We start from the raw sequence: 55367 nt of genomic DNA, 5'->3' as shown, positions 1-55367 counted from the left end.
CGGGATCGAAGCCTGCCGGCGGATCCGCGAATTCTCGGACGCCTACATCGTGATGCTCTCGGCCCGGACCGCCGAACTGGACCGCTTGGCCGGCCTGGACACCGGCGCCGACGACTACCTCACCAAGCCCTTCAGCCCCAAGGAACTCCAGGCCAGGGTGCGGGCCGCGTTCCGGCGGGCCCGCCCCGCCCCGGCCCCGGCCGAGGACCCGCGGGTTTCCGACGAGAACACCCGCGCCGCCGCGGTGCAGCAAAGCCTCCTCCCCCAGGAGAAGGTGCGCCTGGAAGAGTTCGACGTCGCCGGGGCCTTCCGCCCCACACGCAGCGTTGGCGGGGACTTCTACGACTGGTACCAGACCCCCGACGGCATGCACCTGACTTTCGCGGACGCCATGGGCAAGGGCATGGGCGCCGCGCTGATCGCGGCCACTGTGCGCGCCGTGATGCGCTCCGTGGCGGACAGCCCGGACATCGCCGACGCCTTCCGCTCCGCCAGCGCCACCATCGCCTCCGACCTGGACCAGTCGGGCTCCTTCGTGACCATGTTCCACGGGCGGCTGGACAGCGCCTCGGGCATGCTCCGCTACATCGACGCCGGCCACGGGCTCGGGCTGCACGTTCCGGCCCAGGGGGCGGCACGGCGGCTGGTTTCCGCCGGCCCGCCGGTAGGCATCCTGGAGGACCAGCAATGGCCTGCCGCCGAGCTCCAGCTTGAGCCCGGCGATTCGCTCGTGATCGTCAGCGACGGCGTGCTCGACGCCCACGACTCCCTCGAAGACTTCATCCGGAACGTGGAGAAGGCGGCACGGAGCGCGGGCACCTCGGACGAGGTGTGCGCTGCACTGCTTGAGCTGGCACCCGCGGCCACTGCGGAAGACGACGTGACCGCCGTCGTCGTCCGCCGCACGGCAGGCAGCACGGCGAACGGCGCGATTCGGCACTAAGGCACAAGCACCAAGGCACAAGAGGGGGGATTGTGACACGCTTCTGGACCCGTCTGATCGTTGTCCTCACGGTCATTCTCGGCGTCAACTACGTCGCATGGCGCTGGCTCGCATCGCTGAACTGGGAAGCCTGGTGGATCGCCGTTCCGCTGGTGATCGCCGAGACGTACAGCCTCATCGACGTCATGCTCTTCGGCCTGACGGTGTGGAAACTCAAGATCCGCAAGCCGCCGCCCGCTGCCCCGGAGGACGCCACGGTGGACGTCTTCATTACCACCTACAACGAACCCCTCGACCTGGTGCTGACCACGGCGCTGGCGGCCAAGGACATCCGCTGGCCGCACAGCACCTGGATCCTCGACGACGGCAACCGGCCGGAGATGCGCGAGCTCGCCGAAGCGCACGGCATCGGCTACGTGACGCGCAGCGCGGACTGGACCCCGGACATGCCGCGCCACGCGAAGGCCGGCAACCTGAACAACGCCCTGATGCTCACCTTCGGTGAGTACCTGCTGATCCTCGACGCCGACCAGATCCCGCAGCCGGACATCCTGGACAAGACGCTGGGCTACTTCAACGATGACAAGGTGGCGCTGGTCCAGACCCCGCAGTACTTCATCAACGTCCCCGCGGACGATCCCCTGGGCAGCCAGGCTCCGCTGTTCTACGGACCCATCCAGCAGGGCAAGGACGGCTGGAACGCCGCTTTCTTCTGCGGTTCGAACGCCATCCTGCGCCGGGAAGCCTCATGCAGCTGGGCCTGGTGGGTTACGTCAGGGCCACCGAACAGAGCGTGCGCCGCGCCCTCGCCGCCTCCGCAACGGCGATCAAGAAGGCACGCCACTCCGCCGAGGCCGAAAACCCCCTGGTTGGGCAGATGCTCGACGAGGTGGAGGCCGCCACCAATTCTGCCCAGCAGGAACTGGAATCCGGCGCCTCCCTGAGCGAGATCACCTACCGCGTCCGCCGGAAGGTGGACGACGCCGTCCGCACGCTCGTGGCCGCGGATTTCTCCGCCCTGCAGGCCGACCTCGAAGAGATCGCCGCCATGGAGCTGGCCCACGTGGGCGAGTCCGGCGTCACCACCGTGGCGGGCGACGCCGTCGACCGGATGTCCGACCGCGAATGGTCCCCGCTCGGAGCGCTCGAGTCCGTGCACGCCGTCCTGGAGGCCATCTCGGTCGAACGCACCGGCGAAGCCCAGCCCATCATGCCCCTGGCCACCATTTCGGTCACCGAGGACATGGCAACGGCCATGCGACTGCACGCCCTCGGATGGAAGAGCGTCTACCACCACGAGATCCTGGCCAACGGCCTGGCGCCCGAAGACCTGAAGACCATGCTCACCCAGCGCCTCCGCTGGGCCCAGGGCACCATGCAGGTCCTGCTCCGCGAAAACCCCCTGGTCCAGCGCGGCCTCTCCTGGGGCCAGCGGCTCATGTACTTCTCCACGATGTGGAGCTACTTGAGCGGCTTCGCAGCCGTGGTGTACTTCGCGGCGCCGATCATCTACCTGACGCTCGGCATCCTCCCCGTGAGCAGCCTGAGCTTCGAGTTCTTCGTCCGCTTCATCCCGTTCATGGTGGTGAACCAGCTGCTGTTCCTCGTGGCCGGCCATGGCATCCCCACCTGGCGCGGCCAGCAGTACAGCCTCGCGTTGTTCCCCACCTGGATCAAGTCCTGCACGACGGCGGCACGCAACGTGTGGTTCGGCCGTCCCCTCGGTTTCGCGGTCACCCCGAAGGCCCGGCAGGACGGCGGGCCCGGGTGGAGCCTGATCCGTCCCCAGATCATCGTGGCCGTGCTCTTGGCAGTGGCGCTGGTTGCCGGCATCACCCGGCTCCTCGTCGGACTGTCCGAGCCCCTCGGTACCTTGGTTAACACGGCGTGGGTGGCCTTCGACCTGGTGGTCCTGAGCGTGCTGGTCAAAGCGGTTTTGTACAAGGGATTCGTCCCGGAAGGTTCCGGAGCCGGGGAGAACCCGGTAGGCCCGGAAGGTCCAGAAGAGAGGAATGCTGATGCAGTTTAGCTACGAGGTCAAGGACAGCTACGCGGAGGTGAAGGGCGTGGGCCGCCTGAACATGGTGGCCGCCCCCAAGCTCCGGGAAGTCGTGGCCGAGGTGGTGGCCTCCGGCTCCAGCCGGGTGGTGGTCAACCTGGCCGAAACCGACTTCATGGATTCCTCCGGCCTCGGCGCCCTCATCGGGTGCCTCAAGGCAGCGCGCCAGGCCGGCGGGGACCTACGCATCTCCGGCGTCCAGCCGCAGGTCAAAATGGTCCTGGAACTGACCAACATGGACCGGGTGCTCACCGCGTACCCCTCGGCCGAGGCAGCGTTCGGCAATGACTGAGATCCTCGCCCGCAGGGGCTACCACGGGCCCGCCACCGATGAAGCGATCGAGGCCGTCCACGACGAAATGGACGCCCTGTGGGAGGACGCTTCGTTCGTCCCCGAGATGGACCGGATGACCTTCGCCACCGCCGTGATCGAAGCCGCCGCCAACATCGTCCAGCACGCGCTGCCGGTAGCGGAGAAACCGGTGGAGCTCGACGTCGACATCAGCGTCCGTCCCGCGTGCCTCGTGGCCCGGGTCAGCGCGCACAACGCCCGCGAACCGTTCGCCAACGATATGCGTGCCGACATGCCCGCCGAAGACGCCGAGTCCGGCCGCGGCCTGGCCCTCATCGAGGCCCTGGTGACCACGGTGACCTTCGAGCGCCAGCACGGGACCAACACCTGGATCCTCACCAGGGAGTCCACGCCAGCGCAGGGGGAGTGACGGGAACGCCATGAACCGTGTACGAAACCGCGCGCCCGGGAACCGACCACCGCAGAACCGTTCACCCGAAAACCGTCCACGACGCCGGAACCGCCTGGTGCTCTCGGCAGCCCTTCCGCTGCTGGGAGCCCAGGCCCTGGCCGCCTGCACTGCGGCCGGCACGCCGCAGCCGTCCGGCAGCGGCTCCCCGGCCGGTGGGAGCCACGCGCCCGTCGCCGAAAGCTTCGCCAAGTACGATTCCGTCCGGGCCGACGTCGTCACCGCCCTGGAGAAGAAGCTGCCGGGCATCAGCTGGACCGTCCACTCCCCCGCCACGATGGGGCTCCGGAACGACGGCACATGTGTCCTGGTCCTGACGGAAATGGAAAGCGACAAGGACATCGTGGAGGCCTCGAACGGGTTCCGGAAAGTCTTCGCCGCAGCAGACCCGGTCCTGGAAAAGCACGGCTTCGAGTCCTTCGGCGGTACCGACAAGGTGCCCGGCGGCTGGACGGTCGCCAGCACCAGCGACGCCGCCGGCGCCAAACTGCGGGTCGAGTCAAAGGGCACGGCCTACGTGCGGCTGCATGTCCCCGTAGACTCCCCGGGGTGCGACCCGAAGGAGATTCCCCGCTAAGTGTCGTTCGGCTGCCCCGGTCAAGTAGGAGCGGGGGCATCCAACGGGCACCCGGCCGCAGGCCCCGCCGAAATCGCGGGAGCCCTGCCGGGTCGCCGGAACTTTCCGGCGACCCCGCAGCATTCCCGCGACCCCGGCGCAGAACGGCTGAAGCCCTCGCCCGGACCGCCCCGGAGTGGGACACTGTGCCCATGAACTTCGAGGAGCCCCTGGAGATGGCCCAGTGGTGGCGGAGGCTGACGCCGGCCACGCAGCAGTGGCTGATCGACAACAACGGGGACGCCGTCCCGGCACACATCGTCAGGGAAATCGTGGACGTCGGCGGCTCCATCGCGTCCGAGGCCTGGTGGTCCGGCGAGACGGATTCCAGCGGCTACCACTTCTCCGACGATGCCATCGACTGGATCGAGGCCGTGGGAAACCACGAGACGCCCAACCGCTAGCAACCGGGGCCCGGGACGCTCAAGCAAGCCCTGCCAAGGGGGCTCAGGCCTTTGCGAGCGCTTCCTCCAGCGCGCCCAGCACCAGCGTGACGGCGGCCGGCGAGGCGTTCGGGCCCATCGTGCCGATCCGCCAGACGGAGTCCTTGAACGCACCGACCCCGGCACCGATCTCCATGCTGAAGTTGCGCAACAGGTACCCGCGCACGGCGGCCGAGTCCGCGCCGTCGGGCACTTTCACCGTGGTGAGGCTGTCCAGCCGGCTGCCTTCGGCGGCGAACAGCTCCAGGCCCAGCTCCTGCAGCCCGGCCCGCAGGGCGGCGCCTGCGGCGCGGTGGCGGGCCTGCACCGCGTCCAGCCCTTCGGCGAGGATCCGGTCCAGCGCGGCTTCAAGCCCGGCGATCATGGTGACCGGGGCGGTGTGGTGGTAGGTGCGGCTGCCGGTGGCCGCCCCGGCGTACCCGCCGAGCAGGCCGATGTCCAGGTACCAGGAGCGCGGATCGCGGATGCGGCGTTCGAAGGCCCGCTCCGACACCGTGAACGGGGACAGCCCCGGCGGCACGCCCAGGCACTTCTGGGTTCCGGCGTACCCGACGTCGATGCCCCACTGGTCGGCCAGCAATTCGAGTCCGCCGATCGAGGTCACGGCGTCGGCGATGAGAAGGGCGTCGCCCTTGTTCGCACCGAGGGTGGCAATGTCCGAAAGGACTCCCGTGGAGGTTTCCGCGTGCACGGCGGCGATCACCTTGGGCGCCGGGTGTGCGGCGAGGACCCGTTCGGCGTCGACCGGCTGCCCCCATTCGTGGTCCACACGGACCACCGTGGCACCGCAGCGGCGGGCCACCTCGCACATGCGCTCACCGAACAGCCCGTTGACGGCGACGACGGCCACGTCGCCGTCGGAGACGGTGTTGACGAAGGCTGCCTCCATGCCGCCGGACCCTGTTGCGCTCAGCGGCAGGGTCCGGGTGTTCGCCGTGCCCCACACCGTCCGCAGGCCCGCGCAGGTGCGGTCCAGCCGCTCGATGAATACGGGGTCGAGGTGGCCGATCACCGGATGGGACAGCGCGGCCATGGCTTCCGGGTAGGCGTTGCCCGGGCCGGGGCCGAACAGGAACCTGGACGTCAAGATGGCTGGCATTGGCGAACTCCTTCACCCGTCGGGCAACCGTTGGGGCAATTCTGCCGCAGCCCCGCCGCAGGCGGTACGCTCTTGCCAGCACTCCTGCCGCGCCGTTTAACCGGGAACTCCTTGACAGCGGCGCCGCGACTCGGCTTAACTATTACGCATGCTGAAATAACAGTTCCATGATGTGGAAGGCCTGGTTGCCCCTGTGGCACCCCGGCCCATCCGGCACCACCGCCGGAGTTCCGCATAGCCGTCACCATGGATGCCAGCATTTGCACGAGGAATGAACAAGCATGCAGCTTGCAGTATTCAACAGCGCAGACCGTGCGGACGCCGTTGGAGTCCTGCGCCCTTGCCTCGACGTCGAGCGCTGGGTGGGGGAAATAGCCGACGCCCGGCCGTTCAGCGGCAAGGATGACCTCCTGGCCTTCGCCAAGGACGCAGCCACCCCGTTCACCGCCGAGGAACTCGAGTCCGCCCTCGCCCATCACCCGCGCATCGGCGAACGGCCCCAGGCCGCAACCACCGAGGCAGCCATGTCCCGTTCGGAGCAATCCGGCGTAGACCCCAGCGACGGCGCCACCGCCCGCGCGCTGGCCGAAGGCAACCGGGCCTACGAGGAGAAATTCAACCGGGTCTTCCTGATCCGCGCCGCCGGCCGCAGCGCCCAGGAGATCCTCGACTCCCTCAACGAGCGCCTCACCCACACCCCCGCAGAAGAAGACCGCATCGTGGCCGAGCAGCTCCGCGAAATCGCGCTGCTCCGCCTTGAAGGAGTTATCGGCGCATGAGCGTTTCCCAGATCACCACCCACATCCTCGACACCGGTTCCGGCCGCCCGGCGGCGGGTGTCGCCGTCGTGCTGTCAGTGTTCGACGGCGGCAAGTGGACTCCCGTCGCGGAAGGCACCACCGACGCTGACGGCCGGATCAAGGACCTCGGCCCCGAACGGGTGGCCGGCGGCAAGTACCGGCTGAACTTCGCCACGGGCGACTACTACGCAGGCCTCGGCACGGAGACCTTCTTCCCTGAGGTGGACCTGAGCTTCACCGTGTCCGACGCCGGCGAACACTACCACGTGCCGCTGCTGCTGAGCCCCTTCGCGTTCTCCACGTACCGCGGCAGCTGAGTATCCATCGATTGCTCCGTAACTGTCGTTTTCAGGCTCCATAACGACATCTACGTGGGCCCACACCAGCCGGGTTCCCTGGCCGAGCTTGCGAGGTAAGGGGGCTGGTGGGGAGCAATCGAGGAACGGGTAGGCTGGAAGGCATGGTTTCTGAGGACTCGAACATCACCGGCAACTCTGCGGACGGCGCCCCGGAGCGGCGCATCACGGTGCGCCGCGCTCCCCGCTTCGTGCCGTTCATGGTGCTCGGCGGTCTCCTCGGAATCGTGGTTGCGGCTTTCGTGGCGTTCGGCCTGCCCGCCGATCCGGAGTTCGACGCCGGCTCGGTGTTCGGCTTCTTCACTGTCGCTTTCGCTGCCGGCGGCGTGATCCTCGGCTGCATCGTGGCGCTGGTCCTGGACCGCCTGAGCATCCGCCGCAGCGAGCACGCGATCGTGGAAGCCGTGCCCGAGGACGAGTCCGGCGACTGAATTCACACCGCCGGACCGGTCATAATCAGCGCCCGGGGAAAATACCACGCCCCGGACGTGAGACAATCGACCAGTGGCACGTGGCGACGGAAAACTTTCACATGATCTTCTCCCCGGCGAAAAAGGACCCCAGGACGCTTGTGGCGTCTTTGGAGTCTGGGCCCCTGGCGAAGAGGTAGCAAAACTCACCTATTACGGGCTGTATGCGCTGCAGCACCGCGGACAAGAGTCGGCTGGCATCGCGACCAGTGACGGCAAGCGCATCAACGTCTACAAGGACATGGGCCTCGTGTCCCAGGTCTTCGACGAAACCACCCTGAACACCCTCACCGGGCACCTCGCCGTCGGCCACTGCCGCTACTCCACCACCGGAGCCAGCCACTGGGCCAACGCACAGCCCACCCTGGGCGCCACCGCCACCGGCACGGTGGCCCTGGCGCACAACGGCAACCTGACCAACACCGCCGAACTGCGCGAAATGATCCTGGAGCGCAACGACGGCCAGCTCACCGGCGAAATGAAGCAGGGCAACACCTCGGACACCGCCCTGGTCACCGCCCTCCTCGAAGGCGAACCCGGCAAGACCCTCGAAGAAACCGCCATGGAGCTGCTGCCCAAGATCAAGGGCGGCTTCTGCTTCGTGTTCATGGACGAGGGCACCCTCTACGCAGCCCGCGACACCTACGGCATCCGCCCGCTGTGCCTCGGCCGGCTGGAGCGCGGCTGGGTGGTCGCCTCCGAGCAGGCCGGCCTGGCCACCGTCGGTGCCAGCTTCATCCGCGAGATCGAACCCGGCGAGTTCATCGCCATCGACGAGAACGGTGTCCGTTCCCAGCGCTTCGCGGACGCGACGCCGGCCGGCTGCGTTTTCGAGTACGTGTACCTGGCCCGCCCGGACGCCGCCATCAACGGCCGCTCCGTCTACGAATCCCGTGTGGAGATGGGCCGCCAACTGGCCCGCGAAAACACCCACGAGGCCGACATCGTGATCCCCGTCCCGGAATCCGGCACCCCCGCCGCGGTGGGCTACGCCGAGGAATCCGGCATCCCGTTCGCGCACGGCTTCGTGAAGAACGCCTACGTGGGCCGTACCTTCATCCAGCCCTCGCAGACCCTGCGCCAGCTGGGCATCCGGCTCAAGCTCAACGCCCTGGAATCCGTGATCCGCGGCAAGCGCGTGGTGGTGGTGGATGACTCGATCGTCCGCGGCAACACCCAGCGCGCCATTGTGCGCATGCTGCGTGAAGCCGGCGCCGCCGCCGTCCACGTCAAGATCTCCTCCCCGCCCGTGCAGTGGCCGTGTTTCTACGGCATCGATTTCGCCTCCCGGGCCGAGCTGATCGCCAACGGCGCCACCATCGAGGAAATCTCCCAGGCTATCGGCGCGGACTCCCTCGCCTACATTTCCGAAGACGGCATGATCGGGGCCACCCAGCAGCCGCGCGAGCGCCTCTGCACCGCGTGCTTCACGGGCCAGTACCCCATTGAGCTCCCGGGCTCGGACAAACTGGGCAAGAACCTGCTGGAGCGTACCGACCTCGGCGGGCTGCCGGCGTCGAACTCCGCCGTGAACGACTCAGAGGATCCGGCAGAGAAGCCGGGCGCAACGGGCTGCGATCCAGGACCCGATGCCGAGTTTGAGAATCTGCTGACCGACGCCGACAAGAAAGAGTCCGTATGACCTCCGCCTCCCCCGCCGCTGAGAACGCCGGCATCACCTACGCCTCCGCCGGCGTCGACGTCGAAGCGGGCGACCGCGCCGTCGAGCTCATGAAGGACGCCGTCAAGGCGACGCACAACAGCTCGGTGCTGGGCGGCGTCGGCGGTTTCGCCGGTCTGTACGACGTCTCGAAGCTGCTGACCTACAAGAAGCCGCTGCTGGCCACCTCCACGGACGGCGTGGGCACCAAGGTCGCCATCGCCCAGGCCATGGACATCCACGACACCATCGGGTTCGACCTGGTGGGCATGGTGGTCGATGACATCGTGGTGGTCGGCGCCGAGCCGCTGTACATGACCGACTACATCGCGTGCGGCAAGGTGGTCCCCGAGCGCATCGCCGGGATCGTGCGCGGCATCGCCTCGGCCTGCTCCGTGGCCGGCACCGCCCTGGTGGGCGGCGAAACCGCCGAGCACCCGGGCCTGCTGGGCGAGCACGAATACGATGTTGCCGGTGCCGCCACCGGTGTTGTCGAGGCCGACGCCCTGCTCGGCCCGGAGCGGGTCAAGGCCGGCGACGTCGTGATCGGCATGGCCTCCTCCGGCCTGCACTCCAACGGCTATTCCCTGGTCCGCCGCGTCATCAACCACGCCGGCTGGGCCCTGGACCGCCAGGTCTCCGAACTCGGCCGCACCCTGGGCGAGGAACTGCTGGAGCCCACCCGAGTGTACGCCGCCGACTGCCTGGACCTGGCCCGCACCTTCCCGGTGAACTCCGGCAAGGGCGTCAACGGCTTCAGCCACGTCACCGGCGGCGGCCTGGCCGCGAACCTGGCCCGTGTGCTGCCGCAGGGCCTGGTGGCCACGGTTGACCGTGCCACCTGGGAACTGCCGGCCATCTTCAAGCTGGTCTCCGAGCTCGGCAACGTCCCGCTGGCCGACCTGGAGCGCACCCTGAACCTCGGTGTCGGCATGGTGGCCATCGTGTCCCCGGAGATCGCCGACACCGCTGTGGCCCGCCTCAACGAGCGCGGCCTGCCGTCCTGGATCATGGGCACCGTGTCCGCGGACTCCGACGCGATTGACAAGACCGGGCCGGACTACGTCCAGGGCGCCAAGGGCGTCGACGGCGGCGCGGTCCGTTTGGTGAACGCCTACGCCTAAGCGAAACAAACGAAAAGCGGGCCGGCAGTGATCAACTGCCGGCCCGCTTTTCCTTTTGCAACGCGGGAGAAGCTCAGGCCCCGGCTTCGGCGGCTTGGAAGGCCAGGACGATCGACTTGGGGATCTGGCCGCGGCTGCTCAGCTCGTACCCCTGCTCCGCTGCCCAGCGGCGGATCCTGGCGGTCACGGAAAGTGGCGCTTCCTTCTTGCCCTGGGCCACCGGGGCGGACGCCTTGCGCCGGCCCGCGTTCATGAAGACCCCGAGGTAGGAGCGGAAGGCCGCAGCGTTGGCCGAGGACAGGTCCACTTCGTAGTCGATGCCATCGACCGCGAACCGCACCCTCTCATCGGCGCTGCTTCCATCCAAGTCGTCCAGCAACAGGAAGTCATTCTGCTTGTTCATGGCCAACGGTCCTTTCATGGCGTGAGCGTGTCTTCGGTGGGGTTCCGGAACCCGGTTCCGGACGGAAGTCTGTGTTCGCGGTCGTCGCGTCGCTCCGGCGGCTCATGGCGCGGCCGCCTGGAAGTGTGCCAGGATCTGCGCCTGGGTGAGGGAGGCTGTGTCATAGACGGCGATGTTGTCCACTTGGCCGTTGAACGCCGAGAGGGCGGCGCCCGGCCAGCCTGTGAGGTCGCCGTCGCCGAAGCGCCAGTACCCCGTGTAGCCGCTCCGCGCGGCGGTGACGGAGGCCGAGGAGGCCACCTGGACGCCGTCGACGTAAAGCTTCATCCCCGCAGAGGAAAGGGTGACAGCGGTGTGGTGCCACGCGCCGTCGTTGTAGGCCGCCGGCGACACGATCGTCTGCATGGTGCCGCCGGGGGCGACGCCGAAGACCAGTTTCCCGTCTCCCCGCATGTAGAGGTTGCGGTCGTTGGTGCCGAGGGCGTTGTTCTTGGAGTCCTGGAATCCGGCCAGCTTTCCGCCGAGGATGGAGCTGGTCTTGAACCACATTTCGTAGCTGAACACCGTTGGCCCGCTGCTGGAGGTGGTGGTGGCAATGTACCGGAGGCCGGCGAGGTCCGCGCTGCTCCCGGCGTCCCCGCTGCAGGGGATCGAGGTGCTGAGGGAAGCGGTCATGCGGAAGGTTCCGGCGTTTCCGCTGCCGGAGCTGTCGGTGACGGCGGTGGCCGGCTTCGGAGCGTCGTTGAAGTCGTAGAACAGGGACGGAGAGCTGGCAAGGGCGGCAGCCGAGCAGCTGAAGTACGCCCGGGAGGACAGCGTGCTTTCGTGGTTGGGGCTGCTTCCGGAAAAGGCGGCGTGCGCCAGCGGTGCGGTCATCACGGTGACTCCGGCGAGGCCAGCGGCGGCAGCCAGGAACAGCACGGTGCAGCTTGCCCGCCGCACCGGGACCAGCCGGAGCTTCCAGGATGCCCGACGACGGCCGCCCGGCCGTGTGCCGTTCCGGTCCCCGGAGTGCGGAGCCTCCGCCCGGCGGGGCTTGGCGTAGTGCCTGTCCAGCCTGGTCAGCGCCAGCGCGCCGCCCAGCAGCCCGGCACCGCCGAGAACCAGGAGCCACTGCCCGTTGCCGAGCCAGACGATCGGCAACCCGACGGCCGGGATCCTCAGGTACCCCACACCGCGAACGGCGGCGGGCTCGACGCTCGAGGAGTCGTTGGCGGCGTTGGCATCGCCCCGCAGGACGAGGGAACCGTCCGGGTTCACCGCCGCGATGCGGTGCAGCCGCAACCGGCCGGCGTGGTCCGGATCCTCGACCAGGACCACGCGCCCGGTGGTGAAGTTCTCGGCCCCCATGGGGCGCGAAACCACCACGTCGCCCACGGCGATGGTGGGTTCCATGGAACCGCTCATGACCGTGGTGGGCTGCCAGCCAAGGACGATGGGCGCTGAGGCCCACGCCATCATGGTGACTGCGAGAATCACCACCACCCGCCCCAGCGCGGCGCCCAGAACGCGCAGCCACAGCTGGGAAATGGAGTGTCCCTTCGAATCCCCCGTGGCGCCGGCAGGCAGGGCAGCTTCCGCTGCGGCTGCTTGTTCTGTCGGCAACATGGGGGCTCCTACAGGATGGGGCGGGTAGTGGCAAGCACTATGGGTCTAGCTCTGGGACTCCCAGGTGAACCCGATGGAGGCGGTGTCACCCTGGTACGGGTTGTCCGCGGCGGGCGAACCGGCCGACGCAAAGGTCCAGTCGATCTTGTAGGTGCGCGTGCCGCCGGCGGGAAGGGCGTACGAATCGGCACCTGTTGCGTAGCTGCTCGAGGCGGCAGCAAAAGAGGTCAGCGAGGTGGTGGCGACGGCGGTCGATCCGGCGGTGAATCCGGTGCAGGCCCCGCCAGCCGGGGCCGCGCCCGGGAAGCTGCCGCTGGTGACGGTGACGTTGATGCGGTCGCCCAGGCTCTTGGTGCCCTTGCTGTAGCTGGAGGCGTAAAGCTTCAGGGTGCTGGCCACCGTGGCCGTGGTGGAAACGGTGATGCACTTGCTGCCGCCGTCGCCGGGCTTGATGTTCGTGGCAGAAAACAGGGCGGTTCCGGCATCGTTGCTCAGGGCCAGGGTGCCGGAAGCCCAGCTGTTGCCTGCATTGTTGGTGGTGGCGCTGAACGCCGAGTACGACGCCTGGGATACAACCAGGCCGCTCACCACGAGTGCGGCAGGGATGGCCGCCCATTTTGCGATGACTGCTGCGTGAACTGAAGGACGCACGGTGACTCCTGAGACCGGGGCCGATTGAGACCAAATCGGGTGGGTCCGCTCCTGCGGGCCCGGAAACCAGCGTAGCAAATTTCACTTGATCGTCAAGCAAAATTTTTATCAAGCTATATTGTCATCAAGCTAAAACGGGTCGACCGGCTTGAAATCGAAGAGAATCCGAGCCGGATCAACGAGCTACCCCTATACTGAAGTTACTTTCACATCAAGCTATTTAGGGAGTCCGGCGATGGCCAGCTCAGCCGATTACGTCCCGTTCGTCCTTTTGCTGCGCCAACTCCAGCTCACCAGCGGTAACTTGAGGGCGGGCATCGCCAAGGAACTCGGCGTCAGCATGGCCGAACTGAACGCGCTCTCCCACGCGGCGGATCAGGAAGGCCTGACCCCCAAGAAGCTTTCCGAGCTGATGGATCTCACCACCGGATCGATGACTACCATGATCGACCGCCTCGAGCGCTCCGGCCTGCTGGTGCGGCAGCCGCACCCCACCGACCGGCGAAGCATCAGGCTCGCACTTACCCCCGGGGGACGGCAGGCGATGCGGTGGGTCAACAGGCTCTACCTGGACGCAGTGATCGCCGCCTTCAACGCCACCCCGGACAGCGACCTCGCGGCCCAAACGGAATTCATTGAAGCACTGTCCGCCTCCCTCGACGCCTCCACACCGAAGGGCTCTGCCGGCTGACAAAACGGGCCTACAGGGCTTCCGGATCGCAGGCACACCAAAGACCCGCAGGGCGCGCCGTTGGCGCACCCTGCGGGTGAGGAACTGTGCTTTCGCCGGTTTCGTTCCGGGTGTGCGGAAGTCCGGGAAGTGAAAGTACGACGGCGGTGGTGCGGCGGGGTGCCCGATGGCACCGCCTGCGCCCACTAGCCGATGCGGCGGGAGTCTACCTCGTCGTCTTCGTCATCCAGGTCCTGCGCGTATTTGTCCGCGTAGGACGAGTAGTCCGGCTCCGTGGGGTCATCCTGGAAGTGGCTCGCCGCACGACTGGACGGACCCGCCAGCTCACGCTGAAGGGCCGAGTAGTCAGTGTTCGGGGAGTAGTACTTGATGTCCCGAGCCTGCTTGGTAGCTTTTGCCTTTTGACGGCCGCGCCCCATGGCGTGACCCCCTTTTGTACTTGGACCGGAGGTGGTCACCTTTGGCGGTCGGTGAGGCCCCGGAATGATTGATCAATTTGTCGTATGTCTAGATTACATGCTTTCGGCAACCGTTGCGTTCCATCCGGCCCTCCCCCGGCGCCCCCGGACGTGGCATGAACCACTGCAGGCAAGGGGTGGCAAAATTTGGGTAGAGTCTCCCAAAGGTTGACGCTTCGAAAGCAGGAAAGGCACGGATTCGGACATGGGCCAGGAAAACCCCTTCCCGGAGAACCCGGAGGACGGACACGGCAACGCCGCGCCCGCCGCCCGGCCCGCGCCGGCGCGCGCCCCGATGGACCTTATGACGCGGCAGCGGCTGATCATCGGCGGCATCGTCCTTGCCGTGCTGCTGCTGATCATCGCCCTGATCTGGATCCTGGTTTCCACGTTCGGCAACCGCCCCGAGCCCGCAGGCACCCCCGGCGCCGGCGTCTCGGCCTCCGCCAGCCGTGCCCCCTTGCCCGCGGACATCGACTCCAAGGACTACCGGCTGGGCGACTGCTTCGCCGACTTCGACTCCAACGCCAGCAAGGCCCGGGCCGTGGAATGCACCACACCGCACTCCGCCCAGCTGGGTGCGGTCTTCAACTACAAGGCAAGCGACAGCTTCCCTGGTACCAACGCCCTGCAGGAAAAGGGCCGCGAAGTCTGCCGCACGGTGCTCCTGAACGAAGCTTCCAGCAAGTACAAGCTGCTCCAGCAGAACGTGTACCCGAGCTCCACCAGCTGGGACAGCGGCGACCGCCGCGTGGACTGCTTCATCGTGGTGGACTCGGGCAACGCCCTGAGGGAAAGCGTCCTCCAGAAGTAGGGGGTCACTCCTTCCGGCGCACCACCAGGCCGGTGCCGGCGGGAGCACCGCCGTCGGCCCCCGCGAGAGCCTCCAGGCCCTCAATGGTGAGCTCGTCGACGTCGGCCGCGGTGTCCACCAGCACGGTGTCCCCGTCGGCGATCTCCCCGGCCAGGATTTCCTTGGCGAGGCGGTCGCCGATTTCCCGCTGCACCAGCCGGCGCAGCGGCCGGGCACCGTAGGCCGGATCGTAGCCGGTCATGGCCAGCCAGGCCCGGGCGCCGTCGCTGACCTCGAGGCTGAGCCGGCGGTCGCGCAGGCGCCTGCCGAGCTCGTCCACGTGCAGTTCCACGATGTCCGCCAGTTCGTCCACGCTGAGCGGATCGAACAGCACGATCTCGTCCAGCCGGTTCAGGAACTCCGGCTTGAAGGAGGCCCGCACTACGGACATCACGGCTTCCTGCTTGGCCCGGGCGTCCAGCTGCGGGTCCACCAGGAACTGGCTGCCCGAGTTGGACGTCAACACCAGGATGGTGTTCCGGAAATCGACGGTGCGGCCCTGGCCGTCGGTGAGGCGGCCGTCGTCGAGCACCTGCAGGAGGATGTCGAAGACTTCGGGATGGGCCTTCTCCACCTCGTCCAGCAGCACCACGGAGTACGGACGGCGCCGTACGGCCTCGGTGAGCTGGCCGCCCTCCTCATAGCCGACGTAGCCCGGAGGGGCACCGACCAGCCGGGCCACCGAGTGCTTCTCGCCGTATTCGGACATGTCGATCCGGATCATGGCGCGTTCGTCGTCGAAGAGGAAGTCCGCCAGGGCCTTGGCCAGTTCGGTCTTGCCGACGCCGGTGGGCCCCAGGAACAGGAAGGAACCGGTGGGCCGGTTGGGGTCGGAGATCCCGGCGCGGGCACGGCGGACGGCATCGGACACGGCGGTGACGGCCTTGTGCTGGCCGATCAGCCGCTTGCCGAGTTCCTCCTCCATGTGCAGCAGCTTCTGCGACTCGCCCTGAAGCATGCGCCCGGCGGGGATGCCGGTCCAGGCGGAGATGACCTCGGCGATGTCGTCCGCGGTGACTTCTTCGGCGACCATGAGGTCCGGCTTGTCCTGGGCTGCTTCCTCTGCGGCGGCCGCATTGAGTTCGCGCTCGAGCGCCGGCAGCTCGCCGTAGAGGATGCGCGACGCCGATTCGAGGTCGCCTTCGCGCTGGTACTTCTCGGCCGCCGAGCGCAGCTCGTCGATCTTCGCCTTGAGGTCACCGACCCGGTTGAGGCCGGCCTTCTCGGCTTCCCAGCGGGCATTGAGCGCGGCCAGGGCTTCCTTCTTGTCAGCCATGTCCGCCCGCAGCGCGGCGAGGCGCTCCACGGAGGAGGCGTCACTTTCGCCCTGCAGCGCGAGTTCCTCCATGGTGAGGCGGTCCACGGCGCGGCGCAGCTGGTCGATTTCCTCCGGGGCGGAGTCGATCTCCATGCGCAGGCGGGACGCGGCCTCGTCCACCAGGTCGATGGCCTTGTCCGGCAGCTGCCGCCCCGCGATGTAGCGGTTGGAGAGCGTTGCGGCGGCCACCAGGGCGGAGTCGGCGATGGCCACCTTGTGGTGGGCTTCGTAGCGTTCCTTGAGCCCGCGCAGGATGCCGATGGTGTCGTCCACGCTGGGCTCACCCACGTAGACCTGCTGGAAGCGGCGTTCCAGGGCGGGGTCCTTCTCGATGTTCTCGCGGTATTCATCCAGGGTGGTGGCGCCGATCAGCCGCAGCTCGCCGCGGGCCAGCATGGGCTTGAGCATGTTGCCGGCATCCATGGCGCTTTCGCCGGTGGCACCGGCACCCACCACAGTGTGGATCTCATCGATAAACGTGACGATCCGGCCTTCGGAATTCTTGATTTCCTCCAGCACAGCCTTGAGGCGTTCCTCGAATTCGCCGCGGTACTTGGCGCCGGCCACCATCGAGGCGAGGTCCAGGGCGATCAGGGTCTTGCCGCGCAGGCTCTCCGGGACGTCGCCCGCCACCATGCGCTGGGCCAGGCCTTCGACGACGGCGGTCTTGCCCACGCCGGGCTCCCCGATCAGCACCGGGTTGTTCTTGGTGCGCCGGGAGAGGACCTGGATGACGCGGCGGATTTCGGAATCGCGGCCGATCACCGGGTCCAGCTTGCCGGAGCGCGCCACGGCAGTCAGGTCGGTGCCGAACTTCTCCAGGGCCTGGAAGGTGTTCTCCGGATCCGGCGAGTCCACCTTGCGGTCGCCGCGGACACCCGGCAGGGCGGCGAGCAGCGCCTCGTGGGAGGCTCCGGCGTCGCGCAGCAGTTTCCCGACGGGGTCGCTCCCGGCGGAGAGGCCCAGCAGCAGGTGTTCGGTGGAGACGAAGGAGTCACCGAGTTTCTCCGCCTCGCTTTCGGCGGCCTTGATGGCCTGCAGCGACTGGCGGGAAAGCTGGGCCTGCTGCACTGAGCTTCCCGACGACGACGGCAGCGCCTTGATCGCGGAGCTCGCCTGGACGCTTACCGCGTCCGGGTCCGCGCCGGTGGCGCGCAGCAGCGCAACGGCGACGCCCTCGCGCTGGTCCATGAGGGCCTTGAGGAGGTGGGCCGGTTCGAGCTGAGGGTTGCCGGCGGTAGAGGCGTTCATGGCTGCCGCGGAAAGAGCCTCCTGGCTCTTGGTGGTGAATTTGACGTCCAAAAAAGAGCTCCTTTCGGGAGGCTTGGTGATCAAGGTTGAGTCTGGTGACTTTTACAAACTTGAGTCTATCACGCTCAAGTTTGATTTTCTGTCCTCTGCGGTCCATGCTCGCCCACCGTGGAACGCCTGTCCAGCATCCCGCCAAAGGGAGCCCAAAATCGAGTACCGGCCACTCTGCCGTGCGGCGGCGCAGGCTCCTAGGATCGAGCTGTGACCGGAGGGACGACCCCGATGGCACAAGGAGAAAAGGACCTGCCATGACGAAGTTCGTAGTTCTCTACATCGGCTCGATGTCAGCCGAATCCCAGATCGCGGAGAGCACACCGGAGCAGGCCGAGGCAGGCATGAAGGCCTGGACCGATTGGGCCGCCAAGACCGGGGAGGCCCTGGTCGACTTCGGCACCCCGCTCGGCACCGGGAGGGAAGTGTCCGTCTCCGGTGTTTCGGACACCGCCACGGGCGTCGGCGGCTACAGCATTCTCGAGGCCGAGGACCTGCAGGCCGCGGTCGAACTGGTGAAGGACCACCCGCACTTCATGAGCGGTGGCGGGTCCAGCATTCAGGTCTACCCGGCACTCGAGATTCCCGGAATGTAGCCGGAGCCCGCCAACGCGGTACGGCCGGGAGCCGGCCGTACCGCCTGTTTCGTCCGTCACAGTCGTACGATGTGGCCATGGCAACCTTTACTGTTTCCCGAAGCGCGCTCATCCCCGTACCCGCGTCAGTGATCTTCCCCTTGGTCAATGACTTCCATGAATGGACCCACTGGTCGCCGTGGGAAGCGATGGACCCGAACCTCAGCCGCAGCTACTCCGGCCCCGAGTCCGGCGTGGGTGCCAAGTACGCGTGGACCGGCAACGGCAAGGTGGGCTCCGGCAACATGGAGATCGTGGGTTCGGACGAGCCCTCCCGCGTCCAGATCCGGCTCGAGTTCGTCAAGCCCTTCAAGAGCGTGAACCCCACCCTGTTCAGCTTCGTCCCGGAAGGCGGCGCCACCCGGGTCACCTGGGCCATGACCGGCGAAAACAAGACGCCCATGTCCAAACTGTTCGCCCTGTTCATGAACATGGACAAGATGGTGGGCAAGGACTTCGAAAAGGGCCTGGCCTCCCTCGGCGCCGAGGCCGCCAAGCGGCAGGGCTGAAAGGATTTCCTAAGGATTTCCCCATGGCCGCGGGGGCACCGCAGTCGTACTCTTTAGCCTGAGGGGTAGGGCCGCGGAGGCGGAGGTGCGCCATGGAATGGACCCGGCCCGAGAGCCCGGACTACGACGAAAAGCGGAAGCTTTTCAACGCGATGATCGACCGCCGCCCGGCTGTGATCGCGCAATGCGCGTCCCCCGGGGACGTTGCCGAGGCACTGCAGTACGCCCGTGACCACCGGCTCGACGTCGCGGTGCGCGCCGGCGGCCACTCGGTGGCCGGGATGTCCACCAATGAGGGCGGCCTGGTAGTGGACGTGCGGCCCATGAAAACCATCAGCGTGGACCGCGAGGCCCGGACGGTGGCGGTCGGCTCGGGCGTGACCTGGGGTGAGTTCGACCGCGCCACCCAGGAACACGGCCTCGCCACCACGGGCGGACGGGCATCCACCACGGGCGTCGCGGGCTTCACCCTCGGCGGCGGATCGGGCTGGCTGGAGCGCTCCTTCGGCTTCGCCTGCGACAACCTGCTCTCCGTGGACCTCGTCACGGCCGGCGGGGACCGGGTCACGGCGAGCGCACAGGAGAACCCGGAACTGTTCTGGGCCCTGCACGGCGGCGGCGGGAACTTCGGCGTGGCCACGTCCTTCACCTTCCGGCTGCGCGATCTGGGACCGACCGTCCAGGCCGGCCTCATGCTCTTCCCGGGCGCTGCCGCGACGGAGGTGAGCCGCGGCTTCCGCGACGCCGCGCTGGCGGCCCCCGACGCCGTCGGGACCGCACTCGTCTACCTCACCGCCCCGCCGGAACCGTTCGTCCCCGAGGACATGGTGGGCAAGATGGGGGTGGGCATGGCGTACCTCTACGCCGGCGACGCCGAGGAAGGCGCCAGCTACGTCCAGCCGTTCCGGGACATGGGACCCGCAGTGGACCTGGTGGGGCCCATGGGATACGCGGATTTCCAGTGCATGCTCGACGACCCGCCCGGCCTGTACAACTACTGGAGCGCCGACTACCACGACGAGCTCCCGGACGACGCCCTGGACCTGTTCGTGGACTCCGCGCAGCGGCTGCCGGGCGAGCATTCGCAGCAGCTCATCGCCCGCTGGGGCGGAGCAGTAGGTGGACCCGCGGCGGCCTCCACGCCCCTGCTGAACCGCAGCGCGGCGTGGGTGAGCCACCCGTTCGGACTCGCGGACACGCCCGAAGGCGGCCAGGAGGCCAAGGCCTGGGTCAAGCAGTTCCGCGCCGATATTGCCCCGCACACCACGGGCGGCGTATGGCTGAACTTCATCGGCCATGAAGGGCAGGAACGGATCATCGCCGCCTACGGCGAGGAGAACTACAAGCGGCTGTCCCGGGTGAAGCGGGAATTTGATCCGGAAAACACCTTCCGCGGCAACCAAAACATCCTCCCGGCCGAGCGCTGAGGCATCCGCCGCCGGGACTACACTTTGGCCATGGCCGTCTACGTCGACCCGCCCCTGTGGCCCGCACATGGGACCGTGTTCTCCCATCTGGTGTCGGACACCTCCCTTGAGGAACTGCACGCCTTCGCCGCGGCGGCCGGCGTCCCGGAGCGGGCCTTCGACGGCGACCATTACGACGTCCCGGAGCGCCGCTACGAGGACCTCGTGGCTGCCGGCGCGATCCCCGTGGAAGCCCGGGTCCTGGTGCGGAAGCTGATTGCGAGCGGCCTGCGGATCCCGGCCCGGCAGCGCAGCAAGGCCCTGACCGTGCCCTTGCTGGAGCGCTGGAACTCGGTCCTGCCCGGGCACGAGGAACTCGGTTTCGAGCTGCTGGAACGCTGGGGCGAGGACCACCGCAAGTACCACAGCCGCACCCATTTGCTGGCGGTCCTGGAGGCCCTGGACCTCCTGACCGAACCGGCGCTGCCCGCCCGCTCCGTGGCGCTGGCCGCGTGGTTCCACGACGCCGTCTACGAGGGCCTCGCCGGCCAGGACGAGGAGGAATCCGCCATCCTGGCCGAGAAGCGACTCTCCGCCGCGGGCCTTCCGGCGCAGGACATCGGCGAGGTGGCCCGCCTGGTCCGGCTCACCGCCACGCACGACCCCGAACCCGGGGATTACGCGGGCGCCCTGCTCTGCGACGCGGACCTCTCCGTCCTCGGCGGCGAACCTTCGGAGTACGCGCGCTACCTGGCCGCCGTCCGCGAAGACTATGCGCACGTCAGCGACGCCGACTTCGCCGCCGGGCGGGCCGCCGTCGTACGCCGCCTGCTGGCGTTGGACCCGCTCTTCCACAGCTCCCGCGCAAAGACCCTCTGGCTGGACGCCGCGCGGCGCAACCTGCAGGCGGAACTGGCGTGACCGCCGGGGCCGTGCACCGGCAACAGCCGTACCGGATCCGTTTTGAGTGGGGGCTCGACGGCGCCCGCATCATTACTGCCGGGGCCGACCTGGCGGTGGTGGTGGACGTGCTCTCGTTCACCACCTGCGTAAGTGTCGCCGTCGAGCGCGGCGTGGAAGTGTACCCGTACCGCTGGAAGGACACCGGTGCCGAGGACTTCGCCGTGCACCACCGGGCCACGCTGGCGGGTCCGCGGAACGGGGGCGGGCTGAGCCTGTCGCCGTCGAGCCTGCGGGACACCCCGGGGCTGGAACGCGTGGTGCTGCCATCGCCCAACGGTTCGGCCATCTGCCAGGAACTGGCCGGCGAGGTGCCGCTGCTGGCCGCGGTGTGCCTGCGCAACGCCGCGGCCACGGCCGATTGGGTACTGGCCGCGCTCCCGGAGGATGCGGTGATCGCGGTCATCGCGGCCGGTGAACTATGGCATCACGGCGGGCCTGGAAACAACGGCGGTGCCGGCCACAACGGCCAGCCGGGGCACGACGGCGGCTTGCGGCCGGCGGTCGAAGACCTCTGGGGCGCGGGCGCGTTCCTGGCCGGTCTCGTCGCGGCCGGGCGGGAAGTCTTCACTCCCGAGGCCCTGTCCCCCGAGGCCTTGGCGGCGGCCGCGGCCTTTGACGCCGCCGAGCCGGCCCTCCCGGAACTGCTGCGGGGCTGCTCCAGCGGGCGGGAGCTGATCGGGATGGGTTACCCGGACGACGTCGAGATCGCCGCCGGCCTGGATGCCGCCTCCGCGGTGGCGGTGCTGCGGAACGGGGCGTTCACGCGGGTTTAGGACTGGCGGGGTCAGGCCTTGCTGGTGATCCAGTTCCGGATCACGGCCTCCAGCGCGGCTTTCTTGGCTTCGAAATCCTGCGCGTCCAGGAAGCGGGCCACGCGTGACACCTCGCCGTCCCCTTCGAGCAGCCCGGTGCTGTCCTCGATGGACGCGCCCTGGTGGAACATCAGGGTGACGTTCTTCCTGGCCTTGGGGAAGAACGAGGCGATGTTCCCCCGGTACATGAAGGTGGGCGCCTGCCATTTGATGGCTTCGCTGATGCCCGGGTCCAGGGACAGGATGAAGGCGCGGATGTCGGCGACGAGGTTCCGCTGCGGGTTCTCGTAGTTGTCCAGCCAGGCATCGACGTCGGGATTCCGGTTGTCCATGGCAGCAACCATAAGCCCCTCTCGGCCTAGCGGTAGTTGCTCGCGAAGGGCCGGTTGCTGGGCACGATCTGCTTGCCGAGCGGCATGAGGGACACCGGGATCAGCTTGAGGTTGGCGATGGCCAACGGGATGCCGATGATGGTGATGGCCATGGCGAAGGCGGTGACCACGTGGCCGATCGCGATCCAGATCCCGGCGACCAGCAGCCAGATCACGTTTCCGAGGAGCGTGAACACGCCGCCGGAGCCGGGCTTGTCCACCACCGTCCGGCCGAACGGCCACAGGGTGTAGGCGGCGATCCGGAAGGACGCGATGCCCCACGGAATGGTGATGATCAGGAGGCAGCACAGGACGCCGGCCGCGAAGTATCCCAGGGCCAGCCAGAACCCGCCGAAAACCAACCAGATGATGTTCAGGAGCGTCTTCATGCCTACTATTCTCCCGCTTCCCCCTGGCCCCGAGGCTAGGGGTTTGCCCTGAACGGGCCCTGAAATCGGGATCAGCCCTTGGCGTTCTTCACGAACGCCCGCACCTTCGCCAGGTCCTTCACGCCGCGGGATGACTCGACACCGGAGGAGACGTCCACTCCCCAGGCAGCGGCGGCCTCGACGGCAGAGGCTACGTTCTCCGGGGACAACCCGCCCGCCAGCAACCACTTCCGCCCGGCCAGGCCCTTGTCCCGCATCAGGGCGTAGTCCCAGGCCTCGCCCGAGCCTGGAACGGCGGCGTCCACCAGCAGCAGGTCCTCGCCCCAGTCGGCGAACTCTTCCGGCGTGGCACCCAGGGTGACGGCGCGGATGAGCCGCAGCCCGGCGTCGTGCACTGTGCGGACATCCTCCCGCGTGCGGCTGCCGTGCAGCTGGACCCATTCCAGGCCGGCCGCGCGGGCGGTGGCCACGGCTGCGGCGGCAGTTTCGTGACGGAAGACGCCGACGGCGGCAATCCCCGCCGGGACGCCGGCCAGCAGCACGCGGGCCCGCTCGGGCGACACCTCGCGGGGGCTTTTGGTGAGTACGAAACCGACGGCGTCGGCGCCGCTTTCTACCGCCGCCTGCACGGATTCGGGCGTGCTCAAGCCGCACACTTTGACGAACACTCCCATGCCTCCAGCCTGCCGCCGATAAATCTGTTACCCAAGACGGTAGCAAGCCGCGCCGCCCTGTTCCGAACGGTGACCCTAGGTAGGGTGGAGCCCATGGAGATCATCCGTTTTTCCGAGATCAGGCCCGAACCATGGCGCAACGGCGGCGGGGTGACGCGCGAACTCGCCAGCCATCCGAAGGCGGCCTCCGCGCAGGACGGCGCCTGGGACTGGCGGGTCAGCATCGCGGATGTCTCCAAGGCCGGCGCCTTCTCGCTTTTTCCGGGCATGGAGCGGGTCCTCACCGTGATCGACGGCGAACTGCTGCTCCTCACCGTGGACGGCCAGGAGCACCCGGTGGAGAAGTACCGGCCCTTCCGTTTTTCCGGCGAAGCCGACACCAGCTCCGCCCTGCCCACCGGCGACATCCGGGACCTGAACATCATCGCCCGCGCCGGTGCCTTCAAGGGCTATACCTCCATCATCGAGCTCTCCAAGAAGCGCGCCCACCCGGTGTTCGAGGGCCAGCTCGCCGTGCTGCTTGAGGGCAAAGCGTCCGTGGTTCCCGGGGCGGACCCGGACGCGGAGGCTCCTGCCGCCGCGGAGCCCACCGAGCTCGCCCGCTACGACGCCGTGGTGGGCTCGGACAGCCGCAGCCCGGAAATCCTTGGCCGCGGATTCCTGGCCGTGGTGTCGATCGACCGCGTGGAGGCCTGAGCCTGAGCGCGGGCGTTCAGCCACAGCGCGAGAGCGGAGTTTGCTAGTCTGGAAGCCAAGGCCCGCATCCGGGCCTCCGGACGACGGTTCAGTACCCGGTACGCGACAAGACTGGCCAAAGGAAACGTCATGTCGTGGATCGTCCTCATTCTTTCCGGCGCGCTCGAAGCCGTCTGGGCGGCAGCCCTGCACCGTTCCAAGGGGTTCCGGCGCCCCGTGCCTTCCCTGGTTTTCCTCGTCTCGATGATCGCCAGCACCGGCGGCCTGGCCTACGCCATGCAGACCATCCCCACCGGTACGGCCTACGCGGTCTGGGTGGGCGTGGGTGTGGTCCTCACCGCCGCCTACGCCATGGTCACCAAGGTTGAACGTCCGACGGCGGCCCGGCTGGCCCTGCTGGCCGGGATCGGCGTGTGCGTGGCCGGCCTGAAGGTGGTGGCGTAGCGATGTCCGTGCGCCTTTCCTGGCTGGTGCTGTTGGCTTCGGCCGTCCTCGAAGCCATGTGGGCCACGGCCCTGGGCCTGTCGGAGGGCTTCAGCCGACCTCTGCCCTCGCTCGTCTTCGCCGTGACCGCAACCCTGAGCATGTTCGGCCTGGGCGTGGCTGTGAAGCGCATCCCCCTCGGTACCGCGTACGCCGTGTGGGTGGGTGTCGGCGCCGCGCTGACGGTGGCGTGGGCCATGACCACCGGCGTCGAGCCTGCCAGTCCGCTGAAGCTTCTTTTCATCGCGGGAATCGTTGGCTGCGCGGCCGGTTTGAAGGCGTTGTCTTCCGGACCGCCTGCCGGGGAGAAGCAGGACGCCTGACGTTCCTTCCCTGTTGCTTGGGAGCGCTTCGCCGGGAAGCCCGGAATCCCGGGGTTCCCCGGCACCTTCGGGACTTCAGATCCGGAGCAACCGGGAAGGAACGTCGCGGCCGGCACGGTTTGGCGCCGGCCCCCGGAATACATCCGTCACTGCCCGGGTTCTTGCCAGCGAAGGCGACAATCCCGAAGGATGGAGAACCATGGCACCCGAGAACACCATTCCCGCAACCGTCCAACTCGGCGACGGCCTCACGGTCAGTCCCCTCGGATTCGGCGGCATGGCCCTCACCGGGGTCTACGGCGACATCGACCCCGCGCAGCCGCTCAAGACCCTGCACCACGCGGTCGACGCCGGCATCACCTTCATCGATACCGCGGACGTCTACGGACAGGGCAGCAACGAGGAACTCATCGCGCAGTTGCTGAAGGAACGCCGCAGCGAGGTCCAGCTGGCCACGAAATTCGGCATCCTGGGCAACGTGCGCACCGGCTACACCGAAGTCCGCGGCGACGCCGCCTACGTGAAGCAGGCCGCGGAGGCCAGCCTGCGCCGCCTCGGCACGGACACCATCGACCTCTATTACATGCACCGCCGTGACCTCCGCGTTCCGATTGTGGAAACCGTGGAGGCCATGGCGGAGCTGGTCCGGGAAGGCAAGGTCCGCCACCTTGGCCTGTCCGAGGTGACGGCTGAAGAACTCCGGGAAGCCAGCACCGTGCACCCGATCGCCGCGGTGCAGAGCGAGTGGTCCATCTGGAGCCGGGACGTGGAGCGCAACGTGGTTCCGGCCGCGAAGGAGCTCGGCACCGGCTTCGTCCCCTACTCCCCGCTGGGCCGCGGCTTCCTCACCGGCACGGTCAATGCCAGCGACCTCGGGGAGGGGGATTTCCGGCACCGGATCCCGCGCTTCGCGGACGGTGCGCTGGATGCCAACCAGGCCGTGGTGTCCGCCGTCCGCTCCGTCGCCGCGGAACTGGACGCCACACCCGCCCAGGTGGCCCTCGCCTGGCTCTTCGCCCAGGGCCGCCGCCTGGACCTGCCCGTGGTTCCGATCCCCGGAACCCGCCGCCCGGAGCGGCTGGACGAGAACCTCGGGGCGCTGTCCCTCGAGTTGGGTGCCGCCCAACTGCACGTGCTCGACGGCGCCGCCTCCGCCGTCGTCGGCTCCCGTTCCGCTGACCCCAACTGGGTGTCGCAGGGCCGCGAATAGCGTTCCGTAGAGTGGGTGGATGGACTCACTCATTCACTCCCTGCGGGACATCACCATTCGCCGCATCTCGGTCAGCGGGATGGACAACAACGTGTACCTGCTCACCGCCAAGGCGAGCGGGGCGCAACTGCTGATCGATGCCGCGGATGACCTTCCCGCGATCCAGGCGATGCTGGCGGAGTCGGCCACGGACACCACGGCCACGCCGAAGCTGGCCCTGATCGCCACCACGCACCAGCACTGGGACCACGTCCGTGCCCTGCCGGGGCTGGTGGAGGCCACCGGTGCCAAGACTTCGGCCGGCGCAGAGGATGCCGCGGCGCTGCCCGTGCCCGTGGACGTGCTGTTGGAGCACGGCGATGTGGGGAACTTCGAGGGCTTCGACATCACCGCGGTTCACCTGCGCGGCCACACCCCGGGCTCGATCGCCTACGTGTACCAGGACCCGGACGGCCCGGCGCACATCTTCAGCGGCGACTCGTTGTTCCCGGGCGGCGTGGGCAACACGGGGAACGACCCGGCGCGCTTCACCTCGCTGTTGGCCGATGTGACCGAGCGGCTGTTCGAGGCGTACCCGGACGACACGGTGGTGCACCCCGGCCACGGCAAGCCGACCACGCTCGGCGCGGAACGGCCGCAACTGCAGGAGTGGCGCGAACGCGGCTGGTAGAAGCGGAAGGAGCCATCCGTTGCTTGGATAACGTCGTTTTGAGGGCTTAGAACGACGTTATCTAGGCAATCGATGAGAGGTTAGCGGCCGCGGCGTTCGTTCGACGCCGGAGCCGAGGCCCGGCGCGGACCCTTGCGGGCGGGACGGCCGGAGTTGCCGGAACCCGCACCATACGAGCCGCCCGAGGTGCCGCCGGTGTTGGAGGACCAGACGGCCTTGCTGCCGGAGTTTCCCCCACCACGCGTGGTGGTTGCCGGGGCCGAACGCGGAGCGGCAGCCTGCCGGGAACCGGCGGCGCGCTGGCCCGTGGCCGGACGTCCGCTGCGGCCTCCGCCCTGGCCCTGGGCGGCCGGGACGTCGTTGCGGTGGCCGGAGCCGTTGCCGCGGCCGCGGGAGTTGCGGGCAACGTCCTCGCTGGCTGCGGCGCGGCGGTCGGCACGGTTCAGGTCCGTGCGCACGGGCTCAGCCGAAACCTTGCCGCGTCCGCCGCGTCCGCCACGGCCACCCGCAGTCGGAGCTGCCTGGCCGGAGCGCCGGGCCCGCTTGCGCTGGGCGTTGGCGCCGGTGGACGTGCCGCCACCCTGAGGCTGGGCCTTGGCCGCCAGCAGGGCCGCACGGGTGCGCGGATCGACCTTGTCGGCGACGTCCCCCACAAGCTCGGCCACGAGGGGCGAGCTGGCGGTGACGCGTTCGAAGGAGACGTCCACGCCGGCGGCCTTCATGAGCTTCTTGACGTCCTGCTGCTGCTCGGGGAGCGTCAGCGTGACCACGGTGCCTTCGGAACCGGCGCGCGCCGTGCGGCCGGAGCGGTGCAGGTACGCCTTGTGTTCGGTGGGCGGGTCAACGTGGATGACCAGTTCGACGTCGTCGACGTGCACACCGCGCGCGGCGACGTCGGTGGCCACCAGCACGCGAACCTCACCGCTGGAGAATTCGGCAAGGTTGCGATCGCGGGCGTTCTGCGAAAGGTTGCCGTGCAGGTCGACGGCGGGGATGCCGACGTCGGTGAGCTGCTTGGCCAGCTTGCGGGCATGGTGCTTGGTGCGCATGAAGAGCACGCGGCGCCCGGTTCCCGAAGCCAGTTCGACAACCAGCTGCTTCTTGACGGTCTGGTCGTTGACCACCAGGACGTGGTGTTCCATGGTGGTCACGGCGGCCTGCGGGTCATCCACCGAGTGGGTCAGCGGGTTGGACAGGAAACGGTGGACCAGCTTGTCCACACCGTTGTCCAGGGTTGCCGAGAAGAGCAGGCGCTGGCCCTGGGACGGGGTCATGTCCATGAGCTTGCGGACCACCGGGAGGAAGCCGAGGTCTGCCATGTGGTCGGCCTCGTCCAGCACGGTGACCTCGACGCCTTCGAGGGTGACGATGCGCTGGCGGATGAGGTCTTCCAGGCGGCCCGGGCAGGCGATGACGATGTCCACGCCGGCGCCGAGGGCCTTCTCCTGGCGGGCCTGGGAGATGCCGCCGTAGATCACCGTGGTGTTCAGGCCCATGGCCTTGGCCAGCGGCTCCACCGTGGCGTTGATCTGGGTGGCCAGCTCGCGGGTGGGCGCCAGGACCAGTCCCATGGGGCGTCCGGGCTTGCGGAAGTACGCGGCCTCGCGCTCGGCCAGGCGGGCCACCAACGGGATGGCGAACGCGATGGTCTTGCCCGAACCGGTGCGGCCGCGGCCCAGCACGTCTCGGCCTGCGAGGGTGTCCGGGAGGGTCTTCACCTGGATGGGGAAAGCTTCTTCGATGCCGTTGGCCGCGAGGGATTCAGCGATGGCTTTGGGCGTGCCAAGGGCAGCAAAAGTAGTCATGTGTTTCGTGGGGTCTTTCTGGCGGCGCCCTTGCGGGCATCGGCCCCCGACGCCGGTTGGGCCAGGGGTTCGCCGAGGAAAAGTCAGTGGTCAACCGCCGGGCGGGAAGCCGGGGCCGGGACCGAACGCGTTCATCGACGCAGGATGTGCCTCTCACATGAAGAAGGCCCGCAACATGCGGGCCCTTCACTGCACATCAAGTTCCACCATTCTAACAGGAGCCGGGCGGCGGGAATTTCCACCGCGAGTCCCGAGCAAATTCCACCGCCAGCGGATTACGGGGACGGCGGCCTGCCGCCGGGGCAAGATGGGAGCAGAGCGAAAGGACACGGGCATGGACCACAGCGGAGATCACGACGGCGGAAAGCACGACGGCGGCGCCCGCACCTTCGGGGAAGGGGCCGGGAGCGCGGAGGAGCTGTGGGACGACAGGTACCGGGAGCAGTCGCGGATCTGGAGCGGCCAGCCGAACCCCCAGCTCGTGGCGGAAGCGGGCAGCCTGGTTCCGGACAGGGCACAGGACACGGCGCTGGATCTTGGCTGCGGCGAAGGCGCCGACGCGATCTGGCTCGCACAGCGCGGCTGGCGCGTCACCGCCGTCGACGTCTCCGCCGTCGCGCTGGAACGGGCGGCCGGGCACGCCGCCGACTCGGGTGTGGAGGAACGGATCACCTTCGAGCGGCGGGACCTGGCAACGTGGCGGCCCGGGGCGGGGTACGGGCTGGTGTCCTCGCAGTACCTGCATTCGTCCTTGCTGGACTGGCGGGCGTCGGCGGCGATGGCGGCCCGGGCCGTGGCACCCGGCGGCACGCTGCTGTTGGTGGGCCACTTCCCGCACGGCCAGCACTCGGCACGGGAGATGTTCTACACGCCCGAGGAACTGGCAGAAGCCCTGGACGGCGTGCTCGGCACCTGGACCGTCCATGTCCTCGAGACCCGGGAGCGGACGGTCACCGGTCCCGACGGCGAAAGCAGGACCCTCATCGACACGGTGCTGCGGGCGACGCGCCCCTGAGCCCCGGCCTGCCTCACTTGGGGGCGAGGACGGCGGGCCGGCTCCCTGCCACGGCGGCGGTGGCCCGGGGCGAGACCAGCAGCCCGACGGCGGCGATCAGCGCCGTCAGCGCGAACACCCCGCCGAAGCCGTACCCGGCCGCGAGCAGGTTGAAGATCATGCCCGCCATCGCGAGGGCCAGGGCGCTGCCGATCGAGTCGGAGATGGAGAGGGCCGAGCTGTTGAAGCCCTGGGCATCGGGCTCCGAAAGGCCGATGGTCATGGTGCTCAGCCGCGGGAACATCAGGCCCATCCCGGCTCCGCCGAAGGTCCAGCAGATGATGGCGGGCAGCGGCGGCCAGGCGAACAGCACGGCGGCAAGCTCCAGCAGCAGGACGGCGAGCACCAGCCACGTGCCCACCTTGATGGCCACCTCGTTGCTGATGCGTGCACCCCAGCGGCCCTGGATCCCGGAGGACGTGGCCCACGCCAGGGCGGAGCCGGTGATCGCGAGGCCGGCGAACGCCGGGGAGAATCCGTAGCGTTCGGTCAGCAGGTACGGCATGTAGACCTCGGCGCCGAAGAAGGCCGCCGAAACCACCCCGCGCAGCAGGATCACGCTCGGCAGCCCGCGCCCGGCAGTCAGGGTGCCGCGCGGCACCAGCGGCCGGACGGCGAACAGCGCGGCGAGCAGGGCGGCGACGGCGATCAGCCAGCCCGCCGCCGGCACCTGCCCGGAGAGATTCACGGCAAGGACCGCGACGCCGGCCAGCACCGCCCAGCCGATCCGGCCGAAGTTCCAAGGCACCGCACTTGAAGTGCTGCCGGCCGGCCCGCGCATCTGCCGCAGCGCCGGGACGGTCATCGCCAGCGCCGGGACCACGAGCACCACCACGCCCAGGAAAACCCAGTGCCAGCCGACCAGCTCGGCCACCACGCCGGCGGCGAACGGCCCCACCATGGACGGAACCACCCATACCGCGGCGAAGGCGGCGAACATCTTCGCGTGCAGCCGGGCGGGATAGGCCCGGGCAATCACCACGTACAAGGCCACCGTCATGGCTCCGCCACCCAGGCCCTGCACAAAGCGGCCGGCGACAAACACGGGCATGGACAGGGCCGTGCCCGCGATCAGCAGCCCGGCCGCGAACAGCACCACCGACGCGTAGAGCGGCCCCGCCGGCCCGCGGCGATCGGCCCAGTTCCCGGCCACCACCATCCCCACCACACTGGTGGCCAGCGGCGCCGCGAAGGCCAGGGCGTAGAGTTCCAGGCCGTCGAGCTCGCGGCCCACGCGCGGCATGATCGTGGTGACCGCCATGGCTTCGAAGGCGACCATGAACACCAGGGCGCAGGAACCAACTGTGGCCAGGAGGTAGGGGCGGCGCAGGATCCCGGCCGAAAGATCGTCGTCGGTCATTGGCTTAGCTTAGCCGCTGAGCTGATCGATTTTGTTGCCTTCCGGGCCCAAACAAACAGCTGCGATCAGCGGCGGCTACGCCGTTGGGTTCAGTTCGGCGACGGGCACCACGACGGCGCCGCTCGCCGTCGTGTCCGGGTTCAGCATCCAGCCCACCCGCTTTGCCGAGCTGAGGACCACCACGCTTTCCACCAGCTCGATCCCGGGAATGCGCTGCTGCAGGGCGAGTTCGGCATTCATCACGTCTGACAGGGAGTGCAGCCACATGACGATCACGAAATTGCTGCGGCCGGTGGTCGAGGCGCTGAGCCGCAGGTTCCGGAAGCCGCGCAGTTCGGCGGCCGCGGCCTCGTGCTGGCCCGGCGGCACATTGGCAGACCACTGGCAGGTCACCGGGTAGCCGGAAAACTTCTGCGCCACCTCGCACCGGAAGGACAGGACCCGGCTGGCAAGCAGGCGGTTGAGCTGGCGCTGCACCGTGGCGGGGCTGCGGCCCAGCACGCGGGCCATGTCCGCCGCCGTCGCCCGGCCGTCCTGCGCCAGGAAGGGGATGAGGTCCAGGTGGCTCTGGGGCAGTTCCCCGACTGCGGGGATCCCGGCCACGCCGGCCTCTGGACCGGCGAAGGCCTTGAGGGCCGCCTGCTGCGAGCGGTCCAGGATGTTCAACCGCCACGCATGGCCGCCGGTGTGGAGGCGGGTGCAGAGGGAGGTGCGGTATTTCTGCAGCCCCTCGATCTCCTTGAACTGCGGCACTACGGCGTCGGTGAACTCGGCCAGCGTGGGGGTGATGACCGTGAGGATGAGGTCCCGGTTGCTGGCGGCTTCCTCCACCGTCACTACCTCGGGAATCGCCGCCAACGCTGCGGTGACGTCCGCCCGGAGCCGCATGTCGCAGTCGATATCCACCAGGGCCAGGCACATCTGCTTCGGATCGCCGATCAGGTGCGCGGTGGTCCAGGCCGCGCCGGCCGAGCGGAGCCGCTCCCAACGCGCCGCGAGCGTGGTGGCGTGGACGCCGAGCACCCCGGAGGCGTCGGACCAGCTGATCCGCGGCGCGATCTGCAAGGCGTTGATGAGCCCGAGGTCCTCCTCACTCAGTTCCATTGCCGCTCCCACCTCGATGCACGAATCCTGCGCAAATCATCGCACCCTTGAATTTTTCCAGCCATTTGGCCCGGTGTGAATGGCATCACTCCACAATGGCATGAAGAGGATTTACCGACCATTCGGAAAGGCAGCCCGCATTAATGACCATCGCCGCAGACGCCCGGGAACTCCAGGAAGACATTGTCCGCTTCCGCCACGAACTCCACCGCGAGCCCGAGATCGGACTCGATCTCCCGCGCACCCAGGAGAAGGTGCTCAGGGCCCTGGACGGACTGCCGTACGAGATCACCCTGGGTGAGAGCACGACGTCGGTCACGGCGGTTTTGCAGGGCACCGCACCCGGCGCGGCAAGCGACCCCGCCCGGAAGCCGGCCGTGCTGCTGCGCGCGGACATGGACGCCCTGCCCGTCCAGGAGCGCAGCGGCGTGGACTACACCTCCAGGGTGGACGGTGCCATGCACGCCTGCGGCCACGACCTCCACACCGCCATGCTGGCCGGCGCCGCAACCCTGCTGGCCGAACGCCGCGGGCAGCTGGCCGGCGACGTCGTCCTGATGTTCCAGCCCGGCGAGGAAGGCTTCGACGGCGCCGGGCACATGATCCGCGAAGGCGTCCTGGACGCGGCGGGCCGCCGGGTGGACGCCGCCTACGGCATGCACGTCTTCTCCGCCATGGAGCCCTACGGCCAGTTCTGCACCAAGCCGGGCGTGATCATGAGCGCCTCGGACGGCCTCTTCGTCACCGTGCTGGGCGCCGGCGGGCACGGTTCCGCGCCGTTCGCCGCCAAGGACCCGGTGACCGCGGCGGCCGAGATGGTCACCGCGCTGCAGGTGATGATCACCCGGCAGTTCAACATGTTCGACCCCGTGGTCCTGACCGTGGGTGTGCTGCAGGCCGGCACCAAGCGCAACGTCATCCCGGAAACCGCCCGTTTCGAGGCGACCATCCGGACCTTCTCGGACGCCTCCCGCGAGCGCATGATGAAGGCCGTCCCCGCCCTGCTCCAGGGCATCGCCGCCGCCCACGGCCTGGACGTGGACGTGGAATACCGCGGCGAATACCCGCTCAGCGTCACGAACGAAGATGAAACCACCACCGCCGAAAAGACCATCCAGGAAATGTTCGGCGATTCCCGCCACACCCGCTGGGCCACCCCGCTCAGCGGCTCGGAGGATTTCTCCCGCGTCATGGCCGAAGTGCCCGGAACCTTCATCGGGCTCAGCGCCGTCCCGAAGGGGGCGGACCCCCACGCCGCCGCCTACAACCACTCCCCCTACGCCACGTTCGACGACGGCGTGCTGGCCGACGGTGCAGCGCTCTATGCCGAACTGGCCGTGTCCCGCATCGCCGCCCTTGCCGGCGACCGCAACTGACCCTCCCCACATTTGGAGCCTGACATGACCACCACAGGGACCCATACCCCCGTCCAGGAACACAAGTCGCACGTGCGCACGCTCGTCGGCACCGGCATCGGCAACGCCGTCGAATGGTACGACTGGGCCATCTACGCCACGTTCGCCCCCTTCATCGCGAGCGCCCTGTTCAGCAGCGCCGATCCCACCTCGGCCATCCTGTCCACCCTGGCGATCTTCGCCGTCGGCTTCGTGGCCCGGCCCTTCGGCGGCTTCGTGTTCGGCTGGATCGGTGACCGGATCGGCCGCAAGACCTCCATGACTTTCGCCGTGGCCCTCGGCGCTTTCGGCAGCCTGCTGATCGGCGTCGCCCCCACCTTCGAGTCGGTGGGCGTTTTCGCCTCGATCATGCTGCTTTTCGCCCGGCTCATCCAGGGCCTGGCGCACGGCGGCGAGCTGCCGTCGTCGCAGACGTACCTGTCCGAAATGGCACCCAAGGAAAAGCGCGGCTTCTGGGCAACGCTCATCTACACCTCGGGCACCGTGGGCATCCTGCTCGGAACGCTCCTGGGTGCGGTGCTTTCGGCCATGCTGAGCAAGTCCGACATGGCCGCGTGGGGTTGGCGCATCCCGTTCATCCTGGGCGGCATCCTGGGCGTGTACGCCCTGGTGATGCGGGCCCGGATGAAGGAGACCGAGGCATTCGAGGCGGAGACTGTCAAGGAAAAGCATGAGCCGATCTGGCCGCAGATCTTCCGGCACCGCAAACAGGCCCTGCAGGTCATCGGCCTTACCGTGGGCCTCACCGTCATCTACTACGTCTGGGGCGTCGTGGCCCCGAGCTACGCCGCCACCACCCTCAAGATGGACCGCGGCGCCGCCCTGTGGGCCAGCGTGGTGGGCAACATCGTGTTCATCGCCGCCCTGCCCTTCTGGGGCCGGCTTTCGGACCGGATCGGCCGCAAACCAGTCCTGATTGCCGGCGCCGCCGGCGCCGCGCTGCTGCACTTCCCGATGACCTGGCTGCTGAAGGACTCCCCGTGGCAGCTGGCCGTGGGCATGTCCGTGATGCTCTTCTTCATCGCCGCGAGCGCCGCGATCGTGCCGGCCGTCTACGCCGAACTCTTCCCCACCAAGATCCGCACCGTGGGCGTCGGCGTCCCCTACTCCATCTGCGTCGCGGCCTTCGGCGGCACCGCCCCGTACCTGCAGAGCTGGCTGGCGAGCATCGGCCAGGGCAGCCTGTTCAACGTCTACGCAGTGGTGCTGCTGGCCGTCGGCATCGCTTTCGTGTTCACCATCCCGGAGACGAAGGGCAAGGATCTGACGCACTAGCTGCTACACCCTACTCGCCGGAACCCGGAGGACATGTCCTCTGCAAAACACGAAGGATGGACATGCGCATATGTCCATCCTTCGCCGGTTAATAGGGACATGCGCTTGGCCTGGGACCTGAATTCTGCCCGACAATTGCATATGCCCGCCGACGAAACCATGAAAGAGCCGATCAACACTCTGGCGATCATTGACGACTATATGGAATGGACGGAGTCCAAGTTCCGATGGTTCCGCCCACGGCTGGAGGTCATACGCCAAGCTCCGATCCATGAGTTCTATGTCGACGGTGCACCCCTGATGTCCTTGCTTGACCCCGAGGAAGCGGACGATCCTGATCGCAAGATCCCAACACTCGGTTGGGCTCCCCCAAAAGAATCCTCGGAGCAGTTGCGGCAACTCCTTGGCGGCACCGTGCCAGCCGATAGGAACGGCCGCGTCTGGCTCCTGTACTGCCAGTGCGGAGACCCCGGCTGTGGGGGTGTGAGCACCCGCATCGTCTTTGCCAGCAAGACCGTCACCTGGACTGATTTCCGCTGGGATAACATCTTCGGCGACCCCACCGAGCCAATGGAACTCGACCGGACGTTCGTCTTCGAGCGGACCGGATACGAAAAACTCATGCACGACATGACCGACCGTTTCTGTCCACGTCGAACCCGGCTAGCGTAGGTCGTACATACGGGCGACCCGGAAAGCCTCCGACAAGTCGCGCCGTCACGGATGCCTCATCCCGGAGTAATAATCCGCAGCCGGACACCAAACAGTGATGCTCGTCACAGCTTTTCTCCACACAAGGGCAAGAGTTCCTTATGAGTCACAATTAGTTGTACTGGTCCACTCAAGCCTCTGCCTACCTTGGGCCCATGGCGAACACCTCTTACGACGTCGTAATTGTTGGTGGCGGACACAACGGCCTCACGGCTGCGGCCTACCTGGCCCGGGCGGGCAAGGAAGTGCTCCTCCTTGAGCGCGATGACCATTTGGGCGGCGCGGCGGTCTCGGCCGCGCCCTTCGACGGGGTGGACGCACGCCTGTCCCGCTATTCCTACTTGGTCAGCCTCATGCCAAAGCAGATCATCGAGGATCTGGGCCTGGACATCGAGCTCGCCCGGCGCCGCTATTCCTCCTACACCCCGGTGCCTGGCAACACCGCCGCTGGCTTGCTGATCGACGGCGGCGACGCCGAGGCCACCCGGGAATCCTTCAAGCGCATGGCAGGCAGCGACGCCGACTTCGACGCCATGCAGGAATTCGACGCCGCCACCGGACGCCTGGCCCGAGCCCTGTTCCCTACCTTCTGCGGACCGCTGCCCAGCCGCTCCGAGGCCCGCAAGCTGCTCGACGATGACGCCCTGTGGGACGAACTCATCGAACAGCCGCTCGGCCAGTCCATCACCCGGCGTATCAGCGACGACGTAGTCCGCGGCGTCGTGGCGACCGACGCACTCATCGGCACTTTCACCTCCCTGGACGCCCCCTCACTGGACGCCAACCGCTGCTTCCTCTACCACGTCGTCGGGAACGGAACGGGCGACTGGGACATCCCGATCGGCGGCATGGGTGTGGTCTCCCGCGAGTTGGAACGTGCGGCCCGCGAGGCCGGTGCCACGCTGCTCACCGATGCGGAGGTCACCTCGGTATCGCCCGCCGGCGGCGTCCGCTACGTTTCGGACGGCGCCGAGCACATCGTCGAAGGACGGCACGTGCTGGCGAACGTCGCGCCCGCGGTCCTGGACGGACTGCTCGACGGCGGACAGTCGCCCGCCGTCGACACCGCCCGTCCCGAAAATGCCCGTCCCGAAGGCGCCCAGGTGAAGGTCAACCTGCTGCTCGCCCGGCTGCCCCGCCTCAACGACGAAACTGTGGCACCGGAGGCGGCCTTCGGCGGGACCTTCCACATCAACGAAGGCTACGGACGCCTCGAACAGGCCTACCAGGAGGCACTCGAGGGCGCCATCCCGCACCCGATGCCCTGCGAGATCTACTGCCACTCCCTGACGGACCCGAGCATCCTCCCGCCGGAACTCGTCGCGGCCGGCGCGCAGACCCTCACTGTGTTCGGCCTGCACATTCCGCACCGCTGGATCACCGAGGAAAACAACGACGCCCGCCGGGCAGAACTGCAGGCCGCAGTGCTCGCGTCGCTGGATTCGGTCCTCGCCGAACCGATCGAGGACCTGATCCTCAGGGACGCCAATGGCAGGCCGTGCATCGAAACCAAAACCACGCTGGACCTTGAGCACGCCCTCAACATGCCCGGCGGCAACATCTTCCACGGCGCGCTGCAGTGGCCCTTCCTCGAAGACGACGCACCCCGAAACACGGCAGCCGAACGCTGGGGCGTGGGCACCGGCAACCCGCGCATCCTCGTCTGCGGCGCCGGCGCCCGGCGCGGCGGCGGGGTGAGCGGCATCGGCGGCCACAACGCGGCGATGGCGGTCCTGGAGGAGCTGGCCGGGCAGTGATACCGAAACGTTCCTGACCTTCTTTGGCACGGAAAAGCCCGCGACACGCCGTCATGCACGGTGTGTCGCGGGCTCCCGCAGTCCAAAGAAGGTCAGGAGTGACGGCCTCCCCGCCGTCCCTGCGACCGGCCTTCCTGAACTGCGAGCCCTTCCTGCGCCGCCTGCGGTTCTTGAAAAGCGAGTTGGCGGGCGGCCGCGGCTGCGAGCCGCCCGCAGAACCCCGAACCTTCGCCGACGATCTCGTGCACTTCGCCGTCGTCGAACAGTTCGCGGGCGCCGATCCGCTGCTGTTCCGCCAGTTCGGCCGCGTGCGCGGTGTCTCTGTGCACGATCAGGCTGGCACCTTCGGGCGGCAGCGGGGCCAACCAGGCGTGCTCCGCCGCCACAGTGCGCCGGGCGGCGGCGAGCGCGAGTGCCCCGCCGCCGGTTCCCTCCCCCATCAGGATGGCCACGCTTGGCACCGTCAGCCGCAGGAGCCCGGCGATGCAGTCGGCAATGCCCCCGGCGATCGCGGCTTCCTCCGCCTGGACCGACAGCTCGGCGCCGGGGGTGTCCACCACAGTGACGAGCGGCAGCCCGAGCTCCTCCGCCAGCCGCATGCCGCGGCGGGCCTGCGCCAGCCCCGCGGCGTCGAGCACGGAACCGGCGCGCTGGGCCGCCCGGTCCTGCCCGACGACGACGGCCGGCCGGGCGGGCATGCCGGGTTCCAGCAACTCGGCCAACACGACGGCGGTGCTCGCCGACAGCTGCCCGCGCCCGGTTCCGGACAGCCGGACGGTGCGGCCGAAGCCGGCCTCAAGCAGTTCTGCCAGACCCGGACGGCCCGGCTTCCTGGTGCGCAGGACCGAGTCCCACACGCTGCCGGAACGTTCCGCGGAAAGGGAGACGCCGCCGTCGGGCTGCTGCTCCGGCTCGGCAGAAGCCGAACCGGCCAGGATCCCCAGCACCCCGGCGGCGAGCTTCCGGAACCCCGCAGCGTCCAGGACGGCGTCGACGGTTCCGTGCGAGAAGAGATGTTCGCTGGACTGGACCCCGGCGGGGAAGTCTTCGCCGCGGAGCCCAGCGTAGACCTTCGGCCCGAGGAAGCCCACCAGGGCACCGGGCTCAGCCACGGTCACGTGGCCCAGTGAACCCCAGGACGCGAACACGCCGCCCGTGGTGGGATGCCGCAGGTACGCCAGGTACGGCAGGCCGAGCGCCTTGTAGGCCGTGAGCGCCTCGGTGATCCGCACCATTTGCAGGAAGGCGAGCGTGCCCTCCTGCATGCGGGTGCCGCCGGAGGCCGGTGCCGCAATGAGGGGCAACCGGCGGCGGCCGGCTTCCTCGATCGCCGCGACGATCCGGTCCGCGGTGGCCCGGCCGATCGAGCCGCCCAGAAAGGTGAACTCGCTGGCCAGCACGGCTACCGGGTGCCCGTCGATCAGTCCCTCTCCGCACATCACGGCTTCGTCGGCGCCGCTGCGTTCGCGGGCCCGGTCCAGATCGCCGAGGTACGCGGGGGTGGCATTGGCCGTCGCCGGAACCGGCTGGTCCCAGCTGCGGAAGCTGCCTGCGTCCAGCAGTTGGGACAGCAGTTCCGCCCCGCCCAGCCGCAGCGGCCGGGTGCCGCTTTCCAGAACCGCCGTCATGGTGTTCCCGTTCCGGAGACGCCCGCGCCCGAGGCGCCGAGCAGCGCGCGCTCGTCCAGCCAGGCCCGGATGCTGTGGTCGTGCTCGCCCAGGCGCGGAGGGGCGCCGTGCCGCAGGCGGGTGGTTTCGGTGCCGTCCCCGTCGAAGAAGCGCAACGGCGAGCCCGGGACCTCGATCCGGCCGAGCGTGGGGTGCTCGATGTCCAGGAGCAGGTGCTGGCTGCGCGTCTGTTCCCAGGCGAAGACCTCGTCCAAGGTCCGGACCCGGCCAGCGGGAATGCCTGCCAGTTCCAGCCGCGTGAGTAGTTCCTCCGAGCCGGTGTCGGCGAACACGGCCTCAATGGCCTCGATCAACGCCGCCCGGTTGCCGACGCGGGACTGGTTGTCCTTCCAGCGTTCGTCAGCGGTAGGTAGGCCAAACTCGGCGGCGAACCGCTGCCAGAGCCCCTCGGAGCCGACGGCAATCTGCACGGCCCCGCCGGCGCAGCGGAAGAGCCCGTACGGCGCGATGGACGGATGGTGGTTCCCCTGGGCCTGCGGCACCTGGCCGCCCACGGTCCAGCGGGTTCCCTGGAAGGCCAGCACGCCCACGATCGAGGAGAGCAGGGAGGTGCGGACCGTCTTGCCCCGGCCGGTCTGTTCGCGTTCGAGCAGCGCCGCGAGCACTCCGTAGGCGCCGTGGATTCCGGCCAGCACGTCGCCGATCGGCACGCCCACACGCTGCAGCTCGTCGGGGCCGGAGCCGGTGAGGGACATGAGGCCGGCCTCGCCCTGGGCGATCTGGTCGTAGCCGGCGCGGCGGCCTTCCGGGCCGTCGTGTCCGAACCCGCTGATGGCCAGCACCACCAGCCGCGGGTTGAGCTCCTCCAGGGTGGCGGGGTCGAAGCCCAACCGGTCCAGGGTGCCGGGGCGGAAGTTTTCGATCAGGACGTCCGCACGGCGCAGGAGTTCGCGGAGGGTTTCCTTGCCGTCCCCGGACTTCAGGTCCAGGCGCAGGGATTCCTTGTTGCGGTTGCAGGAGAGGAAGTACGTCGACTCACGGCCTTCCGGGGTGTCCACGAAGGGCGGCCCCCAGCCGCGGGTGTCGTCGCCGCCGTCGGGGTTCTCCACCTTGATGACGCGGGCGCCGAGGTCGCCGAGCATCATGCCGGCGTGCGGCCCGGCGAGCGCGCGGGAGAGGTCGACGACGAGCTTGCCGTCCAGTGGTCCTGTTGCGGCGGCCGTCATGCCTGGGCCGGTCATGCCTGGGCTCCTACTGCCGGGCGTGCGCCGAGTGAATCGTCGTCCGCGGTGTCCCGGACCGCCAGCGGGTTGCGGCGGCGCCGGATGAACTCCCCAATGACGAGGACCAACAGGTTCGGGGCGAGGGCGATCAGGCCCGAATCCACGCCGCCCGTGGGGATGTTCCCGAAGGTGATGACGGCGACCGTGAGCGTGCCGGTGATGATGCCCAGGTTGACCGGGACCGCGCCGACGCGCACCTTGCGGCCAATGGCGATCGCGACGGCGGGCGCCAACTGGGTGAGGCCCCCGTAGGTGAGCAGCAGCAGCGCGCCGATGTCCGACTTCGCCAGCCCGAACGCCAGGGCCAGGCCGACGGCGACGGCGACCACCACATGGTTGAGCCGGAACCGCAGCTTGGGGTTCTTGACCGTGAGCAGGTTGTTGGAGACCAGCGAGGAGATGCCCATGGCGATGGCGCCGGCGGGGACCATGGCGGCAGCCGCGCCGCCGATCGCGATCACGGCGATGAGGGGCTCGGGCAGGGTGTGCTGGGCGACGCTCAGCAGGACCTGGTTGCCCTTGGTCGCCGGGTCGAGGATGAGGGTGGCGGCGATGCCTGCGGTGATGGGGATGAGGAGCAGGAACTGGTAGATGGCAAGCCACTTGACGTTGTCCCGGAGCACGGCGCCGCTCTTGGCAGCAAGGACCGGCGGCCACAGGTGCGGGAAGGTGTTCAGGCCCGCGCCGATGCTGGTGACGATCACCGAGGTCACCCAGAAGGTGGCGTCGAAGCCGGGCCGGGTGATGGTGAGGTAGTCCGGGGCGGTGTCGATGACCTTGGCGAAGATGTCCGGGATGCCGCCGATGCCCGCGATCACGCCGGCCAGGACGATCACGAGGGCCGCGAGCATGGCGAAGTCCTTGAAGATCGCCACCTTGGCGAGGCCCCGGATGCCGGCCCAGATGACGAAGACGACCACCAGGACGCTTGCCACGGCCATGCTGTACCCGCGGGCGGATTCGCTGCCCGTGGCCAGCTGGACGATCAGGCCGAGGCCGGTGATTTGCAGCTGCAGGTACGGGATGAGGAAGACGGCGCCCACCAGGGCCACGGTTTTGCCGAGGGACTTGCTCTTGAAGCGGTCCGCGAAAAAGTCCGCCATGGTCAGGTAGCCGCGGTGCGCGCCGAGTTCGCGCTGCCGCGGGATCACGAAGTACTGGAGGATGCAGGTGATGGTCAGGTAGGCCACCGCGAAGAGCGCGGCGACGCCGCCGCCGAAGGCGATGCCCGCCAGGCCGAGGAAACTGAAGGTGGTCAGGGACTCGCCGGCCTGCAGGAACCAGGTGGTCCAGCGGGGCAGGTCGCGCTTTCCGACCGTCCAGCCGGAAAGTTCGGTCTGGCGGCGGCGGCCCGCAATGCCGAGGGCACCGATGCCGATGATTCCGATGATGATGGCGACTGTGAGCATCAGTGGGCCTCCGGTCCGTTCGGTTCGAGTGCGGCCCGGCGCTGTTCGGACAGCTCAAGTTCGAGCCGGTCCAGTTCGGCGCCGCCTTCGCGCAGGTAGCTGCGTTCGATGATCTGCAGGGCGGCCACCGTGGCGATGATCATCAGGCCCATCCAGACGATCGCGGCGGGCAGGCCGAGCCACAGGGTGGGGGTGGAAACGAAGGGCAGGAAGGGGGTGGCGATCATGCCGAGGATGGGGACGGCGGCGATGGCAAGCCGCTTGGGTGATGCGAGGACGGTACTCATAGGACTGCAGCTCCTTGGGGGTGAACGGCTGAGCAGGATGAGAGTTGTTCGAAGGCCGAGGCGAGTCGGAGCAGGCGGACATCGCTGCCGCGCGCGCCGATCATCTGGAGGCCGACGGGAAGGCCCGACGGCGTGAAGCCGGCCGGGACGGACAGGGCCGGGAGTCCCAGCGGGGTGAACAGGTACGGGGCACGCATCCAGTCGAGGTAGTTTTCGAGTTGCTGCCCCTCGATCTGGGTGGGGTATTCGAGGTCCGCGTCGAACGGTGCCAGCTGGGAGGCCGGTGCAATCACGAGGTCGTAGCGGGTGAAGAACTCCGCCGCCTTGCGGATGAGGCGGGTCATTCCTTCCTCGGCACGGAACACGTCGCGCCCGCTCAGCTTGGCGCCGTCGCGGATGTTTCCGGCGAGGAAGTGGTTGAACAGGCCGGGGTCGGCGTCGAGGTCATCGCCCCAGGCGGCGTGGAAGCTGGCCGCCCGAAGGACCCGGAAGACTTCCTCGGAGCCGTCCAGGTCCGGGCAATCGAGTTCGACGTGGGCGCCGAGTTCCGCCAGCACCTTGGCCTGGGGGTCGAGCACGTCCAGGACTTCCCGGGCCACCGGAATCCGGCCGCCGAGGGTGGGGGCGTAGGCGATGCGCAGTCCGGCGAAGTCCTGCGGGGACGGCTCGCCGGCGTGCGTTTCCTCTGCCGGGAAGAAGGAGAAGGGGTCGTCCGGCGTGGCGCCGCGCATGGCCGAGAACAAGAGGGCGGCGTCCTCCGCGGTGCGGCCCATCGGGCCGGCGACGCCCAGCGGGAAGAAGACGTTGCCGCCGTCGGTGTTGGGCACCATGCCCGGGGTCGGGCGCAGGCCCACCACGTTGCAGAACGACGCCGGGTTGCGCAGGGAGCCGCCCATGTCGCTGCCATCGGCGATCGGCTGGAAGCCGGATGCCAGGGCTGCCGCGGCGCCGCCGCTGCTGCCGCCGGCCGACTTGGACGGGTCGTAGGGGTTCCGGGTGGCGCCGAAGAGCCGGTTGAAGGTGTGCGAGCCGGCCGCGTACTCCGGCACGTTGGTCTTGCCAACACGGATGGCGCCGGCGTCCAGGATGCGCTGGACGTGCAGGTCGTTCGTGCCCGGGACGAAGTCCGCATGGCGCGGATGCCCGAAGGTGGTCCGCATCCCGGCCGTCTGGGCGGTGTCCTTGAAGCTGATGGGCAACCCGTGCAACGGCCCTGTGGGAACGCCGGCGGCGAGCCGGCGGTCGGCCTCGGCCGCGGCGGCGCGGGCACCATCTTCGTCCATGGTGACCACGGCGTTCACGAGGGGGTTGAGGCGGTCGATCTGCTCGAGGTGGGCTTCGAGCACCTCGACGGCGGATACCTCGCGGGAGCGCAGGAGCGCTGCGAGCTCCACAGCCCCGCGGTACACCAGTTCATTCGTCATGATTCATTGAGCCTTTGCTTGGTTTCCATTTGAGCCGTTTATTTGGCTCTGTTGGAGTTAATGAATCACCATAGTGGCGCGTGTCACGTTTGGCTAGGGGTGCGCGGAAAGTTTCTTTCGGGCGCGGCAGCGTCACGCGGGGCAGGCTTTGGGCATGCAGCAGCCGAGCGGGCCGCGGAAAGGCGCGGCAGAACGCCGTCGGGGGCCCGGAAAAACTGCCGGGCGTGACGCGGCCGGCGCGCGGAAGCAGCAGCGGGTCAGCGCGGAATCAGCGGAACGCTGGAATCAGGAAGGGTCCGGCATGCGCACGCCGCCGCGCTTGTACGCGCGGACCACCAGGGAACTGCGCACGGCGAGGGCACGTTCCGCCCAGGGCGACTCGAGCAGGAAGGCGCGCAGCTCGTTCAGGCTCGGGAGGGTCACGTTGGCCATGAGCTGGAACTCGCCCAGGGCCATGGCGGCATAGCGCACGGCGGGTTCGCCGCCGAGGAGGCGGCCGACGTCGGCGACGTCCGCGGGTGCGGTGCGCACCCAGATAACCGCCTCGATCGGCAGGCCGATGTCCGCGGGTTCGACGATGGCGCGGACGCTCAGGTTTCCGTTTTCGAACAGGGTGTTGAGGCGGCGCCGCACGGCCGGGGCGGACAGCCCCACGGCTTCGCCGAGTTCGGCCACCGGGACGCGTCCGTCCTCAACGAGCAACTGCACCAGGCGGGTGTCGACGTCGTCGAGGATGGCGCTGGCACTCGGCCGGGTCACCGGCACCGGGAAGTCCTGCAGGGCCGCGGTTTCCTCGGCGGTGACGGGTCCGGGGTGCCACTCGGCCACGGTGCGGAAGTACTCAAGGAGGGGCCAGGCATTCACCTGCGTGACGCCGTCGAGCGCGGGAAGCTCCTCCAGCACCAGGCTGGAGAGCCGGCCCGGGCGCGCCTGGACCTCGAACAGCAGCCGGGTGGGGCTGGTGAGGGCGTACAGGAAGTTGGCGTCCGGGTCCTTGGCGAGTTCCTCGGCGATGCCTGCCAGTTTCGCCGGCTCGCACTGGACCTCCACCAGGTGGGTGGGACCGAGCGTGACGAGCCCGGCGACCCGCACGGTGCCGGATTCCAGCAGGGCCATGCCGCGCCGGGTCACGGTACTGAAGGACTCCCCCAGCACCTCGGCGATGCGCCGCCACGAGGCGCGGCCATTGACCTGGAGGGCGGCAACAATCCGCCGGTCCAGCCCGTCCAGTTCGCGCGAAGGTGCGTTCATGACCATCCACCCGATTATGCCGCAAAGGGACATGTCCACCCCGGCAATGCGAGGCATGGACATGTCCCTCCGGAGCTGGTGCGGGCTCAGGCCCCGGCAGCCACCGGGGCAAGCGGCACGGACGCAGCCGGCACGGGAGCCAGCAGCGCCGCCATCAGGTGCGGGGCGAAGTCCTCTTCGAGTTCCAGGACCACCTGGCAATGGGCGCCGGGCTGTTCCGGGTAGCCCAGGTGCACGCCGCGCAGGTCGCAGACCGTCTGCCCGCGGCCGGGTCCGTCGCCGGCGTCGACCTCCACATGGACCACCGGCGCAGTACGCAGTGCGACGGCGTCCACGGCCACCGCGGCGGCGAGGGGATCGTGCATGGCGGAGCACGCGCGGCCGAAGATGCCCTCGTAGAAGCGGTAGTAGTAGCCGAGCATTTCGCCCAGGGCGCGGGCCAGCGGGCTGTCCGAGGCGAGCAGTTCCAGGCGGTGCTCCTCTTCCAGGACGTTGCTCATGGTTACGTCCAGCGGCACCAGCTTGATGTTCCATGGTGATGCGAGGACTTCGCGGGCGGCCTCGGGATCGTTGCCGATGTTGGCTTCGGCCAGCGGGCTGATGTTGCCCGGAACCATGGCGGCGCCGCCCATGATGGTGATCTCGGCGACCAGTTCGGGCAGCCGCGGTTCCAGGCGCAGGGCCTCAGCGATGTTGGTCAGCGGGCCGATGGCCAGCACGCGCAGTTCGCCGGCGTTTTCGCGGGCGAGGCGAACCAGCATTTCGGCAGCGGATTCGGCCAGCGGCGCGGCCTCGGCCTTGGGCAATGCCACGCCGCCGATTCCGTTGGCGCCGTGCACGTGCGGCGCTCCGCCGTCGAACGCCCGGGCCTGGAAGTCGTGCGCCCCCACGGCCACCGGGATCTCCGGCCGGCCGGCCAGGCGCAGCAGGTCAAGCGTGTTCACGGCGCCGGTGGCGGCCGCGACATTCCCGCTGACGGTGCCGATGCCGAGCAGCCGGGCTTCCGGCGCGGCGAGCAGGTAGGCCAGGGCCAGGGCGTCGTCGATTCCGGTGTCGCAGTCCAGGTAGAAGGGCAGCATGTCTGGGTATCGCTTTCTGTTGGGAGGATGCGGGCTTAGGCGGCGGCGTCGGCGTCGGGCGCGGGGACCAGGAGGCTGACCAGCAGGGCCGCCGCGGTGATGCCCACCGAGATCCATAGCGCGACGGCGTACCCGCCCTGGGTGCCGAGTCCGGCGAAGGGTGCCACGAGGACGACGCCGAGGCTCGCCCCGGTGCCGAAGGAGGCGCCGTTGATGCCGGGCAGGGAGCCCGGGGCTTCCTTGGGCGAGAGGAGCACCGACAGGCCGTTGATCGAGGTGAGGAAGAAGCCGTTGTAGAAGATGCCGAGGGCTGCGACGGCGGCCAGCACGGCCCACTGGTTGTCGGCGAAGAAGGCCGCGGCCACGGCACAGGCCAGGCTCAGGGCGGTGCCGATGCGCAGGGTCCTGATCCAGCCAACCCGGCCCGTGAGCCAGCCCGCCAGCGGGGCCGCGAAGACGCCGATCAGGGCGGCAGGGGTCAGGAAGAGCAGGGCCGAGAGCGACGCGCCGAGGCCGAAGCCGTTCTTGCCGTCCTGGCTGAGCAGCACCACTGTGAAGTTCATGATGGCGAAGATGCCGGCGAGGGTGAGCACGGTGGTGGCGATGACGGTCCAGACCTGGCGGGAGCGCAGGTGGTGCACGGCGATCAGCGGGGAGCTGCGGCGCTTTTCCGCGGCGCAGAAGGCGATGAACGCGGCCACGGTTCCGGCCAGCAGGGCAAGCGCAGGGACGGAGGTCCAGCCGGCGGAGGATCCGGTGCTGACGAAGTAGCTCAGGCAGACCAGGAAGACCGAGAGGAACGCCGCACCCCACCAGTCCATGCTTCCGCCGCCGGTGTTTGCCGCACGGCCGCCGGGGACGATGCGGATGATGCATACGGCCGCGATGGCGGCGAGGCCGAGCACCACCAGGAAGATCGACTGGAAGCCGAAGGCCTCGGTCATCAAGCCGCCCGCGTAGCCGTCGAAGCCGGCCACGCCGCCGTTGACCGCGGCGATGATGCCCACCGAGGTTCCGAAGGCGCGAGCGTCGAGGTTCTCGCGGAGCACGATGTAGGCGAGCGCGAAGATGGCGCTGGACACGCCCTGGAGGAAGCGGCCGATCACCAGGAGGGTCAGGCTGGGCGCGGCCAGGCAGAGCACGGTGCCCAAGGCCATGACGCCGAGGACCAGCAGGAGCGCGCGGCGGCGGCCGATGAAGTCGCTCCAGCGGCCCATGATGGGGCCGGAGATGGCGCCGGCCAGGAAGAACATGGACTGCACCTGGGCCACCGCGCCGGCGTCGGCGCCGAAGTGCGCGCCGATCTGCGGCAGCGCCGGAGTCACCATGCTGGCGTTGAGCTGGAAGGACAGCACGCCCAGCAGGAGCGTGGTGATGAGGATGGCGGCCCTGGGCCGGCGCGCACCGGGCAGTTCGACGGCGGCGTCCTGCGGGGCATCCTGCGGAGCGGGCGCGTTGGCGGGTGAGGAAATCACAACAAACTCCCTTGTTCGTCGGGTGTGGTTCGTCGGGTTGGGGATGACGGGAACCCTCAGTGGATTCGAGTTGTTATACAAGCACGTATTACGAACAAGTACAACATTTAAATGTGAAAATGACTACACTGTCCTCCATGACTTCCTCGAACCCCCTCCTGCCGCGCCACCGCGCGCTCACCGTGCTCGGCAGCATCAACCTAGACCTCATCGCCACCGCTGAGCGCCTCCCGACGGCGGGCGAAACCATCGGCGGCGGCGCACTGAGCAGGCAGCCGGGCGGCAAGGGCGCCAACCAGGCCGCCGCGGCAGCGCGCCTGGACGGCTCGGCCCGGATGATCGGCGCCGTGGGCGACGACGACGCCGGCCGCGAGATGCTCGATGCCCTCACCGCCGCGGGCGTGGACGTGTCCGACGTCGCGCACCGCAGCACGCCTACCGGAACCGCGCTGATCGTGGTCGACAGCGCCGGCGAGAACCAGATCGTCGTGTGCCCGGGCGCCAACGCCGAAGTGTCCCTGGAAGGCGTCGCCTTCGCCGAGGACGAGACCCTGCTCTGCCAACTGGAAGTGGGCCTGGACGTCGTCGTCGAAGCATCCCGCCGGCACCCCGGTTTCTTCGCCCTCAACGCCGCACCGGCCCAGTCCCTGCCCGCCGAACTGGTGCAGCGCTGCGACCTGGTGATCGTCAACGAAACCGAATACGAACTCATCCCCGAACTGGCGCAGGCCCGCCTGGTGGCCGTGACCTACGGCAAGGACGGCTCGGCGCTATTCCGGGACGGCAAGGAAGTGGCCCGCGCGGCCGGGCGCCGCGCCACCGTCGTGAACACGATCGGCGCCGGCGATGCCTTCTGCGCCGCATTCGTGCTGGGCCTGCGCAACGGGCTGTCCGACGAGCAGGCCCTCGCCGCCGCCAACGCAGTAGGGGCCGACGCCGTGGGGCAGCATTCCTCGCAGCCGGAACTCGGGCGCCTGGATTCCTACCTCGGGGTTGCTTCCGCGTGACGGCCGTCCCCACTGCCACGGAATTGGAGATCCGCGTTGCCGGGCCGGAGGACTTCGCAGAGATCCGCCGCATCACCATCGGCGCGTATCTCGCCGCCGGGCACGTCACCGAAGGCCACCCCTACCTGGCCGTCCTGGGTGATGTGGAGCAGCGGGCCAGGCACGCCGAGCTGTGGATCGCCGAGCTGGGCGGCCGGGCCGTGGCGTCGGTGATGATCACCCACCCGGGCCGGAAATACACCGAAGTGGCGCTCGACGGCGAACTCGAGTTCCGCATGCTGGCCGTGGACCCGGCGGCCCAGGGCCTCGGCGTCGGCCGCCGGACCGTGGAGCGGATCCTCGACCACGGCCGTTCGCTGGACGGCGTGGAGGCCGTGGCCATCACCAGCGGCGCCTGGATGGCGCCGGCGCACCGGCTCTACGGATCGCTCGGTTTCGTGCGGGTTCCGGAGCGGGACTGGAGTTTCGATGGCGGCCCGAAGGACCTCTGGGTCTTCCGCCACGGGCTCCGGTAGCCCGGTGTCCGTCCGGACAGTTCTGAATGCAGTCCGGCCCTTACCCAAAATGCTAAGTATGCTTAGTATTTAGGGAGTAGGTTTCCCCGATCTCGATCCTCTCCTTGAAGGAAGCCCGGGATGACAGAAGAAGAAGAACGGCCTGCGCAGGGGCCGGGATTGCAGCAAGAACGCGGGAGCACGGCCATGCCCGAACGGCGCGGCGGCCCGGAAGCCGATGGCCCGCCCCGGACCAGCACGGCAAAGGCCGGAACAGCTCCGGACGCGGACGATCCGCGCAAGCCGGAAAGCCCTGCCGAGTTGACGAAGCCAACCTGGCGGTACATCGCCGGGCGGACGTTCCGGGAGTTCGGCAAGGACCAGTGTCCCGACGCCGCCGCGGGCCTGACCTATTACGGTGTGCTTTCCCTTTTCCCGGCGCTGCTGGCTCTGGTGTCGCTGCTGGGCATTGTCGGGCAGGCCGGGCCCATGACCATGGCCTTGTTCGACATCGTCCGCGGCATCGCGCCGGGGGCCACGGTGGACACCATCAGGCAACCCATCGAAGAGCTCACCACCTCGCCGGCGTCCGGATTCACGTTGGTCATCGGCCTGCTAACAGCCCTGTGGTCCGCTTCCGGGTACGTGGGCGCCTTCAGCCGGGTCATGAACCGGGTATACGAGGTCGACGAGGGCCGGGGCTTCCTCAGGCTCCGGGCGACCATGCTGGGCGTGACGGTGCTGGGCATCGTGATCGCCGCGGTGATCGCCGCGGCCCTGGCACTGAGCGGGCCGGTCGCCGACGGCATCGGAAAGGCCCTCGGGCTCGGCGGGGACCTCCTGGCGGTGTGGGGCATCGCCAAGTGGCCGGTGGTGGTCCTGCTGGTCATCGTCATCATCGCCGTGCTGTACTACGCCACCCCGAACGTCAAACAGCCCAGGTTCCGCTGGATGAGCATCGGCTCCTTCGTGGCCTTCCTGGTGTTCGTCCTGGCGTCGCTGGGATTCGGGTTCTACGTCGCGAACTTCGCCAACTACAACAAGACGTATGGCGCGATCGGGGGCGTGATCGTCATGCTCCTCTGGCTCTGGATCCTGAACATGTCCTTGCTGTTCGGCGCCGAACTCGATGCCGAAATGGAACGCGGCCGCGAACTCCAAGCGGGGCTGGACGCCGAGGACGCCATTCAGCTCCCGCCACGGGGCACCAAGCGCAGCGCAAAAGAGCAGCAACAGGACAAGGAAGCCCGCAGCTACGCCCGAACCGTGCGCGGACACGACGACCGGGCCGGGCGCCGACCCCCGCGTGGTCGTGCATTCGGTCCCAAAAACACCGATTAGCCCGACAGGAAGACGATCCCCATGAGTGGCAACAATCCCCTCGACACCACACCTCAGGAACCCGCCCATCCGGAACTGCGGACCACTCGGCCGGCTCCTCCCCTCTTGGAAGACGCAGGCAGCGCGGACACACATCAAATGCGCGTCATTGGGCGTCGCCGCCACGAAGCAGAAGCAAAACTGGCAGAGCAGCGCAACAGATCCGCCCAGGAAAGGCCACAGACCAAATAGTTCCGCCGCGTCAGCCCCCGACGTACCGGTTCCGGCCGGCGCGGTAGCCGAACACCGCCGCCAGCGCTCCAACCACCAGGAACAGAATGCCGGCCGCGGCGAAGCCACCCGTGGCCTGGTGCAACTGGCCCACCAGCAGGGTGCCGGTGGAGCCCAGACCGTAGCCCACGCCCTGCATCATCCCGGAAAGGTGCGCTGCCGTGTGCGCGTCCCTGGTGCGCAGCATGATCATAGTCAGCGCCACCGCGGTGAGGCTGCCCTGCCCCAGGCCCAGCAGCCCGGTCCAGGCCCAGGCCAGCTCCACGGGCCCGAAGATGCTCAAGGCGAAGCCGCCGCCGGTCATCAATGCCACCACCACATTGATGGCGCGCTGGTCCCGGAACCGTGCGGCCAGCCCCGGAGCGAACAGGGAACCGAGCATCTGCAGCACGATCGACACAGACACGATCAACCCGGCCGTGCCGCCGTCGACCCCCCTCTCGCGCAAGACCGGCGCCAGCCAGGCGAACACGCTGAAGGACATCATGGCCTGCAGCACCATGAAAACGGTGACCTGCCAGGCGACCGCGGAGCGCCACACATTGGCGCCCTCCGTTTGGAACTGGTGCCTGACGACGGGCTGGCGGAGCGCCAGCGGCAGGAACAGCAACAGCACGACGGCGGCCGGCAGCGCCCAGAACCAGAGCGCCGAGGTCCACTGGCCGGCAGCCCGGAACACCGGATAGGTAAAGCCGGCACCGAGCGCCGCGGAGGCGCAGATCGCCGTCGTATAGAGCCCGCCCATCAGGCCGAGGCGGTGCGGGAAGTCCCGCTTCACCACTCCCGGCAGCAGCACATTGCACAGGGCGATCGCTGCGCCGCAGGCGGCGGTCCCGGCCAGCAGCGCGGGCAGGTGGCCGGCGCCCGGGACGTCCGCCGGCCGCAGCAGCAGGCCCGCCGTCAGGATCGCCATCGCCCCGAGCAGCACCCGCTCCGCGCCGAAACGCCGGGCAAGCACCGGGGCCAGCGGCGCGAACACGCCAAGAAGGGTGACGGGCACAGTGGTGAGCACCACCACCGCCCAGCCCGGCAGGCCGGCGTCGGCGGTGATCTCCGGAAGCACGGCCGAGAAACTGGAGAACACGGTGCGCAGGTTGAGGCCGATCAGCACCAGGCAGGCACCCAGGTACACCAGGCCCTTGGCCGTGGAGACGCGTGTGGGACCGGCCGCTGGGACTTCGCCGATTTCGGCGTCGACCAGGGGCTCGGAGTTTTCGGCGTTGCGCGTCACGCTCCGAAATCTACACGCCGCCCTTCCGCCGTTCACGTCGCGGCCCTACAGTATTCCCACCAGTAACACTGTTCACCCGTTCCCCCCTTCTTCCACGGTCACCGGCTGGAGGCCCCATGTTCCCGGACTTTTCACGCCCCGTGACGCGGCGGGCAGCCCTAGGAGCGCTGGGCGCCGTCGGCCTCGCAGCGGCCACCGCCGCAGAGGCCTCGGCGGCACGGTCCGCGGCAGGAACGCCGCAACTGGCCTTCGGCGTCGCAACCCCGGGCGGACCCTTGGACGCGACGGGCCTGAACGAAGTCACCCGGCTCGCCGGAGAAGCGCCACGCCTGATCCTGCGCTACAAGGATTTCCAGCAGCCGGCGCCCGTCTCCGAAATCCAGGCCTGCATCAACCGCGGCGCCCGGCCCGTCATCACCTGGGAACCCTGGGTGTGGGGCGGCGGCCTCGAGCAGCCGGCCTACTCCGTGGCAAGGATCGCGGCCGGCTATTTCGACAGCTACGTCCGCTCCTGGGCCACCGCCCTGGCGCCCTTCGGGGATCTCGTCACCATCCGCTTCGCCCACGAAATGAACGGCTACTGGTACCCGTGGTGCCCCGGCGTCAACGGCACCACGGCAGGGGACTTCATCGCGGCCTGGCGCCGGATCCATGGCATCTTCAGCGCCAACGGGGCCCGGCCGCAGTGGCTGTGGTCCGTGAACGATCCCTACCCCGGGTCGGTGCCCCTCGCCTCCGTCTACCCCGGATCCGATGTGGTGGACCAACTCGCCCTGGACTCCTACAACTTCGGCACGAGCCAAGGCTGGTCGGTGTGGGAGGGCCCCGCGCAGACCTTCGCACCCGGGCTCGACGCCTTGCGGGCGCTCGGCACCGGCAAGCGGATCATCATTTCCGAAACCGCCTCCAGCGAGCTCGGCGGCTCCAAACCGACCTGGATCAAGGACGCCGTCTCCTACCTCGATGCGCAGCCGGACGTGGATGCCTTCATCTGGTTCCACTTCCTCAAGGAAACGGACTGGCGGATCAACAGCAGCAAGGCCTCGGCCACGGCGTTCAAGAACGCCCTCTCGGCCCGGAGCTCCGCCTAGGGTCCCGGCCAACCCCTGCTTCCTTGACCCTGCGCTCCCTGGCGCCCGGCTATCCTGAAAGGGATGAGCACCCCCGAAATTCCGCAGTCCCCGCAGCACTCCGCACAGTCCCCGATGCCGCGTCCCGTCACCCCCGGCAGCCAGGCCTCCTTCGGCACCTACGGCGGCCGGCCCGTCAGTTTCGTGCGGCGCGGGACCCGCCTGCAGGGCCGCCGGCAGCAGGCCTGGGACGAGCACGCGGACCGCTGGGTGCTCGACGTGCCGCGGCACGTCGCCAACACCTCCGTGCACCCTGATTACGTGTTTGACGCCGAAGCCGAGTTCGGCCGCAAGGCCCCCCTGGTGGTGGAAATCGGCTCGGGCCTGGGCGAGGCCGTCTGCCATGCCGCCGAAGAACACCCGGACAAGGACTTCCTGGCCGTGGAGGTCTACACGCCGGGCCTCGCGAACACCCTGATCAAGATCGCCAGCCGGGGTCTCAGCAACGTGCGCGTGGTGGAAGCCAACGCCCCTGAGGTCCTGGCCACCATGCTCCCGGCCGGTTCCGTCAGCGAGGTCTGGGTCTTCTTCCCCGACCCCTGGCACAAGTCCCGGCACCACAAGCGCCGGCTGATCCAGCCGGAGTTCGCCAAGCTCGTGGCCCGCGTCCTCGAGCCGGGCGGCCTCTGGCGGGTCGCCACCGACTGGTCCAACTACGCCGTCCACGTCCGGAACGTCGTGGCGGAGTCGCAGGACTTCGAAAACCTGCACCACGGCGAACGCTCCGGCCCGGAGAGCCCGCTCACCAAGGTCTGGGAATCCGGCGTCGAATCCGTGGTGGGCGGCGCGCCCGTCAAGGAAGGCCGCGCGCCGGTCAGCACCGAGCACACGGGCCCCAACGAAGGCGTGGACCACGTGGGCGGCTGGGCGCCGCGCTTCGACGGCCGCATCCGCACCAGCTTCGAGACCAAGGCGCACGAGGCCGGCCGGATGATCTTCGACCTCTGCTACCGCAAGGTGTAAGCCGTGCCCCAGGTGCGCGCGGAGCGCTTCATCCGGCTCGACCCCGAAACGGCCTTCGCCCTGTCCCAGACCACCGGAGCGTTCCGCCTGAAGTGGGACCCCTTCATTTCGGCGCAGTCCTTCGTGGACGGTGCCACCGCCGCAGGCAAGGGCGTCCGTACCCGCACGGTGTCCCGCATGGGCCTGCGCATGGTCAGCGAATACGTCTCGTACGTGCCGCCGAAGAGCGTGGGCATGACCATGGTGGCCGGGCCGTGGTTCTTCGGGAACTTCGGCGGCGGCTGGCGTTTCACCCCCGACGACGGCGGCACCCGTGCCGTGTGGAAGTACACCTTTTCGTGCCGGCCGGCTTTCCTGAAGCCGCTTGCCGAGCGGATCGGCGGCTGGCTGCTGGGCCGGGAAATCGAACGACGGATCGAGGCCTTCGCGCGGGCCTGCGAGGACCCGAAACTGCTGGCCGAGTTCCGGGGAAGCGCGAAACACGGTGAATGATCTCTTCCAAATGAAGCCCAGCAGCCAGATGGCCGGGCTGAACCGTGAGCACATCAGGACCCATTGGGCCTCTCTTGGATATCCAAGCGAAGCCGTGGCGCAGCACTGGCAGGATCGATCATGTGGAGTCTTGTGCCTTCGCACGGCCTACCATGCGCTCCTCGACCATCTAGTCGACCCCGCTTCACTCACGGAGGAACTGTTGGCCTCCGGCGCTTACAGCGAGAGTAAAGGGTGGCTCCACGCAGGGCTGGCCGCGCATGCGAGGAAAACCGGGCTCCAGGCGGAACTCTTATTTCTTGACCAACCTGAGGAATTCGTGCGATTGCTGCGCTCCCCCGGGCTATGCATCGCCTCGGTGGGTAAATCCTTTGATGAGCCAGGAACGCGCGGGCATCTGGTCCTAGCGTCCGGAATCTCCCACGACGGCCACATCAAAGTCCATGACCCAAATGGGGCAGGTTCTCCGGCGGGACACAAGAACGTTCACCTCGGCGTCTTCTGGGAGCACTTTTCCAAGCGGGCCCTCTTCCTCCGGGAATAGGGGCTCCGATTCCGCCCGCGTCCGTCCGACGTCGAACTCGCCGGAATGCTGCGGGGTCGCCGGAATGTTCCGGCGACCCCGCAGCATTCCCGCGACCCCGGCGCTCCCGCGACCCCGGCGAGTTGCGCCCGATTGCCCGCGGGCTTTGCTCCGTCCCTCCCCCGGCCGGTACCCTGTGAAGCGTGCCGCCCCGTGGCGGCACGCGCTTATGATCTGCGGCGGGAGAGTCCTGCCGGTACATTCAGCGGGCGCCGTAGGAGCAAACCCTCCCCGGGAATCTCTCAGGCCCACGTACCGCCGCGGCAAGGCACCTCTGGAAAGCAGTCCGGCTGGACCCACAGCCCGGCTCACCGACGGGGCAAGCGAATCCTGCAGCAGCGGGGCGCGGAATCTCTCAGGTCCAATACAGAGCGGGGAGGAACCACATCAATGTGGCGCCCCCGTGCCACCTGAGTCCTGGAGCCCCCCCCCCCCCCTATGAGCGTGAATAACCTGGCACCCGAAGGCCGTAAGTTGCTGCGTGTTGAGCAGCGCAACAAGGCCGTCCCGGTCGAACGCAAGCCCGAGTGGATCAAGGCCAAGGTCCAGATGGGGCCCGAGTTCGTGGGCCTGAAGAACCTCGTGAAGAAGGAAGGCCTGCACACCGTCTGCGAGGAAGCCGGCTGCCCGAACATCTTCGAGTGCTGGGAAGACAAGGAAGCGACCTTCCTGATCGGCGGCTCCGAATGCACCCGCCGCTGCGACTTCTGCCAGATCGACACCGGCAAACCCTCACCCCTGGACCGGCTGGAGCCCACCAAGGTCGCCCGCTCCGTGCAGTCC

The 55367-nt window shown here is 68.6% G+C and carries 54 protein-coding genes, 2 pseudogenes and 3 riboswitches (1 of these 59 running past the window's edge); of the genes and pseudogenes, 35 read left to right on the top strand and 21 right to left on the bottom strand.

All coding sequences use genetic code 11. The features are described 5' to 3' along the window. The 6 genes and pseudogenes from BLP88_RS02685 to BLP88_RS02660 all read left to right on the top strand — a co-directional run. A protein-coding gene (locus BLP88_RS02685) for a PP2C family protein-serine/threonine phosphatase (RefSeq protein ID WP_074586721.1) crosses the window boundary here: on the top strand, positions 1–943 show its 3' portion. 194 nt of this gene lie to the left of the window's left edge; 943 of the gene's 1137 nt are visible here — the last part of the coding sequence; its start codon lies beyond the left edge, outside the window; its stop codon occupies positions 941–943. A 32-nt stretch (positions 944–975) separates the two neighbouring features. Further along, positions 976–2972: pseudogene (locus BLP88_RS02680) on the top strand (glycosyltransferase family 2 protein). Then, entirely contained in the window at positions 2962–3294 is a 333-nt protein-coding gene (locus BLP88_RS02675) for an STAS domain-containing protein (protein ID WP_074586720.1), read from the top strand. Before BLP88_RS02680 ends, BLP88_RS02675 begins: the two are co-directional and overlap by 11 nt. Continuing rightward, on the top strand, positions 3287–3724 hold the full coding sequence (locus BLP88_RS02670; RefSeq protein WP_074586719.1) for an ATP-binding protein: 438 nt from the start codon (positions 3287–3289) through the stop codon (positions 3722–3724). The genes BLP88_RS02675 and BLP88_RS02670 overlap by 8 nt, the downstream gene beginning before the upstream one ends. 97 nt (positions 3725–3821) lie before the next feature. After that, the gene (locus tag BLP88_RS02665; RefSeq protein WP_245679744.1) at positions 3822–4340 is read left to right on the top strand and encodes a hypothetical protein; all 519 of its coding nucleotides are present in this window, start codon (positions 3822–3824) and stop codon (positions 4338–4340) included. A gap of 191 nt (positions 4341–4531) precedes the next feature. Next, positions 4532–4783: a hypothetical protein gene (locus tag BLP88_RS02660; RefSeq protein ID WP_245679743.1), complete on the top strand. Its 252-nt coding sequence runs from the start codon at positions 4532–4534 to the stop codon at positions 4781–4783. Between the two features lie 43 nt (positions 4784–4826). On the opposite strand, the gene BLP88_RS02655 is transcribed toward BLP88_RS02660, so the two are convergent. Next, on the bottom strand, positions 4827–5921 hold the full coding sequence (locus BLP88_RS02655) for a pyridoxal-phosphate-dependent aminotransferase family protein (RefSeq protein ID WP_074586717.1): 1095 nt from the start codon (positions 5919–5921) through the stop codon (positions 4827–4829). Positions 5922–6202: 281 nt separating this feature from the next. Here BLP88_RS02655 and uraD point away from each other — a divergent pair, with 281 nt between their 5' ends. From uraD to purM, 5 genes are all read left to right on the top strand, one after another. Beyond that, complete coding sequence (gene uraD / locus BLP88_RS02650) at positions 6203–6700, top strand: 2-oxo-4-hydroxy-4-carboxy-5-ureidoimidazoline decarboxylase (protein WP_074586716.1); 498 nt, start codon at positions 6203–6205, stop codon at positions 6698–6700. Further along, complete coding sequence (gene uraH, locus BLP88_RS02645) at positions 6697–7038, top strand: hydroxyisourate hydrolase (RefSeq protein ID WP_074586715.1); 342 nt, start codon at positions 6697–6699, stop codon at positions 7036–7038. Before uraD ends, uraH begins: the two co-directional genes overlap by 4 nt. 143 nt (positions 7039–7181) lie before the next feature. Continuing rightward, positions 7182–7508 (top strand): hypothetical protein, encoded by a 327-nt coding sequence (locus tag BLP88_RS02640; RefSeq protein WP_074586714.1) that lies wholly within the window; start codon positions 7182–7184, stop codon positions 7506–7508. Between the two features lie 73 nt (positions 7509–7581). Next, positions 7582–9189 (top strand): amidophosphoribosyltransferase, encoded by a 1608-nt coding sequence (purF, locus tag BLP88_RS02635; RefSeq protein WP_074586712.1) that lies wholly within the window; start codon positions 7582–7584, stop codon positions 9187–9189. Continuing rightward, positions 9186–10331, top strand: a complete 1146-nt coding sequence (gene purM, locus BLP88_RS02630; protein ID WP_074586711.1) for a phosphoribosylformylglycinamidine cyclo-ligase — start codon at positions 9186–9188, stop codon at positions 10329–10331. Before purF ends, purM begins: the two co-directional genes overlap by 4 nt. Positions 10332–10404: 73 nt before the next feature. Here the strand turns inward: purM and BLP88_RS02625 are convergent, their stop codons facing one another. From BLP88_RS02625 to BLP88_RS02615, 3 genes are all read right to left on the bottom strand, one after another. After that, positions 10405–10734, bottom strand: a complete 330-nt coding sequence (locus tag BLP88_RS02625) for a histone-like nucleoid-structuring protein Lsr2 (RefSeq protein WP_074586710.1) — start codon at positions 10732–10734, stop codon at positions 10405–10407. Positions 10735–10836: 102 nt separating this feature from the next. Next, on the bottom strand, positions 10837–12342 hold the full coding sequence (locus BLP88_RS18565; protein ID WP_084110716.1) for a LamG-like jellyroll fold domain-containing protein: 1506 nt from the start codon (positions 12340–12342) through the stop codon (positions 10837–10839). A 45-nt stretch (positions 12343–12387) separates the two neighbouring features. After that, on the bottom strand, positions 12388–12993 hold the full coding sequence (locus tag BLP88_RS02615) for a M73 family metallopeptidase (protein ID WP_074586709.1): 606 nt from the start codon (positions 12991–12993) through the stop codon (positions 12388–12390). A 235-nt stretch (positions 12994–13228) separates the two neighbouring features. On the opposite strand from BLP88_RS02615, the gene BLP88_RS02610 reads away from it, so the two are divergent. Then, positions 13229–13684, top strand: a complete 456-nt coding sequence (locus BLP88_RS02610; RefSeq protein ID WP_074586707.1) for a MarR family winged helix-turn-helix transcriptional regulator — start codon at positions 13229–13231, stop codon at positions 13682–13684. A 185-nt stretch (positions 13685–13869) separates the two neighbouring features. On the opposite strand, the gene BLP88_RS02605 is transcribed toward BLP88_RS02610, so the two are convergent. Next, a complete protein-coding gene (locus BLP88_RS02605) occupies positions 13870–14103 on the bottom strand; it encodes a DUF3073 domain-containing protein (protein ID WP_074586706.1) in 234 nt (77 codons plus the stop codon). Between the two features lie 244 nt (positions 14104–14347). Here BLP88_RS02605 and BLP88_RS02600 point away from each other — a divergent pair, with 244 nt between their 5' ends. Then, positions 14348–14956: a septum formation family protein gene (locus BLP88_RS02600; RefSeq protein WP_074586705.1), complete on the top strand. Its 609-nt coding sequence runs from the start codon at positions 14348–14350 to the stop codon at positions 14954–14956. Positions 14957–14960: 4 nt separating this feature from the next. Here the strand turns inward: BLP88_RS02600 and clpB are convergent, their stop codons facing one another. Continuing rightward, the gene (gene clpB, locus BLP88_RS02595; protein WP_074586704.1) at positions 14961–17615 is read right to left on the bottom strand and encodes an ATP-dependent chaperone ClpB; all 2655 of its coding nucleotides are present in this window, start codon (positions 17613–17615) and stop codon (positions 14961–14963) included. Positions 17616–17872: 257 nt separating this feature from the next. On the opposite strand from clpB, the gene BLP88_RS02590 reads away from it, so the two are divergent. The 5 genes from BLP88_RS02590 to BLP88_RS02570 all read left to right on the top strand — a co-directional run bounded on the left by BLP88_RS02590 (position 17873) and on the right by BLP88_RS02570 (position 21901). After that, positions 17873–18211 carry a YciI family protein gene (locus BLP88_RS02590; RefSeq protein ID WP_074586702.1) on the top strand — a complete coding sequence of 113 codons (339 nt, stop codon included), beginning with the start codon at positions 17873–17875 and terminating at the stop codon, positions 18209–18211. A gap of 77 nt (positions 18212–18288) precedes the next feature. After that, a complete protein-coding gene (locus BLP88_RS02585; RefSeq protein WP_074586701.1) occupies positions 18289–18759 on the top strand; it encodes an SRPBCC family protein in 471 nt (156 codons plus the stop codon). Between the two features lie 92 nt (positions 18760–18851). Next, entirely contained in the window at positions 18852–20186 is a 1335-nt protein-coding gene (locus tag BLP88_RS02580; RefSeq protein ID WP_074586700.1) for an FAD-binding oxidoreductase, read from the top strand. Between the two features lie 30 nt (positions 20187–20216). Continuing rightward, a complete protein-coding gene (locus BLP88_RS02575; RefSeq protein ID WP_074586699.1) occupies positions 20217–21086 on the top strand; it encodes a DUF4031 domain-containing protein in 870 nt (289 codons plus the stop codon). Beyond that, positions 21083–21901: a 2-phosphosulfolactate phosphatase gene (locus BLP88_RS02570; protein ID WP_074586697.1), complete on the top strand. Its 819-nt coding sequence runs from the start codon at positions 21083–21085 to the stop codon at positions 21899–21901. The genes BLP88_RS02575 and BLP88_RS02570 overlap by 4 nt, the downstream gene beginning before the upstream one ends. Positions 21902–21912: 11 nt before the next feature. Here the strand turns inward: BLP88_RS02570 and BLP88_RS02565 are convergent, their stop codons facing one another. The 3 genes from BLP88_RS02565 to BLP88_RS02555 form a co-directional block, all read right to left on the bottom strand. Further along, positions 21913–22272, bottom strand: a complete 360-nt coding sequence (locus tag BLP88_RS02565; protein ID WP_175453477.1) for a DUF1801 domain-containing protein — start codon at positions 22270–22272, stop codon at positions 21913–21915. Positions 22273–22298: 26 nt separating this feature from the next. After that, positions 22299–22700: a YccF domain-containing protein gene (locus tag BLP88_RS02560; RefSeq protein WP_074586695.1), complete on the bottom strand. Its 402-nt coding sequence runs from the start codon at positions 22698–22700 to the stop codon at positions 22299–22301. Positions 22701–22771: 71 nt separating this feature from the next. Next, entirely contained in the window at positions 22772–23368 is a 597-nt protein-coding gene (locus BLP88_RS02555) for a phosphoribosylanthranilate isomerase (protein ID WP_074587162.1), read from the bottom strand. 99 nt (positions 23369–23467) lie between these two features. Here BLP88_RS02555 and BLP88_RS02550 point away from each other — a divergent pair, with 99 nt between their 5' ends. The 5 genes from BLP88_RS02550 (at position 23468) to BLP88_RS02530 (ending at position 26756) form a co-directional block, all read left to right on the top strand. Next, a complete protein-coding gene (locus tag BLP88_RS02550) occupies positions 23468–24070 on the top strand; it encodes a HutD/Ves family protein (protein WP_074586694.1) in 603 nt (200 codons plus the stop codon). Positions 24071–24125: 55 nt separating this feature from the next. Further along, positions 24126–24190, top strand: a riboswitch (guanidine-III (ykkC-III) riboswitch). A 9-nt stretch (positions 24191–24199) separates the two neighbouring features. Then, positions 24200–24514: a DMT family transporter gene (locus BLP88_RS02545; protein ID WP_074586692.1), complete on the top strand. Its 315-nt coding sequence runs from the start codon at positions 24200–24202 to the stop codon at positions 24512–24514. A gap of 2 nt (positions 24515–24516) precedes the next feature. After that, a complete protein-coding gene (locus BLP88_RS02540; RefSeq protein WP_074586691.1) occupies positions 24517–24876 on the top strand; it encodes a DMT family transporter in 360 nt (119 codons plus the stop codon). 199 nt (positions 24877–25075) lie between these two features. Beyond that, positions 25076–26086: an aldo/keto reductase gene (locus tag BLP88_RS02535; protein WP_074586690.1), complete on the top strand. Its 1011-nt coding sequence runs from the start codon at positions 25076–25078 to the stop codon at positions 26084–26086. A 19-nt stretch (positions 26087–26105) separates the two neighbouring features. Then, complete coding sequence (locus BLP88_RS02530) at positions 26106–26756, top strand: MBL fold metallo-hydrolase (RefSeq protein ID WP_074586688.1); 651 nt, start codon at positions 26106–26108, stop codon at positions 26754–26756. Between the two features lie 80 nt (positions 26757–26836). Here BLP88_RS02530 and BLP88_RS02525 read toward each other — a convergent pair whose 3' ends face one another. After that, on the bottom strand, positions 26837–28561 hold the full coding sequence (locus BLP88_RS02525) for a DEAD/DEAH box helicase (RefSeq protein WP_074586687.1): 1725 nt from the start codon (positions 28559–28561) through the stop codon (positions 26837–26839). Between the two features lie 334 nt (positions 28562–28895). Between BLP88_RS02525 and BLP88_RS02520 the strand changes: the two genes are divergently transcribed. Further along, entirely contained in the window at positions 28896–29576 is a 681-nt protein-coding gene (locus BLP88_RS02520) for an SAM-dependent methyltransferase (protein WP_074586686.1), read from the top strand. Between the two features lie 13 nt (positions 29577–29589). On the opposite strand, the gene BLP88_RS02515 is transcribed toward BLP88_RS02520, so the two are convergent. Both BLP88_RS02515 and BLP88_RS02510 read right to left on the bottom strand, forming a co-directional pair. Then, positions 29590–30975, bottom strand: a complete 1386-nt coding sequence (locus tag BLP88_RS02515) for an MFS transporter (RefSeq protein WP_074586685.1) — start codon at positions 30973–30975, stop codon at positions 29590–29592. A gap of 75 nt (positions 30976–31050) precedes the next feature. Continuing rightward, positions 31051–32079, bottom strand: a complete 1029-nt coding sequence (locus BLP88_RS02510; RefSeq protein ID WP_074586683.1) for an Lrp/AsnC family transcriptional regulator — start codon at positions 32077–32079, stop codon at positions 31051–31053. Positions 32080–32222: 143 nt separating this feature from the next. On the opposite strand from BLP88_RS02510, the gene BLP88_RS02505 reads away from it, so the two are divergent. The 4 genes from BLP88_RS02505 (at position 32223) to BLP88_RS02490 (ending at position 37237) form a co-directional block, all read left to right on the top strand. Beyond that, entirely contained in the window at positions 32223–33455 is a 1233-nt protein-coding gene (locus BLP88_RS02505) for a M20 metallopeptidase family protein (protein WP_074586682.1), read from the top strand. A 24-nt stretch (positions 33456–33479) separates the two neighbouring features. Further along, positions 33480–34769, top strand: coding sequence for an MFS transporter (locus BLP88_RS02500; protein WP_074586681.1), 1290 nt, complete (start codon positions 33480–33482; stop codon positions 34767–34769). A 105-nt stretch (positions 34770–34874) separates the two neighbouring features. Continuing rightward, a complete protein-coding gene (locus tag BLP88_RS02495) occupies positions 34875–35441 on the top strand; it encodes a hypothetical protein (RefSeq protein ID WP_139163281.1) in 567 nt (188 codons plus the stop codon). Positions 35442–35635: 194 nt separating this feature from the next. After that, positions 35636–37237, top strand: a complete 1602-nt coding sequence (locus tag BLP88_RS02490; RefSeq protein ID WP_074586679.1) for a phytoene desaturase family protein — start codon at positions 35636–35638, stop codon at positions 37235–37237. A 92-nt stretch (positions 37238–37329) separates the two neighbouring features. Here BLP88_RS02490 and BLP88_RS02485 read toward each other — a convergent pair whose 3' ends face one another. The 8 genes from BLP88_RS02485 to BLP88_RS02450 form a co-directional block, all read right to left on the bottom strand. Beyond that, the gene (locus tag BLP88_RS02485) at positions 37330–38865 is read right to left on the bottom strand and encodes a carboxyl transferase domain-containing protein (protein WP_084110710.1); all 1536 of its coding nucleotides are present in this window, start codon (positions 38863–38865) and stop codon (positions 37330–37332) included. Next, positions 38862–40106 (bottom strand): CaiB/BaiF CoA transferase family protein, encoded by a 1245-nt coding sequence (locus BLP88_RS02480; RefSeq protein WP_245679742.1) that lies wholly within the window; start codon positions 40104–40106, stop codon positions 38862–38864. Before BLP88_RS02480 ends, BLP88_RS02485 begins: the two co-directional genes overlap by 4 nt. Beyond that, entirely contained in the window at positions 40103–41557 is a 1455-nt protein-coding gene (locus tag BLP88_RS02475; protein WP_074586677.1) for a sodium:solute symporter family protein, read from the bottom strand. Before BLP88_RS02475 ends, BLP88_RS02480 begins: the two co-directional genes overlap by 4 nt. Then, a complete protein-coding gene (locus BLP88_RS02470; RefSeq protein ID WP_074586675.1) occupies positions 41557–41844 on the bottom strand; it encodes a hypothetical protein in 288 nt (95 codons plus the stop codon). Before BLP88_RS02470 ends, BLP88_RS02475 begins: the two co-directional genes overlap by 1 nt. Next, positions 41841–43268: an amidase family protein gene (locus tag BLP88_RS02465; RefSeq protein ID WP_074586674.1), complete on the bottom strand. Its 1428-nt coding sequence runs from the start codon at positions 43266–43268 to the stop codon at positions 41841–41843. The genes BLP88_RS02470 and BLP88_RS02465 overlap by 4 nt, the downstream gene beginning before the upstream one ends. A gap of 285 nt (positions 43269–43553) precedes the next feature. Beyond that, positions 43554–44525 carry an Lrp/AsnC family transcriptional regulator gene (locus BLP88_RS02460; RefSeq protein WP_074587156.1) on the bottom strand — a complete coding sequence of 324 codons (972 nt, stop codon included), beginning with the start codon at positions 44523–44525 and terminating at the stop codon, positions 43554–43556. Between the two features lie 80 nt (positions 44526–44605). Further along, a complete protein-coding gene (locus BLP88_RS02455) occupies positions 44606–45598 on the bottom strand; it encodes a nucleoside hydrolase (protein WP_074586672.1) in 993 nt (330 codons plus the stop codon). Between the two features lie 35 nt (positions 45599–45633). Then, positions 45634–47070 carry an MFS transporter gene (locus BLP88_RS02450; protein ID WP_074587154.1) on the bottom strand — a complete coding sequence of 479 codons (1437 nt, stop codon included), beginning with the start codon at positions 47068–47070 and terminating at the stop codon, positions 45634–45636. A gap of 140 nt (positions 47071–47210) precedes the next feature. Here BLP88_RS02450 and BLP88_RS02445 point away from each other — a divergent pair, with 140 nt between their 5' ends. From BLP88_RS02445 to BLP88_RS02435, 3 genes are all read left to right on the top strand, one after another. Next, entirely contained in the window at positions 47211–48080 is an 870-nt protein-coding gene (locus tag BLP88_RS02445) for a ribokinase (RefSeq protein WP_074586670.1), read from the top strand. After that, the gene (locus tag BLP88_RS02440; RefSeq protein WP_074586669.1) at positions 48077–48595 is read left to right on the top strand and encodes a GNAT family N-acetyltransferase; all 519 of its coding nucleotides are present in this window, start codon (positions 48077–48079) and stop codon (positions 48593–48595) included. The genes BLP88_RS02445 and BLP88_RS02440 overlap by 4 nt, the downstream gene beginning before the upstream one ends. A 186-nt stretch (positions 48596–48781) precedes the next feature. Further along, a complete protein-coding gene (locus BLP88_RS02435; RefSeq protein ID WP_074587152.1) occupies positions 48782–49915 on the top strand; it encodes a YihY/virulence factor BrkB family protein in 1134 nt (377 codons plus the stop codon). 241 nt (positions 49916–50156) lie between these two features. Here BLP88_RS02435 and BLP88_RS02430 read toward each other — a convergent pair whose 3' ends face one another. Continuing rightward, positions 50157–51416 (bottom strand): MFS transporter, encoded by a 1260-nt coding sequence (locus BLP88_RS02430; protein WP_074586667.1) that lies wholly within the window; start codon positions 51414–51416, stop codon positions 50157–50159. Between the two features lie 116 nt (positions 51417–51532). On the opposite strand from BLP88_RS02430, the gene BLP88_RS02425 reads away from it, so the two are divergent. From BLP88_RS02425 to BLP88_RS02405, 4 genes and pseudogenes are all read left to right on the top strand, one after another. After that, positions 51533–52507, top strand: a complete 975-nt coding sequence (locus BLP88_RS02425) for a glycoside hydrolase family 26 protein (protein WP_074586665.1) — start codon at positions 51533–51535, stop codon at positions 52505–52507. Between the two features lie 63 nt (positions 52508–52570). Continuing rightward, positions 52571–53509 (top strand): tRNA (guanosine(46)-N7)-methyltransferase TrmB, encoded by a 939-nt coding sequence (gene trmB, locus BLP88_RS02420; protein WP_175453475.1) that lies wholly within the window; start codon positions 52571–52573, stop codon positions 53507–53509. A 3-nt stretch (positions 53510–53512) separates the two neighbouring features. Beyond that, a complete protein-coding gene (locus BLP88_RS02415) occupies positions 53513–54001 on the top strand; it encodes a type II toxin-antitoxin system RatA family toxin (protein WP_074586664.1) in 489 nt (162 codons plus the stop codon). Positions 54002–54754: 753 nt separating this feature from the next. Further along, positions 54755–54852: riboswitch (glycine riboswitch) on the top strand. Position 54853: 1 nt separating this feature from the next. Further along, a riboswitch (glycine riboswitch) is annotated at positions 54854–54964 on the top strand. Positions 54965–55037: 73 nt separating this feature from the next. After that, a pseudogene (locus BLP88_RS02405) lies at positions 55038–55367 on the top strand (lipoyl synthase); the annotation flags it as partial.

It is taken from the genome of Arthrobacter cupressi (genome assembly GCF_900099975.1).
GTDB lineage: Bacteria > Actinomycetota > Actinomycetes > Actinomycetales > Micrococcaceae > Arthrobacter > Arthrobacter cupressi.
This window is presented reverse-complemented; position numbering and strand designations above follow the sequence as displayed.

Excerpts from the sequence above, each read along its gene's own strand:
- BLP88_RS02465 (WP_074586674.1), bottom strand. The coding sequence starts at position 43,268 with ATGACGAATGAACTGGTGTACCGCGGGGCTGTGGAGCTCGCAGCGCTC.
- BLP88_RS02545 (WP_074586692.1), top strand. The coding sequence starts at position 24,200 with ATGTCGTGGATCGTCCTCATTCTTTCCGGCGCGCTCGAAGCCGTCTGG.
- BLP88_RS02540 (WP_074586691.1), top strand. The coding sequence starts at position 24,517 with ATGTCCGTGCGCCTTTCCTGGCTGGTGCTGTTGGCTTCGGCCGTCCTC.
- BLP88_RS02535 (WP_074586690.1), top strand. The coding sequence starts at position 25,076 with ATGGCACCCGAGAACACCATTCCCGCAACCGTCCAACTCGGCGACGGC.
- BLP88_RS02655 (WP_074586717.1), bottom strand. The coding sequence starts at position 5,921 with ATGCCAGCCATCTTGACGTCCAGGTTCCTGTTCGGCCCCGGCCCGGGC.
- BLP88_RS02580 (WP_074586700.1), top strand. The coding sequence starts at position 18,852 with ATGGAATGGACCCGGCCCGAGAGCCCGGACTACGACGAAAAGCGGAAG.
- BLP88_RS02610 (WP_074586707.1), top strand. The coding sequence starts at position 13,229 with ATGGCCAGCTCAGCCGATTACGTCCCGTTCGTCCTTTTGCTGCGCCAA.
- trmB (WP_175453475.1), top strand. The coding sequence starts at position 52,571 with ATGAGCACCCCCGAAATTCCGCAGTCCCCGCAGCACTCCGCACAGTCC.
- BLP88_RS02660 (WP_245679743.1), top strand. The coding sequence starts at position 4,532 with ATGAACTTCGAGGAGCCCCTGGAGATGGCCCAGTGGTGGCGGAGGCTG.
- BLP88_RS02470 (WP_074586675.1), bottom strand. The coding sequence starts at position 41,844 with ATGAGTACCGTCCTCGCATCACCCAAGCGGCTTGCCATCGCCGCCGTC.
- BLP88_RS02515 (WP_074586685.1), bottom strand. The coding sequence starts at position 30,975 with ATGACCGACGACGATCTTTCGGCCGGGATCCTGCGCCGCCCCTACCTC.
- BLP88_RS02480 (WP_245679742.1), bottom strand. The coding sequence starts at position 40,106 with ATGACCGGCCCAGGCATGACGGCCGCCGCAACAGGACCACTGGACGGC.
- BLP88_RS02550 (WP_074586694.1), top strand. The coding sequence starts at position 23,468 with ATGGAGATCATCCGTTTTTCCGAGATCAGGCCCGAACCATGGCGCAAC.
- BLP88_RS02560 (WP_074586695.1), bottom strand. The coding sequence starts at position 22,700 with ATGAAGACGCTCCTGAACATCATCTGGTTGGTTTTCGGCGGGTTCTGG.
- purM (WP_074586711.1), top strand. The coding sequence starts at position 9,186 with ATGACCTCCGCCTCCCCCGCCGCTGAGAACGCCGGCATCACCTACGCC.
- BLP88_RS02590 (WP_074586702.1), top strand. The coding sequence starts at position 17,873 with ATGACGAAGTTCGTAGTTCTCTACATCGGCTCGATGTCAGCCGAATCC.
- BLP88_RS18565 (WP_084110716.1), bottom strand. The coding sequence starts at position 12,342 with ATGTTGCCGACAGAACAAGCAGCCGCAGCGGAAGCTGCCCTGCCTGCC.
- BLP88_RS02585 (WP_074586701.1), top strand. The coding sequence starts at position 18,289 with ATGGCAACCTTTACTGTTTCCCGAAGCGCGCTCATCCCCGTACCCGCG.
- BLP88_RS02605 (WP_074586706.1), bottom strand. The coding sequence starts at position 14,103 with ATGGGGCGCGGCCGTCAAAAGGCAAAAGCTACCAAGCAGGCTCGGGAC.
- BLP88_RS02500 (WP_074586681.1), top strand. The coding sequence starts at position 33,480 with ATGACCACCACAGGGACCCATACCCCCGTCCAGGAACACAAGTCGCAC.
- BLP88_RS02425 (WP_074586665.1), top strand. The coding sequence starts at position 51,533 with ATGTTCCCGGACTTTTCACGCCCCGTGACGCGGCGGGCAGCCCTAGGA.
- BLP88_RS02525 (WP_074586687.1), bottom strand. The coding sequence starts at position 28,561 with ATGACTACTTTTGCTGCCCTTGGCACGCCCAAAGCCATCGCTGAATCC.
- BLP88_RS02445 (WP_074586670.1), top strand. The coding sequence starts at position 47,211 with ATGACTTCCTCGAACCCCCTCCTGCCGCGCCACCGCGCGCTCACCGTG.
- BLP88_RS02455 (WP_074586672.1), bottom strand. The coding sequence starts at position 45,598 with ATGCTGCCCTTCTACCTGGACTGCGACACCGGAATCGACGACGCCCTG.
- BLP88_RS02670 (WP_074586719.1), top strand. The coding sequence starts at position 3,287 with ATGACTGAGATCCTCGCCCGCAGGGGCTACCACGGGCCCGCCACCGAT.
- BLP88_RS02640 (WP_074586714.1), top strand. The coding sequence starts at position 7,182 with ATGGTTTCTGAGGACTCGAACATCACCGGCAACTCTGCGGACGGCGCC.
- BLP88_RS02530 (WP_074586688.1), top strand. The coding sequence starts at position 26,106 with ATGGACTCACTCATTCACTCCCTGCGGGACATCACCATTCGCCGCATC.
- BLP88_RS02490 (WP_074586679.1), top strand. The coding sequence starts at position 35,636 with ATGGCGAACACCTCTTACGACGTCGTAATTGTTGGTGGCGGACACAAC.
- BLP88_RS02485 (WP_084110710.1), bottom strand. The coding sequence starts at position 38,865 with ATGACGGCGGTTCTGGAAAGCGGCACCCGGCCGCTGCGGCTGGGCGGG.
- BLP88_RS02435 (WP_074587152.1), top strand. The coding sequence starts at position 48,782 with ATGCCCGAACGGCGCGGCGGCCCGGAAGCCGATGGCCCGCCCCGGACC.
- BLP88_RS02460 (WP_074587156.1), bottom strand. The coding sequence starts at position 44,525 with ATGGTCATGAACGCACCTTCGCGCGAACTGGACGGGCTGGACCGGCGG.
- BLP88_RS02575 (WP_074586699.1), top strand. The coding sequence starts at position 20,217 with ATGGCCGTCTACGTCGACCCGCCCCTGTGGCCCGCACATGGGACCGTG.
- BLP88_RS02625 (WP_074586710.1), bottom strand. The coding sequence starts at position 10,734 with ATGAACAAGCAGAATGACTTCCTGTTGCTGGACGACTTGGATGGAAGC.
- BLP88_RS02475 (WP_074586677.1), bottom strand. The coding sequence starts at position 41,557 with ATGCTCACAGTCGCCATCATCATCGGAATCATCGGCATCGGTGCCCTC.
- BLP88_RS02675 (WP_074586720.1), top strand. The coding sequence starts at position 2,962 with ATGCAGTTTAGCTACGAGGTCAAGGACAGCTACGCGGAGGTGAAGGGC.
- uraD (WP_074586716.1), top strand. The coding sequence starts at position 6,203 with ATGCAGCTTGCAGTATTCAACAGCGCAGACCGTGCGGACGCCGTTGGA.
- BLP88_RS02520 (WP_074586686.1), top strand. The coding sequence starts at position 28,896 with ATGGACCACAGCGGAGATCACGACGGCGGAAAGCACGACGGCGGCGCC.
- BLP88_RS02565 (WP_175453477.1), bottom strand. The coding sequence starts at position 22,272 with ATGGACAACCGGAATCCCGACGTCGATGCCTGGCTGGACAACTACGAG.
- uraH (WP_074586715.1), top strand. The coding sequence starts at position 6,697 with ATGAGCGTTTCCCAGATCACCACCCACATCCTCGACACCGGTTCCGGC.
- BLP88_RS02505 (WP_074586682.1), top strand. The coding sequence starts at position 32,223 with ATGACCATCGCCGCAGACGCCCGGGAACTCCAGGAAGACATTGTCCGC.
- BLP88_RS02510 (WP_074586683.1), bottom strand. The coding sequence starts at position 32,079 with ATGGAACTGAGTGAGGAGGACCTCGGGCTCATCAACGCCTTGCAGATC.
- BLP88_RS02600 (WP_074586705.1), top strand. The coding sequence starts at position 14,348 with ATGGGCCAGGAAAACCCCTTCCCGGAGAACCCGGAGGACGGACACGGC.